Below are 55,708 nucleotides of genomic sequence, written 5' to 3' on the forward strand. Positions count from 1 at the left end.
TGGTGGAGCCGTTGCTGATCGTGCCGCCGTTCCAGGTGCCGACGGACGACGGTGCCCGGTCGAAGCGGATCGAGTAGTAGATCTGGTACGTCTTGGACGAGCCGCAGAACCCGCCGGCGGTGACGCTGCCGGTGACGTTGCTGCCGGAGATGCTCACCGAGCCGCTGCGGTTGCCGGTGGCGGACCGGCTGGTGTTGATGAGCAGCCGGGCGGTGGTGGTGTTGGGGTAGGTGAGGCGCAGCGCGCCGGTGCGGGTGGTGGCGGACAGTTCGGCGTCGACGCCGTACTTGTCGAGGCGGTTCTTGTAGTAGCCGGCGGACGCGGCCTCGTTGGTCTTCGTGTACGCCGAGGCGTAGCTGGTCCAGGCGGTGCCGGGGGAGGAGCCGAGCGCGCCGGTGATGGGCAGCAGGCCGAGGTCCTCGTTGTTGGGGCAGCCGGCGCCGTTGAAGTGGGTGAGGCTGAACTCCTCGATGGTGCGGTCCCGGTCGCGGTAGCCGGACGGCGACGCGGTCGGGGTGTCGGGGCTGAACTGGGTCATGCCGAAGGGCACGGTGGCGCCGGGGAACGTGCTGCCACCGGCGCCGCCGCCGACGGGGTTGGGGGAGTTGCTGTCGTCGGTGCCGATCATCGGGTTGACGTACTGGGTCAGGTTGAGGTCGGCGGCGTGTGCCGGTGGTGCCTGCGCGAGCGCGACGAAGGCGCTGCCCAGCAGGGCTGCGCCCGCGCCGGCGAGCAGTCGGACCGTGCGTGATCGGGACATGGGTGGTCTCCCGTTCGTGGCGGTGAGGACGGGAGAGCGCTCTCGATGCATTCATACTGGCTGATTGACGTTCGGTCAAGATTTAGCAGAACCTGAGTTGCTTGGGCGGCTGCCGCCGCGGCCGCCGGGGGGTTCGCACCCCGGACGCCCCCTCTCGCCGTGCTGGCGTGCCGTACTGCTCCTGACATGGCGGGCCCCGGTGGGCTGGTCGTTTCCGGGGAGCGGCTGGGGGTAGCCGGAAAGGCGAGGCAGGACAGAGGAGGAACTTGTGAAGGCAGTGGTATGGCACGGGAAGCGGGACGTCCGGGTCGACACGGTCCCGGACCCGGTCATTCAGGACCCGAACGACATCGTCATCCGGGTCACGTCCAGCGGCATCTGCGGCTCCGACCTGCACCTGTACGAGGTGCTCGGGCCGTTCATGAGCGAGGGCGACATCCTTGGGCACGAGCCGATGGGGATCGTGGAGGAGGTCGGCGCCGACATCGCGCACCTGCGGCGCGGGGACCGGGTGGTGATCCCGTTCAACATCGCGTGCGGGCACTGCCTGATGTGCGCGCAGGGGCTCATGACGCAGTGCGAGACGACGCAGGTGCGTTCGGAGGGCAAGGGGGCGGCGCTGTTCGGCTACACGAAGCTGTACGGGCAGGTCCCCGGCGGGCAGGCGGAGTACCTGCGGGTGCCGCAGGCGCAGTTCGGGCCGATCAAGGTGCCGGAGGGGCCGTCGGACGACCGGTTCGTGTACCTGTCGGACGTGCTGCCGACGGCGTGGCAGGCCCTCGAGTACGCGGCGGTGCCGGACGGCGGGACCCTGGCCGTGCTGGGGCTCGGGCCGATCGGTGACATGGCGACGCGGATCGCCCGGCACCGTGGGCTGCGGGTGATCGGGGTCGACCTGGTGCCGGAGCGGCTGGAGCGGGCGCGGGTCAACGGGGTCGAGGTGATCGACCTGACGCAGGTCGACGACGTCGCTGACGCGATCCGGGACCTGACCGACGGCCGTGGTGCCGACTCGGTGATCGACGCGGTGGGGATGGAGGCGCACGGGTCGCCGGCCGGGAAGCTGGCGCAGACGGTCGCCGGGTTCCTGCCGGACGCGGTGGCGGAGAAGTTCATCGACAAGGCGGGCGTGGACCGGCTGGCGGCGCTGCACCTGGCGATCGACGCGGTCCGGCGTGGCGGCACGATCTCGCTGTCGGGCGTGTACGGCGGCACCGCGGACCCGTTGCCGATGCTGGTGCTGTTCGACAAGCAGATCCAGCTGCGGATGGGGCAGGCGAACGTGAAGCGGTGGGTGCCGCAGATCCTGCCGCTGCTCACCGGCGACGCGGACCCGCTCGGGGTCGAGACGTTCGCCACCCACCACCTGCCGCTGGATGACGCGCCGATGGCGTACGAGCGCTTCCAGGAGAAGAAGGACGGCATGGTGAAGGTCCTGCTCAAGCCGTAGCGGGTCAGGCGACGTCCATGATCCTGGTGGCGGCGCCGGCGAGCCCTTCGGGGTTGAGGATCTCGACCCGGTCGGCGAGGAACACCTCGACGCGGCCGGACTTGTCCCGGACCTCGACGAGCGGGACGCCGCGCTCGATGTTCATGGCGAAGCGTTCGGTGGTGGTGGGCATGCGGCAGGTGAGCTTGCTGCCGCGGCCCATCACCACGGTGGACCGGATGGGGCGTTCCCGGACCGTGGAGGGTGCGCCGCGGCGGGAGGTGACGAGGCCCTCCTCGCGGAGGATGTTGACGGCCCGCCGGACGGTGGTGAGGCTGACGGTGTACCGCTCGCACAGCTCCCGCTCGCTGGGCATGGGCTGCCCGGCGGGGTAGGTGCCGCGGACGATCTCCGCGCGCAGGAAGTCCGCGATCTGGTGGTACACGGCCGGTACGTGTCGCTGCACATTCACGCGGGACACTGTACCCGATTATGGCCATAAGGCGATAGGTCGTCGACCGGTACACTCCGCGGTCGGCGACAGTCCGGCGTGCAACCGAACCGGTGGCCGGTGCGCACCTACTGGCGAGGAGGTGCGATGCCGAGCGGAGAGACCGAAGAGCAGCGCCAGTTCCGGGAGTACTTCACGGCCCGCCGGGACGTGGTGCGCCGCACCGCGTACCTGCTGTGCGGCGACTGGCACTGGGCCGACGACCTGGCCCAGACGGCGTTCATGCGGCTGGCGGTGAGCTGGCGCAAGGTCCGTGACCGGGAGGCGCTGGACGGGTTCGTGCGCACCTGCCTGGTGCGGGCCTACCTGGCCGACGCGCGGCGGGTGTGGCGGCGGCGGGAACGCAGCGTCGCCGAGCCTCCGGACGTGACCGGGCACGCCGGCACCGCCGAGGGCGCCGCGGGACGCATGGCGTTCGCGGGCGCGCTGCGCCGGCTGCCGCCACGGCAGCGTACGGCGCTGGTGTGCCGGTTCTACCAGGATCTGGACGTCGCGGCGACCGCCGCGGTCATGGGGTGTTCGGAGGGGACGGTGAAGAGCCAGACGGCGCGCGGACTGGCGCGGTTGCGGGAGCTGCTCGAGGCCGACGGTGAGCTGATGGCGATGGAGGGACTGCGGTGAACCAGATGCGTGCACGCTTCGACGAGGCGGCCGCCGCCGACGCGCCGCCGAGCCGGTTGACCGCCGACGCGGTGTACGCGGCGGCGTTCCAGCGGCGGCGCCGGCGCGTGACCGGTCTGGCCGTGTCGGCGGTGGCGCTCGCCGCGCTCGTCGCCGGCGTCGGTACCGGCGTGCTCGGCGCCCCGTCGGACCCGCCGGCGCCGCCGGCGCAGAGCGCGGACGGTGGCCCGCCCGGCATCCGCGACGGGGCGGTCCTGTCGGTCGCGGCCGCCGACGCCGAGCACCTGTACGCGAAGGTGTGGGCGTGCCCCGACCCCGGCGACCCGCAGCGGTGCACGGCGCAGCTGACCGGCTCCGACGACGGCGGGCGCAACTGGACGCTGCGGTCGCCGGACGTCGCCGGCGACGTGTCCGCGCCCGCGCCCGGGTCGCTGCTCATGACGGTGGAGAAGGACAACGACGACCCGCAGGGGCCGAAGCTGCTGCACGTGCCGTGGGTCAGCCGCGACGGCGGGCGCAGCTGGACGCAGGTGGTCGCCGGCACCGCACCGGTGGCGCAGGTCCCGGCGGGCGGCTGGCTGCAGTGCGCCGACCCGCAGCGGCTCGACGACGCGTGCCGGCCGGTCGCCGTCGACCCGGCCACCGCCCGGTCCGCGCCCCTGGCGACCGTGCCGGACCTGCGGATCGAGGGGGTCGTGGACGTGCCGGCGGCGGGCGGGCTGTGGCTGACCGGCCGGTCCCTCGACGGCGCGCACCGGCCCGCCGTCGCGGTCAGCCACGACCGGGGTCTGACCTGGTCGGTGCACGTGTTCGCGCGCACCGAGACCGAGGTGGACGACGGCTTCTTCGTGTACGGGGTGCCGGCCAGCACCGACGGCGTCACCGGGTACATGATCATCACCGCGCCGGACCCGGCGGACACCACCGGCGTCGGCCCCACCACCCTCGCCACCGCCGGGATCAAGACGGTCGTGTACCGCACCGGCGACGGCGGGCAGACGTGGGAGCGGGTCCACCGCACCCAGACCCTGCCGCGGCGCAACTACCAGCCGGGTGACGCGTACGTCGCCGCCGGCGGCAGCCACGTGGTGCGCGGCAGCGACAACCCGCCGTACCGGTGGTACGCCAGCGGCGACGGCGGGCAGAGCTACCACCCGGTCGACCAGGCCGGCCTCGGCGACGGCGTGCTGCGCACCGGCAACTCGCGGGTGCTGGTCGCCGGCCCCGGGGCGTACCTCACCTTCGACGAGGACGCGGTGTACCGCTCCACCGACGGCCTGCACTGGACCCGCGCCGTCGTGCGGCTGCCGCGCTGACCACCCGCGATGCGGCACGGCCCGGCCCGGGTCCGTGCCGCATCATGGTGGGATGCGAGTCGAGGACGTGACCCCGGAGACGCTGCGCCCGGTGCGCCGCTCCCTGCTCGTGCAGCGCTGGCACGACCTCGCGTTCCTGCACTGGGCGGTGCCCCCGGAGACGGTCGCGCCGTTCCTGCCGGCCGGCACCGTCCCCGACACGCTCGACGGGGTCACCTACGTCGGGCTGATCGGCTTCCGGATGGTGCGCCTGGGCCTGTTCAGCGGCCCCGGCCTGCCGTACCTGGGCACGTTCGCCGAGACCAACGTTCGGCTGTACAGCGTCGACGGTGCCGGCCGCCGCGCCGTGGTGTTCCTGTCGCTGGAGGCCGAGCGGCTGCTGCCGGTCATCACCGCGCACGTGTCGCTGAGCCTGCCGTACAAGTGGGCCCGGATGCGCCTGACCCGCGACGGCGACGTCCTGCGGTACACCAGCCGCCGCCGCTGGCCGGGCCCGCGCCCCGCCGCGAACGCGATGGCCGTGCGGGTCGGCGCCGAGATCGCCGAGCCGACGCCCCTGGAGCACTTCGTCACCGCCCGCTGGGGGCTGCACACCCGCGCCTGGGGCCGCACCCTGCACCTGCCGAACGAGCACCCCCGGTGGCCGCTGCACCGTGCCGAGCTGCTCGACCTCGACGACACCCTGGTCACCGCCGCCGGCCTGCCCGCACCGGCCGGCCCGCCGGACAGCGTGCTGTACTCACCCGGGGTGCCCGTCCGCTTCGGCAGTCCCAATACCGTGGTTCCCGGGGCCGTGGGTCCGCGGCCCGCCACCCCGGCGGTGTGAGCTGCCGGCCGCCCTGACCTCACCCGCCGTCGAGGCGGGCGTAGACGTCGCCGGAGCGGCCGAGCGGGCGGAACCGGTGCAGCAGGCGCATCAGGCCGGCGGCGTCCAGCCAGCGCTCGCTGGCGAACCGCATGGTCTCGATCGGCGAGTAGTTGTAGCGGTACGGGCCGAGCCGCTGCACCAGGTCCAGCACGGCAACCGTCGCGTCGTGCGCGAACGGCAGGTATTCGAACGACAGCGCGGGTAACGGCGTACCGAGGCCGGACAGCACCTCGATCTCGAAGCCCTCGACGTCGATCTTGCAGAACGCCGGCGCGCCGTGCTTCGCGATCAGGTCGTCGAGCGTCACCACCTCGACCTCGATCGACCGGTCCCACCGTACGCGGGCGAAGCTGCGGTCCTCGGCGACCGTGTCCCGCCACGAGGACGACATCGACGAGACGGTGGGAGTGGCGCTGGACAGGGCCAGGTGGGCGGTCCCGGGCCGGGCGCCGACCGCGCTCGGCACGATCGTGACGCCGTCGTCGCGGCCGAAGCACAGCCGCAGCACCCTGAGGCAGTCCGGCTGCGGCTCGATCGCGATCACCTTCGTGCCGAGCTTCCGCCACGCGCGGACCCGGCTGCCCACGTGGGCGCCGATGTCGAAGCCGATGTCACCCGGCCCGAGAAACTCGCTGTAGAAGCGGACCATCTTGCGGTGCCGGCCCGGTATGCCGTGGTACATGGCCATGGACCGCCCGATCCCCCAAGCCCGGCTGAACATCAGGGACCTCCTCGAGCCTCGTAGCGGTCGCTCAGCGCGTACCGCAGCAACACGACGTCCTCGATCTGCCGGACGTCCACGAGCGTGGCGCGGCACCCGGCGTTCCACGGGAAGTCGCCGTCGCCGACGAAGCGCGGTGCCCTGGAGTTGCCGACGAAGAACGGTGCGACGACCAGCTGCGCCTCGTCGGCGAGCCCGGCGGTGAGCAACTGCGTGTGCACGCTGCTGCCGCCTTCGACCATCAACCGCCGGATGCCCCGCTCGGCGAGGTCGGCGAGCAGGCCGGACAGATCGATCATGGTACCGGCGTCGACGACCGTCGCGACCCGACCGAGCCGGGCCCGCAGCGCCTCCATGACCGGCGAGGCGCAGTAGACGATCTTGTCGACGTCGCCGGTGGTGAAGAACGCCGCGTCCGGGTCGAGGTCGCCGTGCGCGGTGAGCGTGACCTTCGCCGGTGACGGCGGCAGGCCCCGGGCCATGCGCGCGGCGCGCCGGTCCGGGGAGCGTACGAGCAGCCGCGGGTTGTCCTGGCGGATCGTGTGCGCGCCGACGAGGATCGCGTCGCATCCGGCCCGCACCGCGTCGACCCGGTCGAAGTCGGCGTCGTTGGACAGCAGCAGCCGCGTCTCGGTGGCGTCGTGGATGTAGCCGTCGATCGACATCGCGCAGCTCAGCAGCACGTACGGTCGTCGCCCCGCGGCCGCCACGCCGGGGAGCGCGGCAGGTCCGGTGGTCATCGGCTCGGTCGTCATCGGCTCGGTGGTCATCGGCTCGGTGGTCATCGGTTGGAGGGCCCGAACGCGGTCAGGAACCGGTCGCGGAACGCGTCCATCTTCCAGACCGGCGCCTGCGGGTCGGGTCTGAGGCCGTCCTGCCAACCCCAGCCGGAGATCCGCTCCAGCACGGCCGGGTCGCGGGCGACGATCGTGACCGGTACGTCGCGGCTGGCGTTCTCGCCGGTGATGACCGGCGCCGGTTGGTGGTCGCCGAGGAAGACCATCACCAGATTGTCGTCTCCGTACGTGCGCAGGTAGGAGATGACCACGCTGAGCGAGTATTCGATGGTCTGCCGGTAGTCGGCCCGGACCTGGGCGCCGGTGCGTTCCAGGACGCCGTTCTGCCCGCCGCCGCCGAACGTGGAGCCGTCGTCGATGCCGCGGTAGTCGACGAGCCGCGGGATGGGCGTCCACGGCGCGTGGCTGGACAGCAGGTCGATCTCGGCGAAGAGCGGCGGGCGGTTCGGCGCGGTCCGCTCGAGACGCTGGAAGGCCGAGATCGTGTACTGGTCGGGGATCGAGGACATGGCGTACGTCGGGCCGCGGTATCCCATGTTCCGGGAGTCGTAGATCTTGTCGTAGCCGTAGATCCGGCCCTCCGGCCAGTTGCGGGTGTTGGCCGGCGCGAAGCAGACCGTGCGCCAACCCGCGCGCTTGAACGCGGCGCTCAACGTGAAGCGGGTGCCCGACGTGAGCTGCAGGTAGCGCTGCTGGTTGTCCACCCACAGCCCGGACTGCAGCGTCGAGTGCGCCAGATGGCTGCCGCCGCCGGTGGCCGCCGAGGTGAGAAACGCGCTGCGGGCGCCGAACCCGGCCTCGTCGAGCTGCCGCGTCCCCGCGTCGAGCACGGCGGTGACCTGCGGCGCGTATTCCGGGTTCTGCACCGCGTCGCGTCCGTAGCTCTCGACGAACGTGACGACGACGTCCTTGCCCCGCAACGCGGTGAGCAGCTGCGGGCCGGGCGAGCCGTGGAACGCGTCGACCGACGCCTCGGCCGCGAACGTCCCTCGGTCGCCGAGATCCTCCTTCACCAGGCGCACATGGTCGTACACCGGACCGGCGGTGTTGGTGGCGGCGACCGGCACGCCGGTGACGACCTGGACACCGAACACCGCGCAGCCGAGCCACGCCACGGTGCGGATGCTCGTCGCGCGGTGCCGCACCACGATGCCGGTGAGGCGAAGGACCGCCAGCGGCACGAGGACGAGCAGGCCGAGGACGAGCACGACGACCCCGGCGACCGCGCCGATCGCGCCCGGCCGGCCGATCGAGTCGGACAGTACCTCGACCGCGGGCCCGAACAGCCGCCAGTCGAGCATCGGGTCGAACGGCCGCGCGAACGTCGCGAAGAAGCCCATGTCGAGCACCTTCAGGACGGTCAGCAGCGCCAGGGCGACGCCGGCGACGGCGGCGCCGATCCGCCGCGCGCGCCCGGGCAGCAGGAGCACGGCGGCGACGCCGGGCAGCGCCTCCAGCGGGATGCGGACGAACGGCCGGCCCGGCTGGTTCGGCGCCGCGAGCGCGGCGAGCACCAGCAGCGCGGCGAGCGTCGTCGCGGTCCCCGCGGCCACCGCCTTGGCCCGGCCGCTCCCGCGAAGCGGCGCGGGGCCGGCCGCGGACCCGGTGGTGCCGCGGCGCCACCGGATCCGCCGCAGCGTCTGCATCGGCACCTTCATCGCGGTCATCATCCGCCGAACGGTGACACGGCGAACCGGGCGGCCCTGGCCGCCTTCGCCGCCAGGTATCCGACGTTCGCCGGCGACCGGTACACGCCCGTCGGCACGTGTTCGGTCACCGTCACCCCGAGCCTGGCGAGCTGGTCGGCCTTGTCCGGGTTGTTGCTGAGCAGTGCGATACGGTCGGCGCCGAGCGCGCCGAGCATCTGCGCCGCGACGGTGTAGTCGCGCTCGTCCTCCCGGTGCCCCAACGCCAGATTGGCCTCGTAGGTGTCCAGCCCGGTGTCCTGCAACGCGTACGCGTCGAGTTTGGCGTACAGGCCGATGCCGCGCCCCTCCTGCCGCAGGTACAGCACGTAGCCGCCCACCGAGGCGATACGCTCGACGGCCTCGCGCAGCTGCGGGCCGCAGTCGCAGCGCTGGCTGCCGAACACGTCACCGGTCAGGCATTCGCTGTGCGGGCGGACGAGCGGCACCCGGCCGTCGGTCAGCCGGCCGAGGCCGAACGCGAGGTGCTCCCGCGCGTCGACGAGACCATGGAACGTGAAGACCCGCGCGGTGGTGACGAACCCGTCGGGAAAGCGGAGCGGCACCGTCACCTCGGCACGGACCGCGGCGGGCAGGAGTTCAGACACGGGTCTCCTCAGGACGGTCCCGGGCGCGCCGGGCAAGCACCAGCACGGCGGCTCCGGGAAGGGTCGACACGAGTACCAGCGCCCCGTACACCATCGCGGTCGCGACACCTTGCGTGGCGCTCAGGCCGGCGGCGCTGAACGCCCATGCGGCGACGCCTTCGCGGGGACCGAAGCCACCCACGTTCGCCGGCAGCACCATGGCCAGCAGGGCCAGCAACGTCAACGGTATGAGCTGGGACAATGGCGCGGTGGCGCCGGCCGTGCGCGCCGCCACCAGAAACGTCGCGAGGTTGCCGGCGAGGACCACGGCGGTGGCCACGACGACACCGACCCACTTGCGCCGGGCGATCAGCCCGTCGCGGATGTCGGTCTTCACGGCACGAAGCGCGCGCAGCCAACGCGCCGGGCCGCGCTCGGGCACGAACCTGGCCAGCAGCACGGCGACGAGCGTCGCGACCACCGCCAGCGCGACCACGACCGGCAGGTACCGCCGGATCGGCGACGGGAACGCCAGCAGCACCACGGCCGCCAGGAGCACCGAGATGACCGTGCCCGCGGCGCGCTCCCACACGACCGCGCGGATGCCGCGGCTCACGTCGCCGGAGTCCTTGCCGTGCCGCACCGCGCGGTGGACGTCACCGAGCACACCACCGGGGAGCGTCGCGTTCAGGAAGGTGGCCCGGTAGCAGTGGGCGACCGCGGTGCGCAGCAGCAGCCGCACCCCGAGGCCACCGGCGACCAGGCTCCACCGCCAGGCGCAGGCCCACGTGGTCAGCACGCCGATGCCGAGCGCCGCACCGAGCGCGCCGGCGTCGATCAGGCGCAGCCCGGCGACGAACGGGCCGCTGCCCAGCCGCCACAGCAGGACGGCGAGGATGCCGGCCCCGGCGAGCGGGTGCACCCAGGACCAGATCGACCGCGGCACCGCACCTCCTTCGCAGCAGGGGTCTCTTGTCTGAGGTATACGTACGCGGAGCGCCAGGGGTTCAGTCACCGCCGGCGAGGAGGTCGTCGTGGTGGACCACGACCCCGAGCCGTCCCGCGGCCGCCTCGGCGAGCCGGCGACGACCGTACTCCTGCGCCGGCCCGATCAGGTCCGGTTCCTGCTCACATGCCGCGCCCAGCCACCCGCGCAACCACTCGGCCGTCAGGGCCGCGTGCTCGGATCCCAGGCGCCAGGGACTGGGCCGGACGAGCACCTCGACGCCGTGCCGGCCGAACGCCTCGACCGTCGCCCCGACCGCGTCCGGCCCGAGCAGCGTCCGGCCGCCGGTGGTCCGGCGCTGGTGCGCGTTGAACGCCGCCATGACGGCCGCGTCCAGCGGGTCCGGCGGGTCCAGCTCCTGCCGGCCGGTCACCGAGATGGTGAACAGCGTCGGGACCCCGACGCACGCCGCGACCACGCGCTCGACCTCGTCGGCGGTGAACATGTCCAGCAGCGCCGACGCGGTGACCAGATGGGCGCCGTCCAGATCGTCCCTGGTCAGCCTGGTGATGTCGCCTTGCCGGACCTGTACCGTCTCGCCGGCCCTTTGGAGCAGGGCCGGGTCGCGGTCGTGGAGCACCCAGCGCTGCGGTCCCGGCAACAGTGGCGCCAGCCAGCGCCCCATGGAGCCGGTGCCGGCGCCGAGGTCGTGGATCACCAGCTCCGGCCGGTCCACGAGACGGGCCCGGAGCCGTTCGACGAGCTCGACCGACCGGGCCGCGGCGTCGGCCGGCTCCCGCAGCGCCAGCCACTCGGGTGTCACACTGCTCATGCCGCCACCTCCGCTGCGCTCCGGCGTCGGCCTGAGCTGAACCTGTCACATGATTCGCGGCCCGAGCCGCTTCGCTGGCCGCTCATGCCGCCACCTCCGCCGCGCTGCGGCGTCGGCCTGAGCTGAACCTGTCACATGATTCGCGGCCCGAGCCGCTCATGCCGCCACCTCCGTCAACACTGTGGAAACTCGCGCGCAGGTGTCGGCCCAGCCGGCGAGTGTGGTCCGGCGCGACGCCGCGGACCGGCGCAGCGCCTGCCGGAGCTCGGGTGCGCCGAGCCAGCGGCGCAGCCCGTGTGCCAGCCCGCCGGCATCGACGAGGAGGCCCGGCACGGAGCCGTCCGGCGCGCGCCCGAGGGCTTCGGGCACCCCGCCGACCGCGGTCGCCAGCACCGGTGTCCCGCGCGCGAGCGCCTCGGTGACCACCATGCCGTAGGTCTCGCCGTGCGAGGCGAGCAGGAGCAGGTCGGCGCCGGCGTAGGCGGCCGAGAGCTCGGCGCCGGTGCGCGGGCCGGCCAGCACGACCCGGTCCTGGATGCCGTCGGCGGCCAGCTGCCGGCGGAGCCGGTCGACGAACGCCGGGTCACGATCGAGGGAGCCGACGCACACGCAGTGCCAGGGCACGTCGGCGACCTCGGCGAGGGCTTCGGCGAGCCGGTCGTGGCCCTTGTGCGGGGTCACGGCCGCCACACACAGCAGCGCCGTGCCGGCCCCGGAGCCAGGTGCGAGCGGTGCCGGGCGGACGCCGGGCGGTGCGGTGTGGACCCGGTCGCCGGGCAGCGCATAGGACTCGATGAGCCGCCGCCGGGTCCAGTCGCTCGTGGTGATGATCGCGCGCGCGGTGAGCAGTGCCTCGCACTCCCGCTCGTCATCCAGGGGCAGGTGCACCAGCACGACGAGGCGGAGCCGTCGCGCGTGCTCGCGCAGCACCGCCGGGACCACCGAGGCGATCAGACCGTCGAGCAGGACCAGGGCGCCGTCCGGCACGTCCGCGAGGATCCCTGCCAGGCCGGCCCGCGAGGCGGCGGTCGGCTCGGGCCACGTCCCGGCCGCCGCGTGCTCCCGCACCGTCCACCCCGCGGCGGCCAGGCCGTCGCACACCTCGCGGTCGTAGGTGTTGCCGCCGCTCGGTGTCGCTGGATCGTCGATGTCGTTGGGCAGCACGACATGGACGAGCATCAAAGGGACCGCTCGTAGGCCGCCGACGCGACATGCGACTCGTGCAGGGTGACCTTGATGGTGGACAGTCCGCGGGCGTTGCCGCCGAAGTTGCCCGCCTCGACGCGCTCGGCGAGGCGGTCGGCGACGAACCGGGCGAGCACCTCGGTCGACGTGTTCTGCCCGGCGAACACCGCCTCGTCGTCGAGGTTGCGGTAGTTCAGCTCGCCGACGACGGCGGCCAGCTCGTCGCGGGCGCACCCGATGTCCACGACCAGGCCGTCCTCGTCGAGGTCCGGCCGGCAGAACGTGGCGTCGACGACATAGGTCGCACCGTGCAGGCGCTGCGCGGGTCCGAACACCTCACCGCGGAAGCTGTGGGCGATCATCATGTGGTCACGAACGGTCACGCTGAACACGGTTACTCTCCGTCATAGGTGATGAGATGGCACAACGCGGGAAGGTCGCCGGCGGCGAACACGTCGGGCAGGTCGTCGAAGCGCGACGCCCCGGCGATCAGCGCGTCGAACGCGGGGTCGCGCAACAGCTCCAGGGCGACGGCCATGCGCTCGGCGGACGTCCGGCGCGGGTGGGCGACGGTGCCGACCTGGCTGCTGCGGATCGTCAACCGGCCGGAGTGGAACGCGCCGCCGAGCCCCACGCTGACCGGTCGGTCACCGTACCAGCTCAGCTCGATCACCGTGCCCTGCGGCGCGAGGAGGTCCAGCGCGCACTGGAGCCCCTCGGCTGTCGCGCTGGCGTGGATCACCAGGTCCCGGCCCCGGTCGGCGGTCTCCGGCGCGGCGAACTCGACGCCCAGTGCGCCGGCCACGGTTCCGCGTCCGCTGTCCACGTCGACGAGCTGCACGTGCACCCCCGGAAACCCGGCGACCAGCCTCGCGACGCAGCAGCCGACCGCGCCGGCACCCACGACCGTCACCCGGTCACCGACCCGCGGGGTGGCGTCCCACAAGGCGTTCACTGCCGTCTCCACGGTCCCGGCCAGGACGGCACGTTTGGGCGGTACGCCGTCGGGCAGCACGTGGACGGCGCTGACCGGCACCACGTAGGCGGTCTGGTGCGGGTACAGGCAGAACACGAACCGACCGTCGTCGAGCTGCCCGACGTTGAGGTAGCCGTACTTCACCGGCCCGGGGAAGTCGCCTTCCTGGAACGGCGCGCGCATCACGCCATACTGACTCGACGGCACGCGTCCGTGGAACACCAGCGTCTCGGTGCCCCGGCTGACGCCGGAGAACCGGGTGCGCACGAGCACCTCCTCCGGGCCGGGTGCGGGCAGCGTGACGGGCCGGATCTCGCCCGCACCCGGCTCGCGGACCCAGAAGGCCCTCGCGTTCGACATCTGCTCCCACCCACCCTTGAACCAAATCGCGGCCGTTGACGTATCCCCGGTCAAGGTCGCACATCATGTCACGGAGGAACGGTGCAAACGGTTCGAACCGGTCCGGCACTCGGGTTTCTCGCCCAGGTGGCCCTGCTGGCCGGCCTCGGCGGGACGGCCGGCCTCGGCGGCGCCGGCTGGCTGGTCGGGACGGCCTACGGCGCCGCGCTGTGCGGCCTGCTCACGTGGGGCATGCACCGCTCGGGTGCGCGCAACCTCGGGCCGGCCGACTGGGTGACGCTCGCCCGGGCGGTGCTCGTCGGTGGCGTGGCCGCGCTGACCGCGGACTCGTTCGACGGGCCGGCTCCGGTCCGGCTGCTGGTCGTGCTGACGGCCGTCGCGCTGGTGCTGGACGGCGTCGACGGTCAGGTCGCACGGCGGACGGGCACCGTGTCAGCGCTGGGCGCGCGCTTCGACATGGAGGTCGACGCGTCGCTGCTGCTCGTGCTGAGCCTCTACGCCGCGCACCAGGTCGGCGCGTGGGTGCTCGTGATCGGGCTGATGCGCTACGTGTTCGTCGTCGCCACGTGGTCACTGCCGTGGATGCAGGCGACGCTCCCGCCACGGTACTGGCGGAAGGTGGTCGCCGCGACCCAGGGTGTCGTGCTCGTGGCCGCGAGTGCCGGCGTCGTGCCGGTACCGCTGATGGTGGCCGCGTTGATGGTCGCGTTGGCGCTGCTGGTGGAGTCGTTCGGGCGTGACGTCATCTGGCTGTGGGCGCGCCGCCGTCCCGCGGTGTCGCTCGCGACCCCGCGGTCCCGGTAGCGTTGCGGGTGAGTACTGCTACTCACCCGGGATGGGTAGGTCGCCGGGTACATTGCCGCTGACCGATGGGCAGGATCGTCGGCATGCGGAAACTTCTGATGGTGGTGACCGTCGCGGTGCTCGGGGGCGCGATGGTGAACGGCACGGCGGCTGCGGCGGAGGTGCGGGTGCGGGGCATATCGGACCGGGTGATGCTGCAGCCGGAGGACCTCGGTGGGGCGGCGACCGGACCGGTCGAGCCCGGCCTGACCCACTCGCTGCTGCCCCAGCCGTGCGCGGACACCCCGGTCCCGCAGCCGGTGGCGGGGCGCAGCCTCGCCGCCGACTACGACACCGGCCGGCGGCACCGGGTGTACGAGCACGTGGTCCGGTACCGGCCGGGCGGCGCGCAGGCGTACCTGGCGACGTTGAAGGAGCAGCTGGTGCGGTGCCGGGCCGGGGGCGGCGACGAGGGCTACACCGGGCTCGCCGAGGACCACCTCGGGCCGGACACGGTGCTGTTCCTCGGCACGTACGACGAGGGTGACCGGTGGGTGGCGTACGTCGCCGCGGCCGTCGGCCGGTACGTCGTCGTGGTCATGGTCGCCGACCCCGTGGTCGGTGGCGGCGACCCGACGATCGCGAACTCGATCGCGGCGGCGGCGATGCGCCGGGCGGCCGTGATCAAGGGGTAGGCACCGTCACGCCGGTGAGGTCGTGCCGAGGCGGAACGCGCCGGTCGCGACGACGGCCAGGCACACCGCGAACAGCGCCAGGTCCCACCGCGAGTGCGGGATGTCCTCGTGCAGCAGCAGGGCGCCGAGCACGACCGCGGTGATCGGGTTGGCGGTCAGGTCCGCGGGGTACCCGGCGCCGATCGTGTCGTGCTGGAACGCGACCTGTATCAGCGTCATCCCGGCGACGACGGCCGGCACCATGACGGCGACGGCGATCAGGGTGTCCGGGTGCAGCAGCGCCCGGGCACCGTCGGCCTGCCAGGCGGCGCCGACCGCGTCGAACAGAACGGCGGCCAGCCCGGCGCAGGCGCCGGCGACGAGCCCGTACACGGTCGCGGTCGTCCTGGGACCGCGGCGCGTCACGGCGGTGAGGGCGCCCCCGCCGAGGGCGGCGACGGCGGTGCCGGCGGCGAGGACGTCCCCGGCACCGAGACGGTCGGCGTCGCCCGGGTCGCCGACGACGGCCAAGAACGCGGCGAGCCCCGCGATGATCAGGGCGCAGGAGCGCAGCTGCCGGCCGCTCGGGCGGGGGCCGCCGAGCCGCCACGCGACGAGCAGCGCCACCGGCAGCGCCAGCACCAGGCACGGCTGGACGAGCACGACCGGGCCGGTCGCCAGGGCCGTGACCTGCAGGCCGACGGCGGTCACGTCCAGGCCGAGCCCCGCCAGCCAGCGGCGGTCACGGACCAGCCGCAGCACCGGCCGCGGGCCCTGCGCGGCGTCCGCGCTCGCGGCGCGGTGCTCCACGGCGGTGGCCGCCCCGTACGCGCAGGCGGCCAGGACCGCGCACGGCACCGCCACCATCAGCAATCCGCCCACCCCCGGCACCACGGTGCCACGGGCGGCCCGCCGGTGCGGGACGTTCCGGTCAAAGGGTGACGACGATGCCGATGCTGTCGTTGGTACGGCGCAGCAGCCGGTTCACGAAGTAGCCGAAGCGGGCCGACACGTACCGGCGGGCGATGGCGGCGCGGACCCGGGCGACCCCCTCCGGGTCCTCGACGAGGCGGGCGGTGCCCTCGAACGTCGGCGCCCCGGCCGGCACCCGCCCGCGGATGTCGCACGGCGCGAGCACGACCCGGCCGCTGTTGCGCAGGCGTTTCACCTTCCCCGAGCCGGGTTCGGTGACGATGAGCACCTGCCCGCCGTCGATCGCGTGCCACACGGGGGTCGCCACCGGCCGGCCGTCCTTGCGGAACGTGGTGAGGCTGACCTGCTTGCGCCGGCCGAGGATGTCCAGGGTGCTCATCGCTCCACGGTAGGGCGCAGCCACGGCTCGACGCGCAGCAGGTCGAAGCCGATGGCGTGCAGCTGGTCGTGCAGCTCGGGGGTGAGCATCATGAGCTCGACGGTGAACACGTCGTCGCCGCCGACGGACCAGATGCCGTTGGCCGGGTCGGACATCAGCGGGTCGAGGCCGGCGCTGACCTGCTCGCGCAGCTGCTCCTGGCGGGCGATGCTGGGGCGGCCGGGCGCCGCGACCACGCACAGGTTGCCGTCGAACAGCTTCCGCAGCTGCCGTTCCTCCTGCGCCGGGTCACCCGCGACGACCTCGACGACCGTCACCTCCTTCGGCTGCGGGCCGGTCGTGACGCCGGTCGGCGGGCCGTCGGGGTATGCGACCCGCAGCGGCCGGAACCGGTCCGGGTGCTGGTCGTAGATGTACTGGTGCAGGGCGTTGTTGTCGGCGCCGCCGCCGGCGCTCCAGCCGCCCTTCGGGGTCGGGCACGGCACCGTGTCGTCGACCCCGACCGCCGCGGGTGGTGCCGGCGGGCCCTGCCAGGTCACCTGCAGCACGCCGGCCCGCCAGGTGCCGCGCAGCTTCGCCTGGCCGACGGTGACGCCCTTGACGACGGACGCGCCGGTGAGCTTCGCCGGGTCGAGACCGGCGACGTCGACGCCGAGCGAGCACGCCGGCGGCCCGTCGTCGACCCGGCCGATCGCCGGCACGGGCGCGGGCGCGCAGAACCTGGCCGGTTTGCCGGGCGCGGCGATCACCTGCCCGCTCGCCTCGACGACGTCGCCGTCCTTGACGACCAGCGCCGCCGGGTCCGTCGCGCCGGACGCGACCGGTGGCGGCGCCTGCTGCTGCGGGGTGGCTGGAGGGCGGTTCACCACCAGGACCACCGCGACCAGTGCGACGAGGGTGCCGACCCCCGCCGCGACGATCACCGGCCAGCGCCTGCGTCCATCGTTCGTCATGATGGTGTGACGTCGCGGCCGGCGGGGTGGTTCCCGGTGTGCCGCAGCAGTTCGGTGGTGAAGCGGTCCCACAGCTGCGGCGGCAGGTCGTGCCCCGCGCCGGGCAGCACGACCAGGCGGGCGCCGGGGACCGCGTCGCGCACCGCGGTGCCGTGCGGCAGCGGCAGCAGCGGGTCCATGTCGCCGTGTACGACCAGCGCCGGCACCCGCAGCTCGCCGAACCCGCCGCCGGCGGGCGGGTCGAACCGCATCGCGTAATGGTTGGCCGCGGTGGCGATGTCCTTGGCCCGGGCGGCGTCGCGGCGGGCGAGGTCCAGGGTCGCGGCCTCGTCGAAGTAGGGTGAGCCGCCGGCGTACGCGCGGACCACGGCCACCGTGTCGGCGACCGCGTCACCGGTCGGTGCCGGGTGCCGCACCGCCGGCGGCGGCAGCCCGTCGGCGCCGGTGGAGGTGCTCACGAACGTCAGCGTCGCCACCCGCCGCGGGTGGTCCACGCCGAGGATCAGCCCGATCCCGCCCGACATCGACCGGCACACGACGTGGGCGCGGTCCACGCCGAACGCGTCGAGGACGCCGAGCGCGTCACGGGCCAGGTCGGTGCTGCTGTAGTCGGGTTCGCCGGGCGGGCAGGCGGTGGAGCGGCCGGTGTCGCGCTGGTCGTAGCGGATCACGAACCGGCCGCCGGCCGCGATCCGCTCGCACAGCGCGGCGTCCCACCACAGCATCGACGCGGCCGCGCCGTCGATGAGCAGGACCGCCGGGTCGGCCGGGTCCCCGAACGTCTCCGCGCACAGCTCGACCCCGTTGACGTGCAGCATCGTCTCGGTCATACGGTCAACCTATGCCGCCGCCGGCCGCGGCGCGCGGCGCGGCCGGCGGCTGGGGCGGATCGGTGGCGGCGGCGGCCGGCGGTTGCGGCGGTTGGGTGGCGTGGGCGGCCGGTCGCGGTGGTCGGGTGGGGTGGGCGGGTGGTTGCGGCGGTTCGGTGGCGCGGACGGTGGCGAAGGCGTGGGCGGCGTTGGGGTAGCGGTCGGCGTACGTGGCGGGGTGCAGCTTCTCACCGGCGGCGATCCACGCGCGCCGGTGCCGGAGCATGTCGTCGACCAGGCCGGCGACCGGCAGCCGGTCCAGCACCGACAGCAGGGTGCGCCGCAGCGGCCGGGGGACGGTCGCCAGCCGCGGCCGGTGGGCGAGGGAGCCGGTCCCGCCGGAGCGCACGACGAGGATGCGCAGCACGTCGGTGGCGGTGTCGACGCTGTCGGCCACCCGCGCGACGGCGGTGTCGTCGGGGTGTTCGAGGAGCCAGGCGAGGACGACGGCCTTGGTCTCCCGGGCCGGGATGCGCCGCGGCAGCCACGACAGGTCGTGCCTGGGGTGTGCGGCGAGCAGCGCGAGCAGGTCGGTGGCGTCGCCGGGCGGCAGGAGACCGGGCCGGGCGAGCAGGGTGTGCAGCTCGGCGGTCAGGTCGGCGGCGGGGTCGGTGGACAGGTGCAGCGTCCGCGGCTCGCCGGGCGGCCGCGCCCCGGCGTCCACGAGCCGGTCACAGTCGGCGAGCAGGCGCTCCGCAGTGGCGGCGAGGGTTGTGGCGTCCAGGTGCAGCAGGGCCGCCCGTAGCCGCGGCGACATCCGCCAGCCGCGTGCCTCGAGCCGCGCCGACAACCCCTCGACCGGGTGCCCGCCGTGCTCCCCGCCGTGCTCCCCGCCGTGCTCCCCGCCGTGCTCCCCGCCGTGCTCCCCGCCGCCGTCACCCGGTCCGTCCGAGGTGGACAGTGCGACCGCGGACCGGCGGCGCAGCAGCAGCTGCGCGGGCGTGGCGTGCGCCCGGGTCGGGACGGTCGTGGACAAGCTCCGGGCCCCCTCGTGATCAGTGCGGGGCCGGGAAGTGGGCGCGCTGGAAGGGCTTCGTGCCGGCGGACCGGCTACGACAGGAGAAGGAAGCACGCCCGGGGCCGGCCCCGCACGGTGCACGATACCCGTGCCGGCAACCGGGTCGCGGATCAGGCGGTGCTGACGGTGAACCAGGCGACGGCGCGGTCGGGGTCGGCGTACAGGTCGACGGTGCGGCCCTTGTGCTGCCGCGGGAAGTCGCCGCCGTGCCGCCAGCGGACCGCTTCGGGCAGGAACGGCCGCAGCGTGTCCCGGACCGGCGGTGCCCCGGTGGCGGCCGGCCAGGCGGCGAACGCGGCGGCGTCGGTGTCGCGCAGGCGCAGCACGCCCTCGGCGCGCCAGTCGGTCGGGCCGGGCGCCCGCGAGCAGGGGACGCCGAGCGTGCCGGCCTGCCAGTGGATCTCGACGTAGTCGCCGATGCCGGGGACGTCGTCGGCGGTCCAGTCGCGGCCGGTGCGGATCGCCGCGGCGTCGGCCTGGGCCTGCTGGGTGCACGTGCGGTCCTCGCGGTCGGCGGCGGCCGCGAGGCGGTCCACCGCGACCATGCCCGCCGCGAGTGCCGCGGCGCAGAGTCCGCCGGCGATCAGTACTACGGTCCGGGTCCGCACGCCGCCAGGGTAACGGTGCCGCGCTCGTCCCAGCGGCCCTGTCACGGCCGCCCTGTCCCAGCGGCCCTGTCACGGCCGCCCTGTCACGGGTGCCCTGTCACGGGTGCCCTGTCACGGGTGCCCTGTCACGGCTCGACCGGTGCCGGGGTCTTCGCCGCGCGGCGGCGCCGGCTGGCGGCGATGACGGCGGCCGCGACGAGCAGGCAGGCGGCCGCGGCGACGGCGAGGCCGAGCGGCTCGTGCACCAGCCACTGCGGGATGTCGCGCGACGGCACGGCCACGGCACCGGCGAACGCGCCCAGCAGACCGAAGTACGACCCGGTCATGAACCGGCGGTGCGTCTCGACCCGGTGGGTGAGCGCGGCCCAGAGCCCGATGGACAGCGTGACGAAGGTGAACGCCGACAGGCCGTGGATCCAGCTGAAGTGGCCCGGGGTGAGCTCCTTGATGAAGAACGAGCTCAGAACCGTCCAGTACATGGCGACGACCCAGACCCGGCCGACGAGGCGGTGGGGGCGGTCGCCCTTCGGGTTGCGGCGCAGGTTCCAGGCGCCCAGGAGCATGGCGATGGTGGCGCCGCTGGCGTGCAGCGGGATCAGCACGCCGATAACGCTGTTATTGCTCATAACATTGTTATAGTCGGCGGCATGGCATCCGTCAATGAAGTTCGGCTGGAGGCCCGGCTCGTCGACGAGGCGGCCCGGCTGCTGGGCGAGCACGGGCCCGCCGGGCTGTCGCTGCGCAAGGTCGCGGCCGCCGCCGGGGTCTCCACGATGCCGGTCTACACGCTGTTCGGCGACAAGGAGGGCCTGCTCGCGGCCATGCACCGGGAAGGGTTCCGCCGCCTCGGCGCCGCCCTCGCCGCAGTGCCGCCCACCGCCGACCCGCTCGCCGACCTGGCCGCGCTGGGGATCGCGTACCGGCAGGCGGCGCTGTCCAGCCCGCACCTGTACGGGCTGATGTTCGGCCGGGCCGTCCCGCAGTTCCAGCCGTCGGCGGCGGACCGGGAGGCGGCGGACGCCACGTACCAGCCGCTCGTGGACGGGGTGGCCCGCTGCCAGCAGGCCGGGGTCTTCGGTGCCGGTGACCCGCGCCGCGTCGCGCTGCATCTGTGGGCGGTCGCGCACGGGATGGTGAACCTGGAGCTCAACGGGCAGCTGCCGGAGCTCGGGGCGGCCGCCGAGGAGCTGTACGTCGAGGCGCTCGGTTACGCGGGCCTGCCGTTCGTCGCCACGATGTGAGCGCGGTGCCGTAGCGGAAACGGCCGTGTCGCGGCACCCGGGGGTCCGGTGCCGCGACACGGGGTCCGTCAGCCGGGCAGGCCGGCGGTCACCCTCGCGGGTGGTGGTGCGGCGGGCTGGTGGGCGTGCCGGCTCGGCCACCACAGCCGCGGACCCACGTCGATCGCCAGGGCCGGCACCAGCAGCGTGCGGACCACGAACGTGTCGAGCAGCACGCCGAGCGCGACGATCAGACCCATCTGCACCGCCGCGACGAACGGCAGCAGCACCAGCACCCCGAACGTCCCGGCCAGCACCAGCCCGGCGCTGGTGATGACGCCGCCGGTGGCGACGAGGGCGGTGAGCATCCCGTCGCGGTTGCCGCGGGTCGCCACCTCCTCGCGTGCCCTGGTCATGAGGAAGATGGTGTAGTCCACGCCGAGCGTGGTGAGGAACAGCCAGGCGTACAGCGGCATGCCGTGCACGATGTTCGGGTGCCCCAGCGCCTGGAAGACCAGCCCGCACAGGCCCATCGCGGCCACGTAGGACACCGCCACGCTCGCGGCCAGCAGCAGCGGCGCGACCAGGGCGCGCAGCAGCAGGACCAGCACGACGAGGACCACGGCGAGGATCAGCGGCACCACCACCAGGTTGTCGCGCTCCGAGGCCCGCCCGACGTCGACGGCGACCGCGGTCTCACCGCCGACCAGCGCGTCGGCACCCGGCACCGCGTGTACCGCCGCCCGCAGCCGGTCGATGGTGGCCTTCGCCGCGGGGGAGTCCGGCGGGTCGGTGAGGGTCGCCGCGACGCTCACCCAGCGCCCGTCCGCGGACCGGCCCGTCGCCGTCGCGTCGGCCACCCCGCCGGTGCCCTTCGCCGCCGCCACCACGCCGTCCACTGTGGACGAGGTGGCGACGATCAGCGCCGGTGACGACACGCCGCCCGCGTAGTGCCGGTCGATGAGGTGCTGACCGGCGACCGAGCCGACCTCGGTGGTGTACATCTGCGACGTGCTCTGCCCGAGGCGCAGGCCGGACACGCCGAGCCCGAGCGCGACCAGGACCAGGGCGGTGACCGTCCACAGCATCCGCGGGCGCCGCCCGACCAGGTCCGCGGCGCGGTGCCAGAACGTGCGGCGCACCACCGGCGCGGCGCCGAAGCGCGGCACGAACGGCCAGAACAGCCAGCGGCCCAGCAGCACCAGCATCGCCGGCAGCAGCGTCGTCATCACCGCGAACGACACGATGATGCCGGTCGCGGCGATCGGTGCGAAGCTGCGCATGTCGTTCATCCGCGCGGCCAGCAGGCACAGCACCCCGACGCTGACCGTGGCGGCGGAGGCGAGGATCGCCGGGAACGAGCGGCGCACCGCGACCGACATCGCCGTCGTGCGGTCCGGGTGCAGGTGCAGCTCTTCGCGGTACCGGGCGATGAGCAGCAGCGCATAGTCGGTGCCGGCGCCGAAGACCAGCACCGTCATCATCGTGGTCAGGTCCGAGGTCACCGTCAGGTCCAGGTGCCGGCCCATCAAATAGACCAGCGCGGAGGACAGCTGGCTCGCCACCACCGCCGCGAGCAGCGGCACCACCCACAGCACCGGGCTGCGGTACGTGAGCAGCAGCAGCACCGCGACGATCCCCGCGGCGGCGATGAACAGCGTGGCGTCGGCGCCCTGGCCGGCGTCGTCGAGGTCGGACAGGGCACCCGCCGACCCGGTGACCTCGGCGCGCAGCCCGGCGGGCGAGTCGGACAGGGCGGCCTTGACCTGCTTCACGACGGCCTTGTCCGCCACCGGGAACGACAGCAGCAGCGCCTGCCCGTCCCGGCTCGCCGTGGCCGGCCCGACCACGTGACCCGTGGCGAGCCGCTCGAACACCGTCCGGTCGGCGTCCACCGCCGAGCGGTCGGCGTCGGTGAGCCCCCCGTCGCGGACGTACACGACGACCGCCGTCGGCGTGTCCACGCCCGGGAACGCCTCCCTGGCCCGCAGCAGCGCCCGGGTCGCCTCCGCGTCCTGCGGCAGCACCAGCGCCGGATCGCTCGACGTGACGTCACCGATCTTCCCGGCCAGGGGTAGCAGCAGGAACCCGGCGACGAGCCACAGTCCGAGGACCGCGACCGCCCGCCTCATTCGACGGTCCTGAGGATCGTCTCGATCGCCGCGGTACGGGTGCGCAGGTCCGCGACGTCGGTGGCGATGCGCTGCTGGGCGTCCATCGAGTTCTCCGCCAGCTGCTCGTACCGGCGCACCAGTTGCCGCAGGTCCTCCTGCTGCTGCCCGGAGACCTTCAGCTTGCGGTACTCCAACCAGCTGGCGACGGTGATGCCGATCAGGAACAGCACGGCAACCAGCAGGCCGAGGAAGGCGGTGAGCTCCGGCCAGGTGATCTCTTCCGCGCTCAGATACATCAGGATCGCTCCTTGCTTCGAGGACCCGGGTCCGGGTCGGACAGGGTTTCGGCCGCCGCGGCCAGCGTGGCGGCGGTCAGGTGCAGGTCGAAGTCCGCGACCTCGTAGTACTTCATCGCCTTGCCGTCCTCGGAGAGCTCCAGGCTGCCGACGATCAGGCCGGCGGCCTCCAAGCGTTGGAGGTGCATGTGCAGCAGGGGCCGGCTCACGCCGATTTCCCGCGCGAGTCGGCTCACGTAGTCACGGCCGCCGGCAAGCTTCGCAACGATGCGCAGTCGCAGCGGGTTGGACAGTGCCGCCAGCATCTCGACCAGGTCGTCGCCGGTGGGCGGACTCGCCGTCATGATGCTCCTTCACGTGTAAGAACTTTCTTACACGTGAAACGCTAGCACGTGGGTGCTCGATGGGGAGTCAGGGCTTTCCCTGAGCCGACCCCGAGGGGTCTCGGGTGCCGCCGATGGATGGTGGGCTCGTGGTGTTCGGCGCGTGAGCGCGCTGTTTGTCAGCGGCGGCGGGTAGCCGGCGGGGTGAGCAGTTGCTCGGTGAGCACGAGCGCCATCGCGCTCTCCGCGGCGCCGATCGCCGGGCCGGTCGAGCCGAGCGCCGCCGGCAGGACCGGGGGCAGCTCGTCGCGGCGCCACGCCATCGCACCGCGTCGCACGCCGTCACGCAGGGCCGGGCCGGCCACGTCCAGCAGGTCCGCGCCCAGCCCGCCGAGGGTGACCACGGCCGGGTCGACCGCGTTGAGCAGCGCCCCGATCCCACGCCCGAGCGCCGCCGCGGTCACCCGGCAGACCCGTGCCGCGGCAGGGTCCCCACCGCGTGCGGCGGCGAGGGTACGTTCCGCGTACGCCCGCGGGTCCTCCGGCGCCTCCCGCCCCGCGTGCCGGGCCATCGCCCGCCCGTCGACCTCCAGGTCCCAGCAGCCCCACGCCCCGCACGGGCACTGCCGCTCCCGGTCGCCGAACGGCAGGTGACCGAACTCGCCGCCGGCCCCCGCCGCGCCGAGCACCGGCCGTCCGTCGACGATGACGACCCCGCCGACACCCACCTCGACCGTCAGGTGCAGCGCCACGCTCGCGTCGCGGGCCGCCCCCCGCAACGCCTCGGCCACCCCGGCCAGGGACGCGTCGTTGCCCACCGCCAGCGGCAGGTCCGTCAGGTCGCGCAGGTCGACGCCGCGCCAGCGCAGGTTGGTCGCCTCCACCACGGTGTGCCCGTGCACCGTGCCGGGGATCGCCACCCCGACCGCCCGCAACCGCGGTCCGTGCAGGTCCCGCAGCGCATCGCGTACCGCCGGAAGCACCGCCTCCGCGGGCAACCCCAGGTGCCGGTGGACCGGCGCGGGTGCCAGCGCCCCACCGATCGCCGCCGTCGTCACCGTCCAGGTCGCGTGGCTGATGTCCACGACCGCGACGAGCGGCCCCTCCGGGTGCGCGACCAGCGCCGACGTCGGCCGCCCACGCCCACGCGTCTGCGGCGCGGCCGTCTCCGCGAGCAGCCCGGCCTCCCGCAACCGGCCCATGATGTCGGCCGCGGAGCCGCTGCTGAGCCCGAGCCGCCCCGCCGCCTCGGCCCGCGTGATCCCCGGGAACCGGTGCGCGCAGCGCAGCACGGCAAGCGCTCCCTGCGCCCGCAACGTCTCCGCGCGATGATCCATCGCTGCCTCACCACAGTAGGCTCGGTTATGCTCGTTGAACGAGTTTAACTGGAGGGACCGACATGCTTGCTGTGAAGGCGGTGCTGCTCGACATGGACGGCACCCTCGTCGACTCCGACGCCGCCGTGGAGCGCGCCTGGCACCGGTGGGCCGCCGAGCACGACGTCGCCGTCGAGGTCCTCGCCCCGGTCCTGCACGGCAGCCCGGCCGCCAGGACCATCCGCACCGTCCTGCCGGACCTCGACGACGCCGGTGTGGCCGCCGCCGCCCAGCGCAATCTCGACCTGCAGTACGACGACCTCACCGACGTCACCGCCCTCCCCGGCGCCGCGCGCCTGCTGCGCACCCTGGACGAGCTCGGCCTGCCCTGGGCCGTCGTCACCAGCGCCGACCGCCGCCTCGCCACGGTCCGCCTGCACGCGGCCGGCCTCACCGCCCGCAACCTCGTCACCGTCGAGGACACCCCACGCGGCAAACCCGACCCCGCCCCGTACCTGACCGGCGCCGCCCTCCTCGGCGTAGACCCGAAGGACTGCCTCGTCGTCGAGGACGCCCAACCCGGCATCGACGCCGGCCGGGCCGCCGGCATGCGGGTCGCCGCGCTGCGCGGCCTGACCGGCGACGTACCGATCCGCGACCTGGACGACCTCGCCGACCAGTTCCTCCGCTGACCCTGCGCCGGTGTGGGCCCTGATCCGGCCGCTCGACAGCCGCGGATCGACCGGGCATCGGACCTGATCTCCGGGCGGCGCGGACGTCGGCCCGCCTGGTCGCCGGCCGGCGCGGACGTCGGCCTGCCTGGTCGCCGGCCGGCGCGGACGTCGGCCTGCCTGGTCGCCGGCCGGCGCGGACGTCGGCCTGCCTGGTCGCCGGGCGGCGCGGACGTCGCCTGCCTGGTCGCCGGGCGGCGCGGACGTCGCCTGCCTGGTCGCCGGGCGGCGCGGACGTCAGCCTGGATCGTGAGCCGGAGCGGTCCGCAGGAACCGCGCCGTCGGCACCGCGCTCGCCGCGACCGCGAGCAACAGGCACAGCCCGACCACCCCGGCCACGACCGACCACGGCACGACCAGGTCGACCGGCGCCCCCACCTGCTCGCTGAGCCCGGCCCGGATACTGACCAGCGCCGCCAGGGCGACCACCCCACCGAGGACCGCACCGATCAGCACGACCAGCGCCGACTCCGCGGTGACCAGCCGCAGCACCTGCCGCCGCGTCGCCCCGGCCAGCCGCACCGCCCGCAGGTCCACCACCCGTCCCGCGGCCGCCATCAACAGGGTGTTGGCGACGGCGATGGCACCGTACCCGGCAGACACCGCGATCAGTAGCACCGTGAACAGCCACACCAGCCGGTCCTCGGCGCTGTCCTGCTCGGCCGCCCACGTGGCGACGTCAACGACCCGCGCGCCTGCCCCGGCCGGCACGTCGACGCGCTCCCGCACGAACACCGCCGACGTCAACGCCGACGGGTCGTGCCTGCGCACCACGCCCCTGGGCAGCACCAGATCACCGGGGACGGAGGTGTCGGCGACGACGGCGACGACCCGCAGCGCCGCCACCGTCCCGTCGGCGAACACCACAGGGAACACCGTCGGGAACCCCGCCGGCCGTCCACCTGAAGTCGCCGCCCCGCCCGCTGCCGCCTCGCCCGCCGACGGCCCGGCGGTCGCGGTCGCCGACGCCTGGGCTGCGGCGGCCGTCGACTCGGTCAGCACCACGGTGTCGTCGCCGCGCAGGTCGGTCACCGCGCCGCTGCGCACCTCGAGACGCCGGTTCACCGCGACGAAGGCGTCCACCTCCACGCCGAGCCCGACCCACGCCCGCGGCGCCGAACCCGCCCCCGCACTATGGCCAACCCCGGCACCCCCCGCTGGACCGGCACCCCCGGCCGGGCTGGCACCCCCGGCCGGGCTGGCACCCCCGGCCGGGCTGGCACCCCCGGCCGGGCTGGCACCCCCGGCCGGATTGGCACCCCCGGCCGGGCTGGCGCCTCCGACCAGCGCGGCGTTGGTCGCGGCGAACACCGTCGTCGGCAGGATCGCCGCACCCGGCAGCGCCGCTGTCGCCGCGTCCGACAGGCCGGGCGCCCGGTCCGGCGCGACGACCCAACCGGCGTCGACCCGCGCGGACCTCCCCGCCGCGTACGCGCCCGTCGACGTGCGGACCATACCGGACACCAGCACCGCGAACGCCACCGTCAACAGCACCGGCGCCGCCGTCGACGCGGTGCGCCGGGCCGCGGTCAGCGCACTGCCGCGCACCAGCATGCCGATCGCGCCGCCCCGGGACGGCAACGGCGAACGCAGCAGCCAGACCAGCGGGCGCACGACCACCGGCGCGAGCGCCGTGACGCCGGTGACGAGGGCCATGGCGCTGTACAACGCGAACGACGCCGAGTCCTGGGCACTGCCCGACGTCGCCGTCCCGACGCCCAGGGCGGCCCCGGTGGCGACCAGCACCAGGCCGGTGATCCAGCGGACCCGGCCCATCGGCCGCTGCTCGACCGCCGCCTCCCGCAACGCCTCAACGGGACGCACCCGGGCCGCGCGGCGCGCCGCCGACCAGGCGCCGACCAGCGCGACGAGCGGCCCGGCGGCGAGCGCCGCGACGACCGGCCACAGCACGAACCGCATCCTGAACGTCGCCGGCTCGAACCCGGCGTCGACCAGCGCCCAGCCCAGCGGCGGCGCGCACGCCGCGCCGGCGAGCAGACCCACGACCGAGCCGGCGGCGCCGACCGCCAGCGCCTCGCCCTGCACCATCCGCCGGATCTGACGCGGCGTGGCACCGACGGCGCGCAGCAGCCCGAACTCCCGCCGCCGCTGCGCCACCGCGAACGCGAACGTCGACGCCACCACGAACACCGTCACGAACCCGGACAGCGCCGCCACCGCGGTCAGCACCTGCATGCCGATCCAGCGGGTGCGGGCGTCGTCGCGTGGCTCCAGCGCGGACCGCGCGTCGCCGGTCAGGACCCGGCCGCCGCTGCCGGTGACCGCTTCGACTGCGGCGGCGACAGCGGCAGGGTCCGCGCCATCGGTCAGCAGCACGCCGATGGTGTCGACGCCCGGTGCGAGCGCCTCGGCGACCTCGTCCGCGACGTGGAAGCCGGGCCTGTCGACGATGCCGCTCACCGTGTACGACGCCGGCCCCGCACCGGTCAGCAACGTGACCGGATCGCCCGGCGACAGGCCCAGCGCCCGGTCGACGACGACCTCGCCGGGACCGTGCGGTGCGGCTCCCGCCGCCAGGCGCAGCCCGCCGAGGCGGGCGCTGGACCAGCCGTGCCCCTCGCGGGCGTCCTGCCGGTCGCCGCCGGCCGGGAACGGGCGGCCGTCGACGACCGCCTGGACGTAGAACGTGCGGTCGGGCACGGCCGCCGCCACCCCGGGCACCGCGCCGATGCGGGCGGCGAGGTCCGCCGTGGCCCGCGACGACCACGGCACCGGTGGCGTGAACGGATCCGCCGGTGACGTCGCCGCCGGGCTGCGGACGATGACGGCGGCGTCGGCCAGCCGGTCGGGCACGAGCGCCCGCCCCGACGCGAACAGCAGCGTGGCCGCCGTGAGCAGCGCGATGCCGACCGCGACGGCGACGAACGCGCCCCCGAACCGTCGCACCGTGCGCACCAGTGCACCCCGCTCGCCGGGGCGGGCCCTCAGCACGACGAGCCCGCGGCTGCCGTCGTACCGACGACGCGGGCCTCGACAGCGGCGGTGCGGGCGGCAACCAGCTCAGCCGTCACCGGCGCCCCGCCGCCGAGCTCCTCGACGATCCGGCCGTCGGCGAGGATCACGACCCGGTCCGCCCACGCCGCCGCGACCGGGTCGTGGGTCACCATCACCACCGTCTGCCCGTGCTCGTCGACCAGCGCCCGCAGTAACGACAGCACCTGCCGGGACGTGGCACTGTCCAGCGCGCCGGTCGGCTCGTCGGCGAACACGACCGCCGGCCGGCTGATCAGCGCCCTGGCCAGCGCGATCCGCTGCTGCTCGCCGCCGGACAGCTCGCTCGGCCGGTGCGCGGCCCGGTCCGCCAGGCCGACCGCGGCCAGCGCCGCCGCCACGTCGTCGTCGGACGGCCGCCGCCCGGCCAGCCGCAGCGGCAGCGCCACGTTCTGCGCGGCGGTCAGCGTCGAGACCAGGTTGAACGCCTGGAACACGAAGCCGATGCGGTCGCGGCGCAGGCGGGTCAGCGCGTCCTCGTCCAGGTTGTCGAGGCGGGTGCCGTCGACCGTGACCGTGCCGGCGGCGGGCCGGTCCAGGCCCGCCGCGCAGTGCAGCAGCGTCGACTTGCCGGACCCCGAAGGCCCCATCACCGCCGTGAACGTGCCGCGGTCGAACCTCACCGTCACGCCCGCGAGCGCGGTCACCTGCCGCGGGCCGGCGCCATACACGGCCCGTACGTCGTCGAGAAGCACCGTCGGTGTCGTCATGGGCACAGACACTGCCGCCTGGTGGGGGCCGCCCGCGTCAGACTCAGGTCGCGCGGTTTCGTCCTCCTTGAGGTGTACACGCAGCGCCCCGAACCCGATTCGTCCTACTCGAGGATGACCCCACTTGGCCGACTTACGAATGACGCGCCCCGACCCGACCTGCGGCTAAGTTCGACGGCGTGAACGCGCTCCTGCTGACCCGACGCCTCCGACCGCTCGACCTGTACCTGGTCGACGCGGTCCTCGCGCTCGTGTTCGGCGTCGCCCTGTGCGCCTACGCGGCGCAGGAGTCGCCGCTGGACGGCGGCGTGACCGAGCCGACGTGGCTGTCGGTGCTGACCGGTGCCGTCATCGGGCTGCCGGTCGCGGCGCGGCGCCGGTTCCCGGTCGGCGCCGCGGTCACGGTCAGCCTCGCCACGACGGTCGCGCTCGCGACCGGCGTCATCCCCAACTACGCGGCGGCCGGCCCGTCGGTGTCGCTCGCCCTGACCTTCTACACCCTGGCGGTCGCCACCCCGCTGCGGCGGTCCCTGCCCACCGCGGCCACCTGCCTCGCCGCCGTCGTCGCCGCGCTCGCGATGACCGGCGGCGATCTCTGGTCCGCGTCCGGCGCCGTGCTGTACGGCATGGTGATGACCACCCCAGGCTGGCTGATCGGGTGGACGGTGCGGGAGCGCCGCGCCCTCGCCGCGCGGCAGAGCGAGCAGGCGACCCGGCAGGCCGTCGCGGAGGAGCGGCTGCGCATCGCCCGGGAGCTGCACGACATCGTCGCCCACACGATGAGCCTAATCGTGGTCAAGGCGGCCGTCGGCAACCATGTCGCCGAGGCCAACCCGCGGGAGGCGAGAGAGGCGTTACGGGTGATCGAGGCGACGGGCCGCGGCGCGCTGCTGGAGATGCGCCGGGCGCTGGGCATGCTGCGCGACGACACGCCGTACGCTCCGGCGCCGGGCCTCGCCGACCTGGAGGCCCTCGCCGGGCAGGCGTCCTACGGCGACGTGCAGGTGCGGCTGGAAGTGACCGGGCCGGGGCCGCCGGAGGCGGTGCCCGAGTCGGTGGGGCTGGCCGCGTACCGCATCGTGCAGGAGGCACTGACCAACGTGGTGAAGCACGCCGCGCCGGCCATGTGCCGGGTCACCGTCGACATCGGGCCCGCAGACGTGCGGGTCGACGTCACCGACGACGGCCGCCGGCCCGTCCGAGTCCAGGGCTCCGGTCACGGGCTGATCGGGATGCGCGAACGTGTCGCCTCGCACGACGGTGAGTTCAGCGCCGGTCCGCGCGAGGGCGGAGGGTTCGCGGTGTCGGCCCGTCTGCCGTACGCGCCGGTGGAGGTGTCCGCGTGATGCGCCGGTGCGCGGGTCGCGGTGACCCTCGTGCTGTCGGGTGTGCCGGGAGGCATGGTCGCGTGATCCGGGTGTCGTGGTGTCCGCCGGTGGAGGTGGTCGGGTGATCAGGGTGCTCATCGCCGACGATCAGGCGTTGTTGCGGGGCAGCTTCCGGGTGCTGGTCGACATGACCGAGGACTGCACCACGGTCGCGGAGGCCGGCAACGGTGTCGAGGCGGTCGCGCTGGCGAAGCAGCACGCGCCGGATGTGGTGCTGATGGATGTACGGATGCCGCTGCTGGACGGGATCGAGGCCACCCGGCGCATCTGCGCGGACCCCGCGACGGCCGCGACGCGGGTGCTGATCCTGACCACGTTCGACCTCGACGAGTATGTCTACGGCGCGCTGCGGGCCGGGGCGAGCGGGTTCCTGCTCAAGGACACGCCGCCGGGGGAGCTGCTGGCGGCGATCCGGGTCGTCGCCGCCGGGGACGGGTTGCTGGCGCCGTCGGTGACGCGGCGGCTGATCGGGGAGTTCGCGCGGCGGCCGGTGGCGGCGGCGCCGCTGCATCGGCGGCTCGACGGGATCACCGGCCGGGAGCGGGAGGTGCTGACGCTGATCGCGCGCGGACAGTCCAATGTGGAGATAGCTGAGCAGCTGAACCTGAGCCTCGCCACCGTCAAGACACACGTCAGCCGGCTGCTGGCCAAGCTGGAGGTGCGGGACCGGGCGCAGCTGGTGATCGTGGCGTACGAGACCGGGCTCGTCACCGTCGGCTGAAGCGTGCGGCAGGAGGAGGGCGGCGCGGGCAGGTGGAGATGAGGGCCGCCCGGTCCACCGTCCACGGCCGGCCGGCGTGGGCGGCGTGGACGGCGCGGACGGGGGAGTGCGGCGAGGACGGTGTGGAAGGCGCGGGCGGCGTGAAGGCGCGGGCGGTGCGGACGGGTGTGGGCGGCCGGGCGGCGCGAGCGGGGAAGTGCGGCGTGGAAGGCGCGGCCGCGTGAGCGGGGGAGGGCGGTGCGGACGGCGGAGGGTGGCGGAGGGTGGCGGAGGGCGGCGGAGGGCGGCGTGGAAGGCGCGGCCGCGTGAGCGGGGAAGGGCGGTGCGGACGGGGGAGGGCGGCCGGGCGGCGCGAGCGGGGAGGGCGGCCGGGCGGCGCGAGCGGGGAAGGACGGTGTGGAAGGCGCGGCCGTGTGAGCGGGGGACGGCGGTGCGGACGGGGGAGTGGCGGCGCGGGTAGACCAGGTCCATCCGGTTCACGATGTGCGGCCGGCAAGGCGGACGGCTCGTGTCGGCAATGCGACGTGATGCGGCGCGATGCGGTCGGGGCCGACGATGCTCGTGGCCCCCGACTTCCAGGAGGACATCGTGACGCCCAGACCCGCACCGGTCACCGCCGCTCGTGCGCTGCTCGCGCTCGTGGCGGTGCTGCCGTTGCTCAGCGCGCTGCTCGGGTTGGTGGTGCTGGATGAGCTGCGCCGGGCGTACATCGCCTCGTTCGGTGGGGTGCGCGGCGCGGACGAGGCGGGCGGGGCGGTGGTCGGCGGGGTGCTCGCCTGCACGCTGGTCCTGGTGGCGTACGCGGTGCCGGCCCTGCTGCTCGGCAGGCCGCGCAACTGGGTGCGGGTCGTGGTGTGGGTCCTCACGCCGGTCGGGGTGGGCTGCCTGGCGCCGGGGGTGTTCGGCGGCAGTTCGGTGAGCCTGCCGCGGTGGCTCAGCCCCGGCGGCTCGTCGAGCGAGGTCACGAGCAGCATCGCGGAGCTCACGCCCGGCTGGTACGTCCCGGTCACCGTCTCGCTGGCGGGCCTGGCGGTCCTCGGGGTCGTGGGCGCCGCGGTGCTGCTCGCGGTGCCGGCGTCCAGCGCGTACTTCCGCGGTGTGCGTGCCGGGGCGCCGGCGGAGGACGCTGTCACGGCACGGCGGTGAACAGCTCGTACGCGATGCCGTCCGGGTCGAGGACGTAGACGCCGCGCCCGCCGCCGAGGTGGTTGACCTGCCGGTCGACCTGTCGCGGCGCCGAACCCCAGGCCAGGCCGGACCGTTCGGCGAACGCCAGCGCGGCGTCGAACACCGCGTCGTCGACGAGGAACGCGTAGTGGCCGGGGCGCGCGCCGAACCGGTCGTCGAAGTCGAGGGTGAGGTCGGCGTTCACGCGTACCGGCGCGAAGGGACCGACGGGCTCGCCGGCCTCGACGCCGAGCAGCCCGGCCAGCAGCCGCGCGCCGCGCATCCGGTCGCCGACCGGCACGATGGTGTGGTTGAGCACGATCGTCATGAGGGGTCTCCGTTGGGGGTGTTGGCGGCGGCCAGCCGCATCAGGTAGCCGGCGAACCGGCGGGCGTCGCGCGCCGGCCAGTCGGCGACCATGCGGGCGAACGTCTCCTCCTGCCACGCCCGCGCCGCGGCGAGACGGTCCTCGCCGGCCGGGGTAAGGTCAAGCTCGGTGCGCCGCGCGTCCTGCGCCGACACCGTCTTCGTCGCCAGGCCGGCGGCGACCGTGGCGGCGATCATGCGGCTGGCGTTGGACCGGTCCAGGCCCAGCTCCACCGCGACGGCCCCGATCTGTGCCGGCCGGCCGTCGCCGCGGGCCGCGTCGACGGCCTCGAGGACCAGGATGTGCGCGACGTCGCCACCCTCGTCCTGGGTGATGCCGGCCGCCCACCGCCGCGACCAGAACCGGACCAGCCGGAACAGGGCCGGCCCGCCGCCTTCCGTCATATCCGTGCGCATCGCACAGATATTACGTGCGATCCGCACGGATGTCACGAGAGGAGCACGGACATGTCCAGCCGCCGCCGGCCCGCGTGGGCCACCCTGCCGGCACGGATCCGCGCCGCCGTCGAGGCCCTCGCGGGCGGGCCGGTCGTGCGGGCCGACGGCTGCCCCGACGGGTTCTCGCCCGGGTTCGCCGCGCGGCTCACCCTCGCCGACGGCCGCCGCCGCTTCGTCAAGGCCGTCGACGCCGACGCCTGGCCGCACGAGGTCGGCGCCTACCGGACCGAGGCGGAGGTCGCCGCCGCGCTGCCCGGGGCGGTGCCCGCGCCGCGACTGCTCGGCGTGTACGACGACGGCCACTGGTGTGCGCTCGCCTTCGAGGACGTCGACGGCGCGTCGCCCGGCCGGCCGTGGACGTCGCACGACCTGCGCCGGGTGCTCGACGCGGCCGCGGGGCTCGCCCGCGTCCCGGCGCCGGCCGGGCTGCCCGCGCGGCATCCGCGGCTCGGCGGGTGGGCCGGGCTCGCCGCCGACCCCGCGCGGGTGGCGGCGCTGCGGCGGCACGCGCCGTGGGCGGCCCGGGACCTGCCGCGGCTCGTCGCGCTCGAACGCGACGGTCTCGCCGCCGCCCGCGGTGACACGCTCGTGCACGGCGACCTGTACCCGCACAACATCCTGCTGACCGCGGACCGGGTCGTGTTCGTGGACTGGCCGCACGCCCGCCGCGGCTCACCGCTCATCGACCTCGTCACGATCCTGTCCAGCGCCGCCGCCGAGAACGGCAACAGCGCCGGCCGCATCGAACCCGAACAGTTCGCGCCGCGGGGCCGGGCCGTCACCGCCGTCCTCGCCGCGCACGCCGGGTTCCTGCTCGCCGGGGGACTGGCGCCGCCGTACCGTGGACTCGAGGCGATCACCGACGCCAAGCTGCACCTCGGCCTCGGCGCCCTCCGGTGGCTCCGCGACCGGCTCGGGGTGGAAGTTTCAGCCGGCGCGCCAGGTGGGCCCGTGCCGGAGCCCCGGCGGCGCTGACATCCAAGCATGTCACTCTACGCTGCGGTCCATGTTCTCTCGGGTACTGGTGATGCTGGCCCTCGTGCCGGCGGCGGTTCTCATCGCGGCACCGGCTCAGGCCGCCGGGCCCGGCGCGCGGCCGACCAACGGGTTCGCCAAACACGGCCCGTGGAACACGAAGCTGCCCCGGCACGTGCCGCTCGCGGCCAACTCGGCCGCCGTCGTGGAGAACATCCGCCTCGACAAGGTGAACAACTACGGCTCGTGGGCGGTGAACACCGACGAGTACTCCACGCCGATCTTCACCGTCGGCCGGGACACCCCGACGCAGCGGTGGACGTTCTCCGACTGCCTGAACCTGCCGCACCTCGCCCCGGTCATCGCCGACAGCCTCGCCGCGGTGCCGACGCCCGCCGACCTCATCGTGTCGAAGGGCACCGACGCCGCCGTCACCATCTACCAGCCGTCGACGGACACGTACTGGGACTTCTGGCGCGCCGAGCAGGACGCCACCGGCCACTGGTCGGCGTGCTGGGGCGGCAAGATCGAGCACTACTCGCGCAACCCCGGCATCTTCGCCAACCCGCTCGGCGCGACCGCGACCGGCCTGCCGATGGGCGCGTTCACCATCCGCATCGACGAGCTGCGCCGCGGCCGCATCGACCACGCCGTCAACATCGCCACCGTGCGCACCCGTAAGGACTGCGCCTCGTGGCCCGCGACCCGCGACGACGGCAACACCGAGGGCGCCGACATCCCCTGCGAGGGCCAGCGCTTCCGCCTCGACCCGGCGTTCGACGTCAGCACCGTGCGCAGCCCCGCCGCCCGCACGATCGCCCGCGCCATGCAGGAGTACGGCCTCATCCTGACCGACAAGGCCGGCGCCCTCGTCACCTACGCCGAGGACCCGCGCCCGTACATGGCGGCCAACGGCGGCGTCGACCCGTACTTCGCCCTCATGGACCCCGACGACATCGTCCCCGACGGCGCCGAGAAGTACGTCATCCTCGGCGACATCCCCGTCGAACGCCTGCAGGCCCTCCCGTACGACTACGGCCGACCCTGCTGACACCGCCCGATTGCGGGCCGGTCGAGGATCCGGCATCATGACCGCATGATGATCAACCGGAAGGGCGGCCTCCGCCCGGCTCGATGAGCCCGCACGGGTGGCAGCTGCCACCGCCTGACGACGACCGGCCCACCATCCTCGCCCACGCGCGCGCACTCGCGGCCCTGCACGGACCGGGCCCGTGGCCCGACGGCGGCGACCCGCTGCCCGACCGGCGGCCGGGCCCCGCGCCGCTGATCTCCGACACGGTGATGGACGGCATCCGCACCCAGCACATGCTCCCCGGCGCCGGGCCCGCCCCGACCGCCCTGCCCGACCTCCTGGAGCACGCCCTGCGGGTCCCGCCGTCGGCGCAGGAGTTCCGGCGGCTGCGCGACGCCGCCACCGCGCAGCCCCGACACCCCGCCGACGCCCTGGTGCACCAGCTGCAGGGCCGGGAGCTGCCCACCGACCGGCTGCGCGCGGTCGCCGTCCGCCTCGCCGCGCACGGCACCCGGCGGCAGGAGGTCGCCACCGGCATCGTCCTGCTCGGCATCTGCGGCGACCGGCGCGACCGCGAGCTGTTGCTGCTGCTCGGCACCCTCGAAGAGCTGACCCTGGTGGCGGCCGGAGCACTGCACCGCAACGGGCCCGACCCGGACCGGGCCGTGTACGAGCTGGCGCGGCGCGTCGAGGGCTGGGGCCGCATCCACGCCGTGCACCACCTGCGCGGCACCACCGACGCCGAGATCCGGGACTGGCTGCTGCGCGGCGGGTACCGCAACACGGTGATGGACGAGTACCTCGCGCACCTCGCGGCCACCACCGGCGACCTGCGCGCCGCGCTTGCCCCCGACACGGTCGACGAGGCGCTGCTGGCCGGTGCCGGTGGCATCCTGCTCGCGCTGTGCGCCGGCGGTCCGTCGGCGGACATCACCCACTACGACGACGGCCCGTACGTCATCGACCGGTACCTCGTCCACGCTGGCAACCACCCGCCTGACCTGGGCCGGATCGGGGTCGTCGGCACGCTGCGGCGGTTCGTCGCCGGGGACACCGTCCGGCCGGGGTCCGGGCCGCGGGCGGACGCGATGGCCTGGTCCGCGGCGGAACGGGCCAGGCTCGGCGCCGTCTGCGACGCCCTGACCGCCAGGACGGACTGGCGCGACCACGTCCACCGGGCGTTGCACAGCGACGACCCCGATCGCTTCCGCCGGGCGATCTGGGCCGCCGAGGAGCTGCGGGTACCGCTCGACGAACTGCTGCGCGTGCACCTGCGCCGCGACCCGTACGACAGCGCCCTCTGGTTCAGCCTCGTGGACGGCACCGCCGACGTCGACGGGATGCTCGCCTTCGCGGCCGAGATCCTGCCGCTGGCCGACCTCGCCACCGGGCCCACCCTCGACGTCGGGCTCGGCGGCGGCCGGCCCGAGCACGTGCTGGACATCGTCGTCAGCCGCCTCGACCAGTACCCCGGCAAGGGCTGGCCGCTGATCGAGGCGGCCTTGGCGAACGCGACGATCCGCAACCGCAACATGGCCGTGCGGGCCCTGGACGCCTGGCCCGCGCCGACCGCCGCGGCCGTCGCGGCGCTCGACGCGGCGGCGCGCGTCGAGCCGGACCGCGGCATCCGCGGCCGGATGCGCGCGCTGCTGCGCAAATGGCGGACCTGAGCGCCGGCGGTCGGCGGCCAGCGGGACCGGCCGGGCAACGGCGGGGCCGGCCGAGCAACGGCGGGGCCGGCCGAGGAATGCTCGGCCGGCCCGGCGGTCGGCGCCTGCTCAGGCACCGAGGCGGGGGGTCGTGAACTGGACCTCCAGCGCGGTTGAGGTCCTACGATCACCTGCATGGCCGTCATCCGGGGGGACCGCGGGACATTCCACCAGCTGCTGATCAACACGCTGCTGGTGTCGGTCGTCAACTACACGGTGTGGTTCGCGATCACGTTCTACGTGTACCTGGAGACCAGGTCGGTGTTCGCGACCGGGGTGGTGTCCGGCATCTTCCTGGTGCTGACCGCCGTCACCGGCATCTGGTTCGGCAGCCTCGTCGACCACCACTCGAAGACCACGATGATGCAGGTGTCGGCGGTCGCGTCGTTCCTGCTGTACGCGGCCGCGTTCGGGGTGTACCAGACGGCGCCGCGGGAGGAGTTCACGGACCCGGCGAGCGTGCCGCTGTGGGCGCTGATCGTGCTGCTCATGTTCGGCGTCATCGTCGGCAACATCCGCACGATCGCCCTGCCGACCATGGTGACCGCCCTGATCGAGGAGGGCAGCCGGGACAAGGCCAACGGGCTGGTCGGCACCACCTCCGGGGTGTCGTTCCTGGTCACGTCGGTGATCAGCGGCATCCTCGTGGCGCTCGGCGGCATGTTCTGGGTGCTCGTCCTGGCCCTCGCGGTGCTGGCGGCCGCCGTGGTGCACCTGTCGTCCGTCCGGGCGGTCCCGGCCGCCGCCCCGGCTGCCGACGCGGAAGGTGTACCGCAGCGGCGCACCGTCGACCTGCGCGGCACGATCCGGGTCGTGGGTGAGGTGCCCGGCCTGACCGCGCTCATCCTGTTCTCCACGTTCAACAACTTCCTCGGCGGCGTCTACATGGCGCTGATGGACGCGTACGGGCTGTCGCTGGTGGACGTGCAGACGTGGGGGCTGCTGTGGGGCGCGCTGAGCGCCGGGCTCATCGTCGGCGGTCTGTGCGTCGCGCGGACCGGGCTCGGCAGCAACCCGGTGCGGCTGCTGCTGCTGGTCAATGTGGTGCTGTGGACCGTCACCGTGCTGTTCCCGGCGCGCTCCTCGATCGTCCTGCTCGGCGCCGGCATGCTCGTCTACATGCTGCTGGTGCCGTACGCGGAGGCCGCGGAGCAGACCATCCTGCAGAAGGTGGTGCCGTACGAGCGGCAGGGCCGCGTGTTCGGCTTCGCGCAGAGCGTCGAGCAGGCCGCGTCGCCGCTGACCGCGTTCCTGATCGCGCCGATCGCCCAGTTCGTGTGCATCCCGCTGATGACCGACGGCGCCGGCGCCCGCACGATCGGCGGCTGGTTCGGCACCGGCGCGGACCGCGGGCTCGCGCTCGTGTTCGTCGTCACCGGCCTCGTCGGGCTGGCCGCCAGCCTGATCGCCCTGCGCAGCGGCCCGTACCGCCGGCTGAGCCACCACTTCATGACCGTCCCGGCTCCGGTGGTCGGGGACGGCGGAGAGGCGGCGGTGGTTGCACGTGATACGTCGCAGTCTGAAAGTTGACCATGACGTGGAGCGTCCGCGGCACGGACCTAGGCTCCCCGAAGCATGAGCGATACTCGCGTAGCCGCCCCCCAGAGGCTGCAGACGATCGGTTGGGTGGCCATCGGCGCCCTCGCGGTCGCCGGACTGGCCCATGCGTTCTTTGTCGTGCGGAACCTTCAGGGCCCTGGTGACGTCGCCGGTGACGTCGTCGCGCAACGGGCCGAGTTCAGCTTCGGCTGGCCGATCGACGGTGAGGCCGGCCTGCTGGCCGTCACCGCCGGCCGGGTCCTGGCCCTGCTCGCGTTCGTCACCTGGCTGTACCTGGCCCACGACAACTTCCGCCGCCGCAACAACCCCCTGGAATGGCGCAAGATCTGGGTGATCATCGGGTGGTTCATCCCGGTGGCGAACCTGTTCGTCCCCGGCCAGGTGGTCAAGGAGGTGTACACGCGCAGCTACCCGGAGAAGGCGTGGTCCTCCGTGCAGATCGTCAGCCTCTGGTGGGTGGCGCTGCTGGTCACCTTCATCGGCTACACGGAGACCACCGAGTACGCCGGCGGTGAGTCGACCGTCTACACCCCGGCGTTCCTGGCCGTGGTCACCGGTGTCGCCGGCGTCGTCGCCGCGGTCCTCGGCGCCATCATCGTGCGGCGCGTCTCGGTCTGGCAGGACACCCGGAACGCGTGATCCTCGACGACGGCAGGGCGGCGCCCGCGGTCCTGCCGTCCGTCGCGCCGTGCCGGGTTGACGGCCCGTGCCAGGCTGGCGGCATGGCGGACGAGAAGCCCGCACCGGACGAGGCAGCCGCATCGGACGAGCGGGGCGGGGCCGCACCGGCGAAGCCTGGCCGGCCCCGGTGGTGGCGGCGGCGGTGGGTGCGGCGCACGGCACTGCTCGCGGTCGCCGCCGTCCTCGGCGTGGTGCTGCTGGTGGCCGGCAGCGTGACGTGGGTCCGCTCCGGCGCCGACGGTCACCTGTTCACCGAGCGGACGGTGCCCGAGGCGCCGGTCGCGCTGGTCCTCGGCGCGCAGGTGTACGCCGACGGCACCCCGTCGCCGTTCCTCGAGGCCCGGCTGGACCTGGCCCGGCGCCTGCTCGAGGCGGGCAAGGTGAAGGTGCTGCTGGTCTCCGGCGACAACATGCGGCACGAGTACGACGAGCCGACCGCGATGCGGGCCTGGTTGATGGCCCACGGCGTGCCCGACCGGAAGATCGTGCGCGACTACGCCGGCTTCGACACCTACGACTCGTGCGCCCGCGCGAAACGCGTCTTCGGCGTCACCCGGGTGACCGTCGTGACGCAGACCTTCCACCTGCCGCGGGCCGTCATGCTGTGCCGCCGCATCGGCCTGGACGCGGCCGGCGTCGGCGACGCCACCGTCAGCCGATACACGACGGTCTGGCGCAGCAACGCCCGCCGCGAGTACGGCGCCTGCGTCAAGGCGCTCTACGACGTCGTGTCCGGCCGCGACCCGGTCTACCTCGGCCAGCACGAGACCGGCGTCGAGGACGCGTTGCGCGCGGCCTGACGGACCGCGCGGCGGTCACGGGCTCCGGGTCAGGTTGCGGCCGGCCGCGTCCGTGCCGAGCAGCGCGGCGGTCGTGGGGCAGGCCGTCGAGGGGCACTCGCGCGGGTGGGTGCTGAACGTCGCGTGGTCGATCGGCACGACGGTGACGGCGAGCGGGGGCAGCGGACCCCGCGACCAGTAACGCTCGGCCTTGACCGCCTGCCGCCTGGCGCGCTCCAGGCTCCGGGTGAACTGGGTGAGATCGTGGCAGACCAGCACCGGCCCGTAACCCGGCCAGTCGAGCCGCACCGCGAAGCCGTCCACGCGGGCGGCGCCTGCCAGACGGCGTTGCAGCAGCGTGCGGACCAGATCGCGGAGCGCTTTGCGAGGCATCGGCACCACCCTTCCCCGGCTTCAACGATCTACACCAGCCGAAGTTGTTCGTACATATGTTCGAACGCGAGCCGACATTAGCACACGCGCGGCGGGTGGACCCACCGCTCAGATCTGCGCCCTGGCCCGCTCGACGTGGTGCACGATGGCGTGCGCGCCGTGCCCGCCGGCGATGGCGTGCGCCTCGTCGAGGATGGCCAGGGCGTCCGCCCGGCGGTCCTGCGCGGCGGCGATGTACGCCAGTCCGATCATGTTGGACGCCACCCCGGGCAGGAGCCCGATCTCCCGGCGCAGCCGGGTCGACTCCTCCAGCCGCTCGCGCGCCTCGTCCAGCCGGCCGGCCGTGTGTGCCGCGATGCCCAGGTGCCGCAGCGCCTCGGCCCGGGTCGGCAGGTCACCGGTCCGGGCCGCCAGCTCGCACGACCGCTCGAGCAACGGCACCGCGGTCGCGTCGTCCCGCCGCACGAACTGGTGCAGGCAGCCGATCCAGAACAGCGCCTCCGCCTCGCCGCGCGGGTCGCCCAGCGCTCGGTACAGGGCGAGTGCGCGCTCGAACAGGGGCAGCTCGTCGGGCTCCTCGGCCGGCGGCGCACCGGCCTCGGCGGCGGCGCGCTGGAACCGCGCGTGCAGCAGCATCCCCCGCGCCATCGCCGTGTCCGCCTCCAGCGCGTCCAGCCCGCGCCGGGCGTCGCTCAGGGCGTCGATGTCGCCGCCGTACACCGCCTGCGCGTAGGCCGCCCTGGCGCGCTGGATCCGCTCGTCGGTGCCCATTCGTTGCCTCCCCCGTCGGCATCGGCAGTCTACCCGCCGACGACCGTCGTGAATGTCCGTCGGCGGTCGTGCTCATCGGCGCCGGCACGACAACGTGGCCGGGCTCGCCCGCACGCTGAGCGACCCGGTCCACGGCTGCGTCGACGCCCAGGACTGCCGGGCGCTGCGCGGCGGGTCTCGCGCTGACCCGCAACCCTGGCCACATCCCGGCGGCCCGTACGGCGTCGCGGGCACCCGCTGTTCGCGTTCGCCCCGGCCTGGTGGCCGCCGCTGCGCGCCTGGGCCGAGGGGGCGCGGCCGGCCACGGACGCCTTCCCTGGCGTCTCGGGGCCGCCGGCCGGCCTGCAGGACCGGCCCGAGTTCGTGCAGCGCATGTCGCGGCTGTTCACCGGCCGGGCCACGGACCAGGCGGCGATCGCGGTGCCGGCCGAGCCGGCACTGCCGGCGGCGGACCGCGCGGGCAGCCTCCAACAGTTGCTGGACGACCCGGAGCGGCTGCTGACGGCGCTGCTCGACAACCCTCGAGCGCGCCGGTGGCGCCGTGCCGCATCGACCGCGTGCACCACACGCAGACGCCGTTGGGGCGTAACCCGGTTACGGATCCGGTTCGTGCCCGACCCGGCGGCGACCGCGGGACGGATCAGGGGACGCGGCACGCTAGTCTGGCCGGGTGATTCCTCGGCGGCTGACCCTGGTCGCGCACCGCGCGGGCAACGCACTGGCCGACCTGCGGGCCGCCCTGGACGCCGGGGTCGACCTCGTCGAGGCCGACGTCCGGTTGCACCGCGGCACCCTGGAGATGCGCCACGCCAGGGCGATCGGCCGGCAGCTGCTGTGGGAGCCGTGGCGCGACCTCAACCGGCGGCGCGACATCCCGGTGCCGCTGCTCGCCGACGTGCTCACCACCGCCGCCGGCGACTCGCGGCTCATGCTGGACCTCAAGGGCCCGTTCCGGGCCGTCGCGCCGCTGACCGCGGCGGTGCTGCGGGAGACGGCGCCGGACGTGCCGGTGACCGTGTGCACCCGCGACTGGTCGATGTTCGCCGCGTTCGACGGCCTGCCGCACATCCGGCGGGTCTACTCGGCGGGCAGCCGCCGGCAGCTCGACCAGGTGCGGCAGCTGGTCCGCCGCCAGCCGGTGCACGGCCTGTCCATCCGCCTGGACCTGCTCACCGCGGACGTCGTCGCCGAGCTGCACGAGCACACCGACCTGGTCATGGTCTGGTCGGTGGACACCGAGGCGGCACTGGCCCGCGCCCGGTCCGTCGGCGCGTCCGGCATCATCAGCAAGAACCTGCCCATGCTGCGCGGCCTCGCCCCCGCGGAGTAGCCGCCGGGCGCCTATCGTCGGGCGCATGCGCACCGCGCTGCCGGGCATCGTGCTGGTGCCGCTGTACTGCTGGGCCGCCGTCGAGGTCGGCCTGCTGGCCCGCGACCTGGCCGGCGGCCGGCGGGCGGGCCGCGACCGCGGCACCCGGGCACTGCTGACGGCCACGCTGCTCGGCGCGATCCTGCTGGGCCTGCTGCTGCGCTCGGCGACCCCGGCGCTCGGCACACCCGCGCCGCACGCCCCGGCTGCTGCCGTGCCGCCGCCGTCGGCGACCCTGACGCGTCCGCGACCGGAGCGGCACCGGCGCCGGAAATGCGTTGTCGGTCCGCGAGGGCGGTGCTGCACTGGGTGCTGGAGGTGGGCGGGTGCATCGTCGTCAGCGGCCGGCGGGGGCCGGGCACGTCGGGGACCGGATGAAGCTGCACCGCAGGCGGGTGCGGTGCGACGGGCGGGACCTCACCGTCATCACGCTGCGGCCGGACACGGACTGCCGGTTCAGCACCAACTTCTACCACGGCACGTGGCACATCCTGGGCGACTGGCGGGCCGCGCGGCTGCTCGGCCGGTTGCTGTGGGGGCTGGCGTACCAGCGCCGGCCCGGCACCCTGGTCCTCATCGACCGGCCCCACATCGATCCGAACCCGTTCGACGGGCGGCCGGGTGACCCGATCGCGCTCGTGCCGGCGCAGCTCACCGCGCTGAGCACCACCGCGGCCCGGGCGCTGCGGCGGCAGCTGCCGCTGCGCGGCGCCCCCGACGGCACGGTGCGCTGGCAGACGCACGGCCTGGACCCGGTCGCGGCGCAGCGGCGGGTGCCGTGGCAGGAGCGGCCGCGCGGGGTGCGGCCGCCGCCGGTCGTCCCGGTCAGGGCGCCCCGGACGCGGATCGACCGGATCGGCGGGCTGCTGGCGTTCGTCGCGGCGCCGCCGGAGCTGCGCGACCACGCACCCGGCGTGTACAACCTCGGCCGGTACGCCCACCGCGGCATGGACTTCGTCGAGCTGGAGCGGCCCGACGGCGAGGTGCAGGTCTTCGACGACTACCGGCACCGGGTGTCGGCGGCCCGGGCGGCCCGGCGGGAGCTGCGGGCCGAGGGGCACGACCCGGCCGCCGCGGGCTTCGACGAGCTGGTCTGGGACCGCGGCACCGCCGTGCGCCGCCGCGCCCTGCGCCCGCTCGCACCGCCGGCCGGCTGAACCGGCGCCGGTCCGGGGCGGCGTCCCGGATCGGGTCTTCCGTTGCCCGGCGCGATCCGTCCCCGCGCTTCGCGCGACCCTCTACGGGTTCGGTCCCGCGCCGGGCGCGTCGCGGGCCAGGCGGTCCTGGAGCCGGGCGTGGCGGAACTGGTACGCCGAACCGACCACGCGCAGCACGCCGCGGCGGTGGGCGTCGGCGAGGAACGCCATGCCCTGGACGGGGCCGTTGCCGCGGGCACGCAGTTGCAGGAAGAACACCGCCGTGCGCCACGTCGTGGACACCGCCAGGGCGGCCGCGACGGCCAGCGCCCCGCCGACCGCCACGGCGGTGACGAGCCCGACGACGGCGGCGACGACGAACGGGTCGTGTCTGATCATGGCCATCGCGTCCGTGATCCCGGCGGCCAGGCCCACGGTGGCGCCGAAGACGCCACCGACGGCGAGGCTGCGGCGGCGGTCCTGCCGCCATCCGGAGGCCGGGTCGAGCGGCGCGGCGACCCTCGTGGCCACGGTGGCGAACCCGTCCACCAGCCCGAAGGCCAGCACGAACGTCAGCCCGATGACCAGGCCGGTGGTCAGTCCCGCGGAGGTCCCGAACACCAGGCCGGCGGGCACGCCGGTGGCGAGCCCGACCGGCACGCCGGTGGCGAACCCCGCGGGCAGCCCCCGGGTGAGTCCCGCTCCCAGCGTGCCGGTGATGCCGGCCTGGGGCGGCAGGGCCTCGGTGCCGCGCTGCGTCCCGGTCCGCGCCATGAAGCCCGTCATGGTCCCCGCGGCGACCGCCGCGACCACGCCGACGGCGAGCCCGGACGGCCCGAGCATCGGACCGACGGTCAGCACGGTGGCGATCCCCGCGGCGAGCGCGGACACCAGGCCCATGGCGGGGCTGAACCGCGAGCCACGGAACCCGGTCAACCCGCTGACCGGGGACTCCCGGCGCTCCTGTGCCAGGCCGATCGCCGCGCCGAGCAGGAGGCCGACCACCGCGGCCGGACCCGGGTCGATCGTGTCGCGTTCCCCGAAGTCCTCGGTGAGCCAGGCGATCACGGCCGCCGTCACCGCCGCCCCGGCGCCGCCCAGGAGCGTCGTGACGACGACCCGTGGCCATGCCGGTGCCCATTGGTGCATCCGCCACCACGCGAGCTCCTTGACGTCGCGGCGAGCCATCTCGGTGGCCAGGTGAGCGAGCCAACGACGGGCGTAGGAGAGGTCGTACCGCGCCGGTGGCTGCCCCGGACGCTGCCGGTAGGCGGCCGGCAGCACCCGGTCGAGCAGGTGGTCCTCGACCTCGGCCGGCGTGCTGAACCGGCCGGGCACGAGCAGCTCATCGAGCTCGGCCGGCTCCGGAAAGGTGTCCCGGACGAGCGTGACGGTCAGCGGCGACGCCAGCGCCCTGGCCAGCGGCCCGTCCGGGGTCGTCTCGAGCTGCTCGATGAGCCGGCGCCAGGGCGGCGGTGGGTCCGCGACCTGCCAGCGCGCGAGGTAGCGGGCGGCCTCGACGGCCGGCACGGGGCGCAGCTCCAGCGCCGCCGCACCGCGCAGGTGCCGACCGCGGACCGCCTCGCTGTACTGCTCGCTCCGGCTGAACAGCATCAGCCGCAGGTCGACCTGATCGTCGAGCGCCTCCAGTGCGGCCGCCCGGTACTGCGGCACCATCTCGTCGAACCCGTCGAGGAACAGCGCGATGCGGTTGTCACGGATCAACCGCGCCGCGACGTCGGGGCCGTACTTGGCGTCGCGCAGGAACCGGAAGTCACCGCTGATCCGCCGGGCCAGCCAGTCGCGCAGCGAATCGCGGTGCGGATTCCAGGTGTGCAGCGTGAGCAGGACCGGCACCGGCACCTGCTGGCGGGTGCCGGCGTCGAGGCGCCGGCGGTGCTGGAGGGCTTCGAGCAGGATGAGGATCGCCGCCGCCGACTTGCCGGAGCCGGGATCGCCGAGCACGACCGTCCGCCCGGAGCTCAGACCGGCGTAGACGGCGAACAGCTCCGGCAGCCCACCGGCCTGTACCGCCTCCGCGGTGAGCCGCGCGGTGCCGGGCAACGGTTCGAGCCGGTCGATGCCCAACCCGTCGCCCGGGCCGACCGCCTCGTCGACCCGGCCCGTCACCGGCCGGGTCGACCAGGCCCAGCGCACCGGGATCGGGCCGCGCAGGCGCCGCTCGAGCACCGCCGGCTCCCACTGCCGGCGCACCGCCTCGGCGAGGTCGTCCCCAGCCACGGCGAGCGCCGCCGCCAGATCCAGCTCCGCCCAGGACCGGCGCCGCCACAGCTGGACCGCGATGGCGGTGATCAGCGGCGTGACCAACGCGGTCGCGACCGACACGACAACGCCGACGACCCCGGCATCCGCGTGGGAGAGCACCACGGCCAGCACCGCCGCACCGATCAGCAGCAACACCAGGATCGAGAGCCCCACCAACGGCCACGGTCGCAGACGCTGTGTACCCGACACGCCACGAAGTGTGGCAGGCGCCGATCCGCACCGGAAGAGGGGCGCGCTCAGCCGCCGATCAGCGCGTCGACCTTCCTCTGGGCGAAGAGCTGGGCGAGCCGGCCGGCCGCGGTGTTGCAGAAGTGCAGCGAAAGGGCGCCGTCGGCCTCGATGATCAGCCCGAGAAACTGGGCCTCCGGCACGAGGTCGGGTTCGGCGGGGTTGCCCGGATTGGTCAGGCGCACCGGGAACGCGCCCGCCAGTCGCGCACGCAGCTCCTCGGCCAGCGTGCCCGCGCCGATGCCGTCCGCGCGCACCCGGTTGCCGACATGGGTGGCCACCAGGTTGGTGCCGGGCTGGTCGCTGGTGGACGCCTCGTCCTGGAACCGCAACTGGATGTGCACGGTCCAGGTCTGGTCCGGCAGCACCGGCCCCGCGTCATGGAACCCGTTGATGGTGAAGGCGACGACGCGGTTGTCGGCCCGCAGGAACTCGCCCGAGTACGGACCCACGCTGTCCAGCGAACGCTGCGGGTACAGCCCGACGCTGTGGTTGCCGGCGTGCCCGAGCGGGATGAGGTGCAGCGGGTCGAACGCCTCCAGGATCACCTGGCCCACGGTGGCCTGCCCGGACGGGGCGTGGCCCCGCGTGTTGAACATCATCCACACCAGCCGCAGCAATGTCTCGCGGTCCAGCCTGACGCTCGGCGCGTCGCCGGCCGCGCCGGTCTCGTCGCTGACCGCCAGCGCGCCGTTCTGGAACAGGCACCCGGGCGGGTCCTCACCGAAGGCGACCTGGTCGCTGACCGGGTAGCCGAGCGGACCCCGCTCCCACCCGCGGGTGGCCCACAGGTTCCGGATCGCGCCCTGCACCGCGTAGGGACCCGTCTCGGGATGCCAGTAGATCGATGCCTGCCGCCAGAAGTGGTTGTACCGGCCGCGTCCGTCAGGGCAGGGCCGCTCGTCGGTCAGCGGCGGGCCGAACCGGTAGTAGCCGTTCAGCCGCTCGTACTTGTCGCGGATCCCGCCGTGGATCTCGTACGCGCCGATCCCGTCCTGGTAGAAGATGGTGCACCTGGCGTACTTGCGCGCGTAGAAGGTCGGGTCGCCGGCGGCCCCGATCGGCACCCACGGTTGACCGTCGGGTGGCCCGGTGAAGGCGTCGCCCAGCGCGGCCGCCTTCGCGTCCATGGCCGCACGGGCCACGTCCGGCACGGGCGCCTTGAACGCGGTGATGTCCGGCGCGGTGCCCTCCGGCAGGTGGGCGTGCCCGAATCCGCCCTCCAGGTGGGATCCTGGTCCAGCCATGCCGCCCTCCCGGTCGCCTGCTGTGCACTCGTGGATACTCCGCGTATCGACGGTACGTCCGTCGAGGCCGGCGCCGGCGCTCGTGTCGGCTCCAGGACACCGCGGCACGGCGGTCAGCCGAGGTCGAGCAGGAAGCTCAGCCCGTTGCGCTTCAGCCGGGACCGGTTCGTGGCGTACGACAGCAGCTCCTTCAGCGAGACGATGCCCACGCTGGCCGGCAGGACCCACTCCACCGGGATGCCGGTGAAGACGCTCACCAGCAGCGGCAGCGGGGCGGTGGTCGCGGACTTCTCCAGCAGCACGAGCCCGACGTCGCGCTTCAGGTCGTGCAGCTTGCGCTCCAGGTCGAGCAGCGCGGGGCGTACGTTCGCGTCGATGTAGCGGGCCAGGTGCCGCTCGAAGTCCGGCTCCCAGGCGTTCACCTCGATCTCCGCGGCCATCTTCAGCACCTCGTCGCGGAACGCCTCCAGCTGGTCCCGGCACCTGGTGCGCAGCTGGCCGACCCGGCGCGGGGTCAGGTTCTCGATGCGTGGCAGGCTCAGCTCGATCAGTTCCGTGCCCAGCCGCGGGTACGCCGGTGTGGGCCCCGGCAGCGCGTCGGCGGTCAGTCGGCGCGCCAGCCGGCCCAGCTTCACGTTCAGGAACCGCTGATGCAGGGCGCTGTCGGTGAACGGCACGAGCCGCAGCTCGCGGCAGGCGTGCAGGGCCACCGTCAGCATCAGCGACTCGGCCGCCTCGAACGGCAGGCGCACCATGAGCTCGCCGGCCGGCTGGCGCAGGCGCTGCTCGGCGAAGGGCCGGACCTCGGCCGGGTACCCGTACCGGGCCAGCACGTCCTGGTAGGAGCGCGGCCGGGTGGCGAGCACCTCCGGCACCGGCACGAGCCCACCGTGCTCGCCCGCGACGTAGTCGAACATGATGCCCAGCCCGGCCCAGAACAGGTACTGGCCGTTGGGCAGCAGCCAGTGCGCCTTGCCGGTGTCGGCCGCGAGCCGCCGGAACTCGTCGTCGGCCAGGTCGTCACCGATGCTGGCCTGGATCTCCGCCCGGACGCTCGCGTCGGTCACCGCCCGGCCCGGGCTCGCCAGCTGGCTCAACCCGAGCAGGTCCGGGCCGATCTCGGTGAAGCAGCCAAGGTCGCGCAGCTCGGCGGGGAGCCGGCCGTCGCGCGGCACGGCGGTGCCGACGCCGGGCGGCCGGAAGAAGTTCAGCTCGAGGAAGTGGATCCGGTCGAACAGCAGGGCGGCCGTCAACAGCGCCGGCGACGGCGCCGGATCGGCGTAGGGGAAGTACATGCACGCCAGCTCGGTGCGCCTGAGCACGCTCACTCCTCCCGGTCGGCGGCGTCCGGGGCGTGCAGGTCCCGGCGGCCGGTGACCACCGTCCGGCCGTCCTCGATCTTCGTGGTGACGCTCTCGCCCATCCCCGCCGAGATCGGGAACCGGGGGCGCTCGCCGCGCAGGCACGGCAGCACGACGTCGTTGAAGATCTCCCTCTCCGTGCCCTGGGTCAGGCTCATCCCGCCGCTGAGCATGCTGGCCGCCTCGCCGGAGCTCTGCGTGTCCGCGAAGCGGTTGCCGTGGATCAGGGAGGCCATCGCCATCGTGTCCGGCTCGCGCTCGCGGGAGCCGTGCGACACCCACACGGTCAGCTCGCCCGGGCACGCGAAGATCGAGTTCAGCAGCGGGATCTCCGGCCAGCCGCCCGGCGCCTCGTGCGGCGCGGCGCCGCCACCGTCAGGCGTGTCGTCGGGCGCTTCGGCGGCGAGCCCGGCGAGCAGGGTCCTCGCCAGGTCGGTGTCCACCTTGGTCAGCGCCGCCATGACGGCCGTGCGCAGGTCGAGGTCGGCGACGCCGGTGATCCGGCCGGCCCGCTCCGCGCGGTGCTGGTTCGCGTGCAGGTTCGAGGTCATCCATTCCAGGAGCTTGCGCTGCTCGTAGTCGTCCGGCGGATGCGCCAGCGCGTCGACCATCGCCTGGACGAGCCGGTCCGACGGGACGAGCGGCACGACACGGATCGCGTTGACCCGGGTCACCAGCGACTCGTCGCGCAGCGCCCGCTCGACATGGCAGAAGCAGGCGGCCAGCTCGAACGCGCCGATCAGCTTCAGCGCCAGCCGGGTGGCCCCGGCGTCGAGGAGGAAGGCGACGTACCGTTCGAGCACCCCGGCCGGCACGAGCCCCGGCCCGGCGCCGCGGACACCGTCGACCCCCAGCCCGTCGAGGCAGGACTCGATCGCGCCGAACACGGGCGGCTCGGCCTGCCCGCGGCCGGCGCCGAAGATGATGAGGTTGCGCAGTGCCAGCGGGGAGCGGGTGCTGGCGACCGCGTCGAGGAAGGCGACCGACATCGGCACCAGCTCGGCGTTGAGCAGCTCGCTCAGCGTGGCCGCCGCCGCGTCACCGCCCATCCGCCCGATGACCGCCAGCGCGGCGTCGCGCAGCGACTCCCTGGGCGACAGGATGAACGGCTCCAACGGCCGGATGTCCTCCAGCGTGCCGAACCGCGCGAGCGCCTCCAGGCAGCGCTGCTGGACCTTCGGCACCATGGCCTCGATGCCGTCGAGCAGGTCCTGGGTCGCCTCCCGCGCGCGTACCCCTTCGAGCAGGTCGAGGAAGGTGAGCTGCTCGACCGGCGGCCGGTCGGGCAGGCCCGCGGAGACCAGCGAGATGTGCGGCGCGCCGACGAACGCCTCGCGCTCCCGGCGCAGCCCGTCGCCGTCCAGCACGTGACCGCGGCCGTCGAGCCACGACAGGTAGTACGAGAGGAACAGGCGCGAGACCCGGCTCACCGCCTCGGCCGTCGGCCCGCGCACCCCTCCCCGCTCCAGGCGCAGCGCCAGGTCATACGCGGTCGCCGCCAGCGACAGCCCGCGTTCGAGGCCGTCCAGGCTCGGCAGGTACACGTGCCGGCTTCCGCCGCCGGACGGGTAGCTCTGCACGGCGTAGCCCTCGACGATCGCGCTGTGCACCCCGGTCCCGGCGATCCCGACCGTACGGTGCCGGCGTGCACCGTCGCCCAGGAACTCCCACTCCGCGTGGTACAGCGACAACAGGGTCAGATACGCGGCCTCCAGCAGCCGCTCCCCGTCGTCGCCGTCCGCCGTCTCCGCGCCGGCCTCCAGCTGCTCCAGCTGGCGCAGGACGTTGCCCACCGGCACCGCGCCGAGCAGCAGCTGCCGCAGGTTGCCGATCGACTCCGGCGTCGGCGGGGTGTCCGCGTCGCCGTCCGCCACGGTCACGTGCAGGACCCTGTGCCGCGCCAGGATCTGCTGTGTACGCGCATCCGGCGGCCCGTTCGAGATGAGGAACGACACCAGCACACCGAACTGCGACGAGTGCTCCAGGCAGAACCGCTCCACCTCCGCGACCCGCTCCGCACCGGCGTTGACGTCGATGGCCAGCAGCACGGACCGCCGCACCGCGGTGCGGGTCCCGTCGACGACGAGGACGGACGACAGGGACGCCTCGAGCAGGACACCGGTGTGCCTGCGGATGTGCGGGCTGAGCTCCTCCGACCGCATCAGCCGCAGGGCGTCGCTCAACCAGACCAGGAATGCGGGGCCCATCCACCCACCGTGCCCGGCCCGCCCCACCCCCACAACCACCGCTGGCATCGATGTCCGTCCCCGCATCGGCGGCAGCCGCCCGGCCGTTCAGGCGAACCCGGTCCGGTCGTCGCCGGTCATGACGAGCGCAGTTGCTGCTCGATCCGCATGAGCTTGTCGACGTTGAGGTCGGTCTCGTAGCAGGCGGGTCCGGGTTCGGTGAACAGCTCCGGGTACACCACGAGGCGGTGCTCGCCGTCGAGTCTGGCCTCGATCGTGCCGATGGCGAGGACGGCGCCGGGTGGGATGCGGCCGGGCTGGATGACGACGCTGTGCAGGGCGTCGGGGTGGGTGCGGCGGTACTCCCAGCCCTGCACCGCCGTGGCCAGCGTCGACCAGGTGCGGCTGTCGCGGGTGCCGCGCTGGTCGGCGGGGCACCCGCCGGGGCGGTGGCCGGGCAGGACGACGGCGCGGATGCCGGCGGCGCGCAGGGCCTCGGTGGCGCCGGCGGGGTCGCTGGGGTCGTCGATGACGAACGTGACCGAGCCGTCGCCGTTGGGGGTCAGCGCGTACGCCGGCCCGGTGTCGGGCCGGGCCACGGTGAACAGGACCGCGGCCACCGCGGCGGCGACCCCGGCCAGGGCCAGCGCCCGGTCCCACAACAGTCGGTCGTCGTCATCCATCACCACTGCGGTGTCCGCCGCCGCCCCCGCTTCCCGCCCCGCGGTCACGATCGCATAACGCCACGACGGTCGGCGCCCGGCCGACAGCGGACCGGACCTACAGCTGGGGCACGACCCGCAGCACCACACCGGTCACCGGGTCGATGACCACGAGCAGGCCGCCGCCGCGCGCGTACGCCGAGTTCGACAGCAACACCTCCGCCTCCGCCCCGTCGCGCGTGACCCGCGAGCCGTCGAACCCGCCCCGCCCACGGACGGCCGCGGCCGCCAACGCCACGGCGACGAGCTCCTCGTCGGTCATGCGCCGGCCGCCGATCGAGGGCAGTCGTTGGTGCGACGGCTGACCACGCGGTCGCCGGTCAGGCGGATCAACGGCAACGTCACACCCGCAACGATGGCACGACTGTCCGCCGTGGCGCGAGGCGCTCGTGGCGCGAGGCGCTTCAGACGCCGACCCAGCAGTACAGGTGCGCGCCGGAGTCCCGGGCCTCCCGGGCCAGCCAGACGAGCTGGCCGAGCAGGTCCGTCAGGGCGTCGAGGTCCTCCTGGGCGACGAGCGCACGAAGCCGCGCCCATGCTGCCGCGACCGCGGTCAGTCGCTCGGCCGTCGCCCCGGCGAGCGCGTCGCGCAGGCCGTCGTCGAGGAACAGGACCACGGTGTGGTGGCCGGGCAGGCTCGCGACGATGCGCGGGGCGTGCCCCCGGCCAATGGTCGCGTCGACGCCGGCGCCGGTCAGCAGCGCCTCGACGGCGATGAGGTCGTGCGGGTCGAGCCCTTTGAGCTCCAGGAGCAGGAGCTCGCCGTCCGGGCCGTCCTCGAGCATCGCCTCGGCCTCGTCGTCGGTGAAGGCGACGAAATAGTCGTACAGCACACTCACCGGTCGATCCTGGCAGACTTGCGGGCATCGCGGGGGCGGCCCGTCAGCGCTGGATTTCGTGCCGGGGCTGCCGGAGAATCCGGGGGGTGACAGCAGCCCCGCCGCCGGTCGCCCCGGGTGTCCCGGTGCTGGGCAACGCGTTGCGGATGATGGGCGACGTCCAGCAGTTCCTGGTGGACACGTACCGGCGGATGGGGCCGGTGTACCGGGTCCGCGCGCTGAACCAGGCCTTCGTCATCATGGCCGGCGCCGAGGCCAACAGGTTCCTGCTCGACCGTGGCGAGGCGGCGTTCACCAGCGAGGAGAGCTTCGGCGGCCTCGACCGGGAGTTCGGCATGCGGGTCCACGTGCTGCGCGGCCGGCCCCACCGGCACCTGCGCAGGATCCTCGCCACCGGCCTGTCGCGCGACCTGCTCGCCGCCCGCTGGGACCGCGTCACCGCCGAGACCGGGCGGCTCCTCGACGGCTGGGCCGGCCGGTCCACGGTGCCCGTCGTCGACGCGTGCCAGCGGCTCGCCGCGGCGCAGCTGTCGATCGCGTACACCGGGGCCAGCTCGGCCGCCCGGTTCGAGACCCTGCGGTCGGCGTTCGAGCTGGTCCTCGACGTCACCATCGCCGGGAAGTGGCCCGCCGCGACGCTGCGGTGGCCCGCGTACCGCCGGGCCCGCGCCGAGATCCACCGGTTCGCCCGGGAGGCGCTGGCCGAGCGGGCCGCGGCCGGGCCCCGCGACGGCGTCCCCGACCTGCTCGACCAGGCGCTCGCCGCGACCGACGAGGACGGTGCGCCGTACCCGCTCGACGTGCGCGCGGGCATGGCGCTGCAGGGGTACTTCGCCGGCGTCAACACGGTCGCCTACCTGTACAGCTTCATGATCGACGTGCTCGTGCGGCACCCGGACGTGCTCGCGCGGGTGACCGACGAGGTGGACGCCGCCGGCCCGCTCACCTTCGACCGGCTCCGCGACCTGCCCGCCCTGCACGGACTGGTGATGGAGACGCTGCGGGTCTACCCGCCGGCGCCCGGATCCGCCCGTACCGCGGCGGAGACCTTCGACTTCGAGGGCTTCCGCATCGAGCGGGGTCAGCGGGTCCTCGTCGCCACCTGCGTCACCCATCAGCTGCCGGAGCACTTCCCCGACCCGCACCGGTTCGACCTCGACCGGGACTTCGCCGCCGGGCGCAGAGCGGGCGTCTACGCGCCGTTCTCCGTCGGCGGCCACACGTGCCTCGGCGCCGGGATGACGCAGGTCCTCGCGGTGGCGACGGTCGCGATGCTGGTACGCCGGCTGCGCCTCACCCCGACGGCCCGGCGCCCACTGCGGATCACGGCCACGCCCGGGCCGAACCCCGGCGGGCGGTTCAAGGTCTCCGTCTCGCCGAGGGCCCTGCGTTAGCATCGACGGCCATGAGGGCGCGGGGGTTCCTTGCGGTGGTCGTGCTGTCCCTGGCCGGGGTGCTGGCCGGCTGCGTGCCGCGGCAACCGCCGGAGCCGGACAGCCGCATCGCGGCGGCGGCCGCGATCAAGGAGCTGAAGGCCGCCCGCGCCAAGGTGCCCGGCGGCTACCGGGTCGACTTCTCCGCGACATGGTGGAATCCGGAGGACGGCAGCTGGGCATGGTCGGGCACCCTGCACGGCACGGGCGGGGACTGGCAGGCGTCGAGCGAGCTGCGGTTCGCCGGGGCGCCGTACGCGCACCTCGAGTCCGTGCAGGTCGGCGACGTGCGCTACCACCGGCAGACCGGCGAGGTCAACTTCGGGCAGTGGCGGCGCTACGACGGCAGCGCCCTCGCGAACTCGTTCGTGAAGCTGCGGTACGACCCCGTCAGCAAGACCGTGACCAGCCGGGCGGTGTACCGGATGCCCGAGGTCGACGCGCTGCGGTACCTGGACGTGGCGGTCGCCGCGAAGCTCCCGCGCGCCGACCTTCCCGGCGGCGGGCACCGGTACGAGCTGCACGGCATCGAGTGGGCACCCGCGGAGCCGCTGTGGCAGCAACTCAAGGACGCCGGCATCATCAGCCCGAACGTCACCGTCGATGTCGGCGGCGACGGGCTGCCGAGCCGGGTGACGCTCACGGCGAGCGGCAGCGGGACGATGTGGCAGGTCACGGTGACGATGACGGTCCACGACATCGGCGCGGCGGTCACCGTCAGTCCACCGCCGCCGGACCAGGTGGTGCCCGGCGAGCGGTGACCGGCGGGTCCGTGGTCAGGACCGTAGCCACCCGTCGATGAGGTCGACCCGGTCGGCGAGGGTGCCGGCCGGTACGTCCACCAGCTCGAACCCGTGCTCGCGGTACGCCTGCTCGTGGAACCGCTCGAACGCGACCGACTGCTCGAAGGTGATCCGGCGCACCGCGGTCGGCGTGACGAACCCGAGGAGCCGGACGAAGAAGACCCGCCGCTGGTACGTCCCCTCCGCCGTCACCCGGTCGACCTCGCCGGCCAGGACCGGGGTCACCGGCAGGCCGAGGTAGCGGGCCAGCGCCAGTGTGCAGATCGGTGAGCGGTCGAAGACCTGGACCGCGGTGGCCGGCGGCACGGGCCGCTGCTCGCGCTCCCGCTGCAGGAGCGTGATCGCGTCGATGAACCCGGGGACGCGCCACACCTCGTCGCGGCCCGGGGCCCGCAGGCGGAGGTTGACGTCGGTCGCGGCCTCCTCGACCACGGCGTACCCGCGGTCGCGCAGTGCGGCCAGGATCGTCGTCTTGCCGGCTCCTGGCGCGCCGGTGATGATGTGCCGCCGCACGGGCTGCTCCTTTCGGGGATGGTGGCGCGCATGCTGGGCATGGCGGTGGA

The 55,708-nt window shown here is 74.3% G+C and carries 57 protein-coding genes (1 of these 57 only partly in view); 21 read left to right on the forward strand and 36 right to left on the reverse strand.

The window, feature by feature from the left end:
* Positions 1-760: the beginning of a GH92 family glycosyl hydrolase gene (locus OP18_RS13125; RefSeq protein WP_033359099.1), read on the reverse strand. It extends 2,369 nt beyond the left edge of the window; only the first 760 of its 3,129 coding nucleotides appear in the window; it begins with the start codon at positions 758-760; its stop codon lies off the left edge, out of view.
* Between the two features lie 268 nt (positions 761-1,028).
* Between OP18_RS13125 and OP18_RS13130 the strand changes: the two genes are divergently transcribed.
* Positions 1,029-2,210: a zinc-dependent alcohol dehydrogenase gene (locus OP18_RS13130; RefSeq protein WP_033359100.1), complete on the forward strand. Its 1,182-nt coding sequence runs from the start codon at positions 1,029-1,031 to the stop codon at positions 2,208-2,210.
* 4 nt (positions 2,211-2,214) lie between these two features.
* Here OP18_RS13130 and OP18_RS13135 read toward each other — a convergent pair whose 3' ends face one another.
* Complete coding sequence (locus tag OP18_RS13135) at positions 2,215-2,661, reverse strand: GntR family transcriptional regulator (protein ID WP_063745505.1); 447 nt, start codon at positions 2,659-2,661, stop codon at positions 2,215-2,217.
* A gap of 126 nt (positions 2,662-2,787) precedes the next feature.
* On the opposite strand from OP18_RS13135, the gene OP18_RS13140 reads away from it, so the two are divergent.
* The 3 genes from OP18_RS13140 to OP18_RS13150 are packed head-to-tail and all read left to right on the forward strand — an operon-like array spanning position 2,788 to position 5,463.
* Complete coding sequence (locus tag OP18_RS13140; protein WP_033359101.1) at positions 2,788-3,321, forward strand: SigE family RNA polymerase sigma factor; 534 nt, start codon at positions 2,788-2,790, stop codon at positions 3,319-3,321.
* Between the two features lie 5 nt (positions 3,322-3,326).
* Positions 3,327-4,637 carry a sialidase family protein gene (locus OP18_RS13145; RefSeq protein WP_156089489.1) on the forward strand — a complete coding sequence of 437 codons (1,311 nt, stop codon included), beginning with the start codon at positions 3,327-3,329 and terminating at the stop codon, positions 4,635-4,637.
* 52 nt (positions 4,638-4,689) lie between these two features.
* A complete protein-coding gene (locus OP18_RS13150) occupies positions 4,690-5,463 on the forward strand; it encodes a YqjF family protein (protein WP_033359103.1) in 774 nt (257 codons plus the stop codon).
* Positions 5,464-5,482: 19 nt separating this feature from the next.
* Here the strand turns inward: OP18_RS13150 and OP18_RS13155 are convergent, their stop codons facing one another.
* The 9 genes from OP18_RS13155 to OP18_RS13195 all read right to left on the reverse strand — a co-directional run bounded on the left by OP18_RS13155 (position 5,483) and on the right by OP18_RS13195 (position 13,594).
* Entirely contained in the window at positions 5,483-6,226 is a 744-nt protein-coding gene (locus OP18_RS13155; protein WP_033359104.1) for an FkbM family methyltransferase, read from the reverse strand.
* Positions 6,226-6,966 (reverse strand): RibD family protein, encoded by a 741-nt coding sequence (locus OP18_RS13160; RefSeq protein ID WP_052386675.1) that lies wholly within the window; start codon positions 6,964-6,966, stop codon positions 6,226-6,228. The genes OP18_RS13155 and OP18_RS13160 overlap by 1 nt, the downstream gene beginning before the upstream one ends.
* Positions 6,967-7,007: 41 nt before the next feature.
* Complete coding sequence (locus OP18_RS13165) at positions 7,008-8,693, reverse strand: sulfatase-like hydrolase/transferase (protein WP_245635363.1); 1,686 nt, start codon at positions 8,691-8,693, stop codon at positions 7,008-7,010.
* Positions 8,690-9,316 (reverse strand): GTP cyclohydrolase II, encoded by a 627-nt coding sequence (locus OP18_RS13170; protein WP_033359105.1) that lies wholly within the window; start codon positions 9,314-9,316, stop codon positions 8,690-8,692. Before OP18_RS13170 ends, OP18_RS13165 begins: the two co-directional genes overlap by 4 nt.
* On the reverse strand, positions 9,309-10,241 hold the full coding sequence (locus tag OP18_RS13175) for a lysylphosphatidylglycerol synthase transmembrane domain-containing protein (protein ID WP_033359106.1): 933 nt from the start codon (positions 10,239-10,241) through the stop codon (positions 9,309-9,311). Before OP18_RS13175 ends, OP18_RS13170 begins: the two co-directional genes overlap by 8 nt.
* Positions 10,242-10,302: 61 nt before the next feature.
* Positions 10,303-11,073, reverse strand: coding sequence for a class I SAM-dependent methyltransferase (locus OP18_RS13180; protein ID WP_033359107.1), 771 nt, complete (start codon positions 11,071-11,073; stop codon positions 10,303-10,305).
* A 156-nt stretch (positions 11,074-11,229) separates the two neighbouring features.
* Positions 11,230-12,252 (reverse strand): glycosyltransferase family 4 protein, encoded by a 1,023-nt coding sequence (locus OP18_RS13185; protein ID WP_033359108.1) that lies wholly within the window; start codon positions 12,250-12,252, stop codon positions 11,230-11,232.
* Entirely contained in the window at positions 12,252-12,650 is a 399-nt protein-coding gene (locus OP18_RS13190) for a 6-pyruvoyl trahydropterin synthase family protein (RefSeq protein WP_033359109.1), read from the reverse strand. The genes OP18_RS13185 and OP18_RS13190 overlap by 1 nt, the downstream gene beginning before the upstream one ends.
* A gap of 2 nt (positions 12,651-12,652) precedes the next feature.
* Positions 12,653-13,594 (reverse strand): zinc-dependent alcohol dehydrogenase, encoded by a 942-nt coding sequence (locus OP18_RS13195; RefSeq protein WP_033359110.1) that lies wholly within the window; start codon positions 13,592-13,594, stop codon positions 12,653-12,655.
* 81 nt (positions 13,595-13,675) lie between these two features.
* Here OP18_RS13195 and OP18_RS13200 point away from each other — a divergent pair, with 81 nt between their 5' ends.
* The gene (locus OP18_RS13200; RefSeq protein WP_033359111.1) at positions 13,676-14,398 is read left to right on the forward strand and encodes a CDP-alcohol phosphatidyltransferase family protein; all 723 of its coding nucleotides are present in this window, start codon (positions 13,676-13,678) and stop codon (positions 14,396-14,398) included.
* 83 nt (positions 14,399-14,481) lie between these two features.
* Entirely contained in the window at positions 14,482-15,072 is a 591-nt protein-coding gene (locus OP18_RS13205) for a hypothetical protein (protein ID WP_156089490.1), read from the forward strand.
* Between the two features lie 6 nt (positions 15,073-15,078).
* On the opposite strand, the gene OP18_RS52405 is transcribed toward OP18_RS13205, so the two are convergent.
* The 7 genes from OP18_RS52405 to OP18_RS13240 form a co-directional block, all read right to left on the reverse strand.
* Entirely contained in the window at positions 15,079-15,933 is an 855-nt protein-coding gene (locus OP18_RS52405; protein WP_156089491.1) for a DMT family transporter, read from the reverse strand.
* Positions 15,934-15,982: 49 nt separating this feature from the next.
* Positions 15,983-16,363, reverse strand: coding sequence for a PPOX class F420-dependent oxidoreductase (locus OP18_RS13215; RefSeq protein ID WP_033359113.1), 381 nt, complete (start codon positions 16,361-16,363; stop codon positions 15,983-15,985).
* A complete protein-coding gene (locus OP18_RS13220) occupies positions 16,360-17,316 on the reverse strand; it encodes a hypothetical protein (RefSeq protein ID WP_156089492.1) in 957 nt (318 codons plus the stop codon). Before OP18_RS13220 ends, OP18_RS13215 begins: the two co-directional genes overlap by 4 nt.
* Positions 17,313-18,146, reverse strand: a complete 834-nt coding sequence (locus OP18_RS13225) for an alpha/beta fold hydrolase (RefSeq protein WP_033359115.1) — start codon at positions 18,144-18,146, stop codon at positions 17,313-17,315. The genes OP18_RS13220 and OP18_RS13225 overlap by 4 nt, the downstream gene beginning before the upstream one ends.
* 4 nt (positions 18,147-18,150) lie before the next feature.
* Positions 18,151-19,161, reverse strand: a complete 1,011-nt coding sequence (locus OP18_RS13230; RefSeq protein WP_033359116.1) for a hypothetical protein — start codon at positions 19,159-19,161, stop codon at positions 18,151-18,153.
* 152 nt (positions 19,162-19,313) lie between these two features.
* Positions 19,314-19,811 carry a hypothetical protein gene (locus tag OP18_RS13235; RefSeq protein WP_156089493.1) on the reverse strand — a complete coding sequence of 166 codons (498 nt, stop codon included), beginning with the start codon at positions 19,809-19,811 and terminating at the stop codon, positions 19,314-19,316.
* Positions 19,812-19,936: 125 nt separating this feature from the next.
* Complete coding sequence (locus OP18_RS13240; protein ID WP_033359118.1) at positions 19,937-20,437, reverse strand: DUF2306 domain-containing protein; 501 nt, start codon at positions 20,435-20,437, stop codon at positions 19,937-19,939.
* A 21-nt stretch (positions 20,438-20,458) separates the two neighbouring features.
* Here OP18_RS13240 and OP18_RS13245 point away from each other — a divergent pair, with 21 nt between their 5' ends.
* Entirely contained in the window at positions 20,459-21,052 is a 594-nt protein-coding gene (locus tag OP18_RS13245) for a TetR/AcrR family transcriptional regulator (RefSeq protein ID WP_033359119.1), read from the forward strand.
* 68 nt (positions 21,053-21,120) lie between these two features.
* Here OP18_RS13245 and OP18_RS13250 read toward each other — a convergent pair whose 3' ends face one another.
* The 4 genes from OP18_RS13250 to OP18_RS13265 all read right to left on the reverse strand — a co-directional run bounded on the left by OP18_RS13250 (position 21,121) and on the right by OP18_RS13265 (position 25,101).
* Positions 21,121-23,163, reverse strand: coding sequence for an MMPL family transporter (locus OP18_RS13250; RefSeq protein WP_033359120.1), 2,043 nt, complete (start codon positions 23,161-23,163; stop codon positions 21,121-21,123).
* Positions 23,160-23,441: a hypothetical protein gene (locus OP18_RS13255; protein WP_033359121.1), complete on the reverse strand. Its 282-nt coding sequence runs from the start codon at positions 23,439-23,441 to the stop codon at positions 23,160-23,162. Before OP18_RS13255 ends, OP18_RS13250 begins: the two co-directional genes overlap by 4 nt.
* Positions 23,441-23,785 carry an ArsR/SmtB family transcription factor gene (locus OP18_RS13260; protein WP_033359122.1) on the reverse strand — a complete coding sequence of 115 codons (345 nt, stop codon included), beginning with the start codon at positions 23,783-23,785 and terminating at the stop codon, positions 23,441-23,443. The genes OP18_RS13255 and OP18_RS13260 overlap by 1 nt, the downstream gene beginning before the upstream one ends.
* A 158-nt stretch (positions 23,786-23,943) precedes the next feature.
* Positions 23,944-25,101, reverse strand: a complete 1,158-nt coding sequence (locus OP18_RS13265) for an ROK family transcriptional regulator (protein WP_063745504.1) — start codon at positions 25,099-25,101, stop codon at positions 23,944-23,946.
* Positions 25,102-25,163: 62 nt separating this feature from the next.
* Between OP18_RS13265 and OP18_RS13270 the strand changes: the two genes are divergently transcribed.
* The gene (locus tag OP18_RS13270) at positions 25,164-25,772 is read left to right on the forward strand and encodes an HAD-IA family hydrolase (protein WP_033359123.1); all 609 of its coding nucleotides are present in this window, start codon (positions 25,164-25,166) and stop codon (positions 25,770-25,772) included.
* Positions 25,773-26,048: 276 nt separating this feature from the next.
* Here the strand turns inward: OP18_RS13270 and OP18_RS61815 are convergent, their stop codons facing one another.
* Entirely contained in the window at positions 26,049-28,718 is a 2,670-nt protein-coding gene (locus tag OP18_RS61815) for an ABC transporter permease (protein WP_279327151.1), read from the reverse strand.
* A 38-nt stretch (positions 28,719-28,756) separates the two neighbouring features.
* Positions 28,757-29,533: an ABC transporter ATP-binding protein gene (locus OP18_RS13280; RefSeq protein WP_052386652.1), complete on the reverse strand. Its 777-nt coding sequence runs from the start codon at positions 29,531-29,533 to the stop codon at positions 28,757-28,759.
* A gap of 179 nt (positions 29,534-29,712) precedes the next feature.
* Between OP18_RS13280 and OP18_RS13285 the strand changes: the two genes are divergently transcribed.
* The 3 genes from OP18_RS13285 (at position 29,713) to OP18_RS13300 (ending at position 32,788) form a co-directional block, all read left to right on the forward strand.
* Positions 29,713-30,879, forward strand: coding sequence for a sensor histidine kinase (locus OP18_RS13285; RefSeq protein ID WP_052386653.1), 1,167 nt, complete (start codon positions 29,713-29,715; stop codon positions 30,877-30,879).
* 103 nt (positions 30,880-30,982) lie between these two features.
* The gene (locus OP18_RS13290; RefSeq protein WP_033359124.1) at positions 30,983-31,642 is read left to right on the forward strand and encodes a response regulator; all 660 of its coding nucleotides are present in this window, start codon (positions 30,983-30,985) and stop codon (positions 31,640-31,642) included.
* 537 nt (positions 31,643-32,179) lie between these two features.
* A complete protein-coding gene (locus OP18_RS13300) occupies positions 32,180-32,788 on the forward strand; it encodes a hypothetical protein (RefSeq protein ID WP_033359126.1) in 609 nt (202 codons plus the stop codon).
* On the opposite strand, the gene OP18_RS13305 is transcribed toward OP18_RS13300, so the two are convergent.
* Together OP18_RS13305 and OP18_RS13310 are read right to left on the reverse strand one after the other, a co-directional pair.
* Entirely contained in the window at positions 32,772-33,137 is a 366-nt protein-coding gene (locus tag OP18_RS13305; RefSeq protein WP_033359127.1) for a VOC family protein, read from the reverse strand. The two genes, OP18_RS13300 and OP18_RS13305, sit on opposite strands and share 17 nt — an antisense overlap.
* Positions 33,134-33,592 (reverse strand): MarR family winged helix-turn-helix transcriptional regulator, encoded by a 459-nt coding sequence (locus tag OP18_RS13310; RefSeq protein ID WP_211273525.1) that lies wholly within the window; start codon positions 33,590-33,592, stop codon positions 33,134-33,136. Before OP18_RS13310 ends, OP18_RS13305 begins: the two co-directional genes overlap by 4 nt.
* A 51-nt stretch (positions 33,593-33,643) precedes the next feature.
* On the opposite strand from OP18_RS13310, the gene OP18_RS13315 reads away from it, so the two are divergent.
* From OP18_RS13315 to OP18_RS13340, 6 genes are all read left to right on the forward strand, one after another.
* Positions 33,644-34,609, forward strand: coding sequence for an aminoglycoside phosphotransferase family protein (locus tag OP18_RS13315; protein WP_052386654.1), 966 nt, complete (start codon positions 33,644-33,646; stop codon positions 34,607-34,609).
* Positions 34,610-34,640: 31 nt separating this feature from the next.
* Positions 34,641-35,660 (forward strand): hypothetical protein, encoded by a 1,020-nt coding sequence (locus OP18_RS13320; RefSeq protein WP_156089494.1) that lies wholly within the window; start codon positions 34,641-34,643, stop codon positions 35,658-35,660.
* Positions 35,661-35,743: 83 nt separating this feature from the next.
* The gene (locus OP18_RS52410) at positions 35,744-37,312 is read left to right on the forward strand and encodes a hypothetical protein (RefSeq protein ID WP_052386656.1); all 1,569 of its coding nucleotides are present in this window, start codon (positions 35,744-35,746) and stop codon (positions 37,310-37,312) included.
* A gap of 174 nt (positions 37,313-37,486) precedes the next feature.
* Positions 37,487-38,881 carry an MFS transporter gene (locus OP18_RS13330; RefSeq protein ID WP_052386657.1) on the forward strand — a complete coding sequence of 465 codons (1,395 nt, stop codon included), beginning with the start codon at positions 37,487-37,489 and terminating at the stop codon, positions 38,879-38,881.
* A 147-nt stretch (positions 38,882-39,028) separates the two neighbouring features.
* Positions 39,029-39,550: a DUF4328 domain-containing protein gene (locus OP18_RS13335; RefSeq protein ID WP_162189789.1), complete on the forward strand. Its 522-nt coding sequence runs from the start codon at positions 39,029-39,031 to the stop codon at positions 39,548-39,550.
* An 83-nt stretch (positions 39,551-39,633) separates the two neighbouring features.
* Positions 39,634-40,392, forward strand: a complete 759-nt coding sequence (locus OP18_RS13340) for a SanA/YdcF family protein (protein ID WP_081970724.1) — start codon at positions 39,634-39,636, stop codon at positions 40,390-40,392.
* A gap of 15 nt (positions 40,393-40,407) precedes the next feature.
* Here the strand turns inward: OP18_RS13340 and OP18_RS13345 are convergent, their stop codons facing one another.
* Positions 40,408-40,764 carry a hypothetical protein gene (locus OP18_RS13345; RefSeq protein WP_156089495.1) on the reverse strand — a complete coding sequence of 119 codons (357 nt, stop codon included), beginning with the start codon at positions 40,762-40,764 and terminating at the stop codon, positions 40,408-40,410.
* A gap of 108 nt (positions 40,765-40,872) precedes the next feature.
* Complete coding sequence (locus tag OP18_RS13350) at positions 40,873-41,535, reverse strand: tetratricopeptide repeat protein (RefSeq protein ID WP_033359131.1); 663 nt, start codon at positions 41,533-41,535, stop codon at positions 40,873-40,875.
* 670 nt (positions 41,536-42,205) lie between these two features.
* Here OP18_RS13350 and OP18_RS13355 point away from each other — a divergent pair.
* The gene (locus OP18_RS13355; protein WP_245635364.1) at positions 42,206-42,865 is read left to right on the forward strand and encodes a glycerophosphodiester phosphodiesterase; all 660 of its coding nucleotides are present in this window, start codon (positions 42,206-42,208) and stop codon (positions 42,863-42,865) included.
* 365 nt (positions 42,866-43,230) lie between these two features.
* Positions 43,231-44,061: a hypothetical protein gene (locus OP18_RS13360; protein WP_156089496.1), complete on the forward strand. Its 831-nt coding sequence runs from the start codon at positions 43,231-43,233 to the stop codon at positions 44,059-44,061.
* An 81-nt stretch (positions 44,062-44,142) separates the two neighbouring features.
* On the opposite strand, the gene OP18_RS51165 is transcribed toward OP18_RS13360, so the two are convergent.
* The 7 genes from OP18_RS51165 to OP18_RS57100 all read right to left on the reverse strand — a co-directional run bounded on the left by OP18_RS51165 (position 44,143) and on the right by OP18_RS57100 (position 52,909).
* Positions 44,143-46,479, reverse strand: coding sequence for an NACHT domain-containing protein (locus OP18_RS51165; protein WP_043787490.1), 2,337 nt, complete (start codon positions 46,477-46,479; stop codon positions 44,143-44,145).
* Positions 46,480-46,562: 83 nt separating this feature from the next.
* On the reverse strand, positions 46,563-47,801 hold the full coding sequence (locus tag OP18_RS52415; RefSeq protein WP_052386659.1) for an LGFP repeat-containing protein: 1,239 nt from the start codon (positions 47,799-47,801) through the stop codon (positions 46,563-46,565).
* Between the two features lie 113 nt (positions 47,802-47,914).
* Positions 47,915-49,123, reverse strand: coding sequence for a hypothetical protein (locus OP18_RS13375; RefSeq protein WP_033359132.1), 1,209 nt, complete (start codon positions 49,121-49,123; stop codon positions 47,915-47,917).
* A gap of 2 nt (positions 49,124-49,125) precedes the next feature.
* Positions 49,126-51,369 (reverse strand): HEAT repeat domain-containing protein, encoded by a 2,244-nt coding sequence (locus OP18_RS13380; RefSeq protein ID WP_033359133.1) that lies wholly within the window; start codon positions 51,367-51,369, stop codon positions 49,126-49,128.
* A 116-nt stretch (positions 51,370-51,485) separates the two neighbouring features.
* Complete coding sequence (locus tag OP18_RS13385; RefSeq protein ID WP_156089497.1) at positions 51,486-52,031, reverse strand: hypothetical protein; 546 nt, start codon at positions 52,029-52,031, stop codon at positions 51,486-51,488.
* A gap of 97 nt (positions 52,032-52,128) precedes the next feature.
* Positions 52,129-52,332: a hypothetical protein gene (locus OP18_RS13390; RefSeq protein WP_033359135.1), complete on the reverse strand. Its 204-nt coding sequence runs from the start codon at positions 52,330-52,332 to the stop codon at positions 52,129-52,131.
* Positions 52,333-52,474: 142 nt separating this feature from the next.
* Complete coding sequence (locus OP18_RS57100) at positions 52,475-52,909, reverse strand: hypothetical protein (RefSeq protein ID WP_156089498.1); 435 nt, start codon at positions 52,907-52,909, stop codon at positions 52,475-52,477.
* A gap of 86 nt (positions 52,910-52,995) precedes the next feature.
* On the opposite strand from OP18_RS57100, the gene OP18_RS13400 reads away from it, so the two are divergent.
* Positions 52,996-54,303: a cytochrome P450 gene (locus OP18_RS13400; protein WP_156089499.1), complete on the forward strand. Its 1,308-nt coding sequence runs from the start codon at positions 52,996-52,998 to the stop codon at positions 54,301-54,303.
* Between the two features lie 11 nt (positions 54,304-54,314).
* Positions 54,315-55,103, forward strand: coding sequence for a hypothetical protein (locus tag OP18_RS13405; protein ID WP_156089500.1), 789 nt, complete (start codon positions 54,315-54,317; stop codon positions 55,101-55,103).
* Between the two features lie 15 nt (positions 55,104-55,118).
* On the opposite strand, the gene OP18_RS13410 is transcribed toward OP18_RS13405, so the two are convergent.
* Positions 55,119-55,658, reverse strand: coding sequence for an AAA family ATPase (locus OP18_RS13410; RefSeq protein WP_033359138.1), 540 nt, complete (start codon positions 55,656-55,658; stop codon positions 55,119-55,121).
* Positions 55,659-55,708: the final 50 nt, after the last annotated feature.

The organism is Dactylosporangium aurantiacum (assembly GCF_000716715.1).
Taxonomy (GTDB): domain Bacteria; phylum Actinomycetota; class Actinomycetes; order Mycobacteriales; family Micromonosporaceae; genus Dactylosporangium; species Dactylosporangium aurantiacum.

Excerpts from the sequence above, each read along its gene's own strand:
- OP18_RS13140 (WP_033359101.1), top strand. The coding sequence starts at position 2,788 with ATGCCGAGCGGAGAGACCGAAGAGCAGCGCCAGTTCCGGGAGTACTTC.
- OP18_RS13145 (WP_156089489.1), top strand. The coding sequence starts at position 3,327 with ATGCGTGCACGCTTCGACGAGGCGGCCGCCGCCGACGCGCCGCCGAGC.
- OP18_RS13150 (WP_033359103.1), top strand. The coding sequence starts at position 4,690 with ATGCGAGTCGAGGACGTGACCCCGGAGACGCTGCGCCCGGTGCGCCGC.
- OP18_RS13155 (WP_033359104.1), bottom strand. The coding sequence starts at position 6,226 with ATGTTCAGCCGGGCTTGGGGGATCGGGCGGTCCATGGCCATGTACCAC.
- OP18_RS13160 (WP_052386675.1), bottom strand. The coding sequence starts at position 6,966 with ATGACCACCGGACCTGCCGCGCTCCCCGGCGTGGCGGCCGCGGGGCGA.
- OP18_RS13165 (WP_245635363.1), bottom strand. The coding sequence starts at position 8,693 with ATGATGACCGCGATGAAGGTGCCGATGCAGACGCTGCGGCGGATCCGG.
- OP18_RS13180 (WP_033359107.1), bottom strand. The coding sequence starts at position 11,073 with ATGAGCAGTGTGACACCCGAGTGGCTGGCGCTGCGGGAGCCGGCCGAC.
- OP18_RS13185 (WP_033359108.1), bottom strand. The coding sequence starts at position 12,252 with ATGCTCGTCCATGTCGTGCTGCCCAACGACATCGACGATCCAGCGACA.
- OP18_RS13195 (WP_033359110.1), bottom strand. The coding sequence starts at position 13,594 with ATGTCGAACGCGAGGGCCTTCTGGGTCCGCGAGCCGGGTGCGGGCGAG.
- OP18_RS13205 (WP_156089490.1), top strand. The coding sequence starts at position 14,482 with ATGCGGAAACTTCTGATGGTGGTGACCGTCGCGGTGCTCGGGGGCGCG.
- OP18_RS13215 (WP_033359113.1), bottom strand. The coding sequence starts at position 16,363 with ATGAGCACCCTGGACATCCTCGGCCGGCGCAAGCAGGTCAGCCTCACC.
- OP18_RS13220 (WP_156089492.1), bottom strand. The coding sequence starts at position 17,316 with ATGACGAACGATGGACGCAGGCGCTGGCCGGTGATCGTCGCGGCGGGG.
- OP18_RS13225 (WP_033359115.1), bottom strand. The coding sequence starts at position 18,146 with ATGACCGAGACGATGCTGCACGTCAACGGGGTCGAGCTGTGCGCGGAG.
- OP18_RS13240 (WP_033359118.1), bottom strand. The coding sequence starts at position 20,437 with ATGAGCAATAACAGCGTTATCGGCGTGCTGATCCCGCTGCACGCCAGC.
- OP18_RS13245 (WP_033359119.1), top strand. The coding sequence starts at position 20,459 with ATGGCATCCGTCAATGAAGTTCGGCTGGAGGCCCGGCTCGTCGACGAG.
- OP18_RS13250 (WP_033359120.1), bottom strand. The coding sequence starts at position 23,163 with ATGAGGCGGGCGGTCGCGGTCCTCGGACTGTGGCTCGTCGCCGGGTTC.
- OP18_RS13255 (WP_033359121.1), bottom strand. The coding sequence starts at position 23,441 with ATGTATCTGAGCGCGGAAGAGATCACCTGGCCGGAGCTCACCGCCTTC.
- OP18_RS13260 (WP_033359122.1), bottom strand. The coding sequence starts at position 23,785 with ATGACGGCGAGTCCGCCCACCGGCGACGACCTGGTCGAGATGCTGGCG.
- OP18_RS13265 (WP_063745504.1), bottom strand. The coding sequence starts at position 25,101 with ATGGATCATCGCGCGGAGACGTTGCGGGCGCAGGGAGCGCTTGCCGTG.
- OP18_RS13270 (WP_033359123.1), top strand. The coding sequence starts at position 25,164 with ATGCTTGCTGTGAAGGCGGTGCTGCTCGACATGGACGGCACCCTCGTC.
- OP18_RS13280 (WP_052386652.1), bottom strand. The coding sequence starts at position 29,533 with ATGACGACACCGACGGTGCTTCTCGACGACGTACGGGCCGTGTATGGC.
- OP18_RS13300 (WP_033359126.1), top strand. The coding sequence starts at position 32,180 with ATGCGGTCGGGGCCGACGATGCTCGTGGCCCCCGACTTCCAGGAGGAC.
- OP18_RS13305 (WP_033359127.1), bottom strand. The coding sequence starts at position 33,137 with ATGACGATCGTGCTCAACCACACCATCGTGCCGGTCGGCGACCGGATG.
- OP18_RS13310 (WP_211273525.1), bottom strand. The coding sequence starts at position 33,592 with ATGCGCACGGATATGACGGAAGGCGGCGGGCCGGCCCTGTTCCGGCTG.
- OP18_RS13315 (WP_052386654.1), top strand. The coding sequence starts at position 33,644 with ATGTCCAGCCGCCGCCGGCCCGCGTGGGCCACCCTGCCGGCACGGATC.
- OP18_RS13320 (WP_156089494.1), top strand. The coding sequence starts at position 34,641 with ATGTTCTCTCGGGTACTGGTGATGCTGGCCCTCGTGCCGGCGGCGGTT.
- OP18_RS52410 (WP_052386656.1), top strand. The coding sequence starts at position 35,744 with ATGAGCCCGCACGGGTGGCAGCTGCCACCGCCTGACGACGACCGGCCC.
- OP18_RS13330 (WP_052386657.1), top strand. The coding sequence starts at position 37,487 with ATGGCCGTCATCCGGGGGGACCGCGGGACATTCCACCAGCTGCTGATC.
- OP18_RS13340 (WP_081970724.1), top strand. The coding sequence starts at position 39,634 with ATGGCGGACGAGAAGCCCGCACCGGACGAGGCAGCCGCATCGGACGAG.
- OP18_RS13345 (WP_156089495.1), bottom strand. The coding sequence starts at position 40,764 with ATGCCTCGCAAAGCGCTCCGCGATCTGGTCCGCACGCTGCTGCAACGC.
- OP18_RS13350 (WP_033359131.1), bottom strand. The coding sequence starts at position 41,535 with ATGGGCACCGACGAGCGGATCCAGCGCGCCAGGGCGGCCTACGCGCAG.
- OP18_RS52415 (WP_052386659.1), bottom strand. The coding sequence starts at position 47,801 with ATGGCTGGACCAGGATCCCACCTGGAGGGCGGATTCGGGCACGCCCAC.
- OP18_RS13380 (WP_033359133.1), bottom strand. The coding sequence starts at position 51,369 with ATGGGCCCCGCATTCCTGGTCTGGTTGAGCGACGCCCTGCGGCTGATG.
- OP18_RS13385 (WP_156089497.1), bottom strand. The coding sequence starts at position 52,031 with ATGGATGACGACGACCGACTGTTGTGGGACCGGGCGCTGGCCCTGGCC.
- OP18_RS13390 (WP_033359135.1), bottom strand. The coding sequence starts at position 52,332 with ATGACCGACGAGGAGCTCGTCGCCGTGGCGTTGGCGGCCGCGGCCGTC.
- OP18_RS13405 (WP_156089500.1), top strand. The coding sequence starts at position 54,315 with ATGAGGGCGCGGGGGTTCCTTGCGGTGGTCGTGCTGTCCCTGGCCGGG.